56 protein-coding genes, 1 other RNA gene, 1 pseudogene and 1 riboswitch (2 of these 59 cut by a window edge) are annotated in these 54,519 nt (G+C 59.8%); of the genes and pseudogenes, 36 read left to right on the top strand and 22 right to left on the bottom strand.

The window, feature by feature from the left end; genetic code table 11:
- From phrB to AC1RDQ_RS15340, 4 genes are all read right to left on the bottom strand, one after another.
- On the bottom strand, positions 1–569 hold the 5' portion of the coding sequence (gene phrB, locus AC1RDQ_RS15355; RefSeq protein WP_349736487.1) for a deoxyribodipyrimidine photo-lyase. 874 nt of this gene lie to the left of the window's left edge; 569 of the gene's 1,443 nt are visible here — the first part of the coding sequence; the start codon lies at positions 567–569; its stop codon lies off the left edge, out of view.
- 21 nt (positions 570–590) lie between these two features.
- Complete coding sequence (locus AC1RDQ_RS15350) at positions 591–1,532, bottom strand: MerR family transcriptional regulator (protein ID WP_057713323.1); 942 nt, start codon at positions 1,530–1,532, stop codon at positions 591–593.
- Positions 1,532–2,491: a YbgA family protein gene (locus AC1RDQ_RS15345; RefSeq protein WP_492587641.1), complete on the bottom strand. Its 960-nt coding sequence runs from the start codon at positions 2,489–2,491 to the stop codon at positions 1,532–1,534. Before AC1RDQ_RS15345 ends, AC1RDQ_RS15350 begins: the two co-directional genes overlap by 1 nt.
- A 153-nt stretch (positions 2,492–2,644) precedes the next feature.
- Positions 2,645–3,631, bottom strand: a complete 987-nt coding sequence (locus tag AC1RDQ_RS15340) for an NAD(P)/FAD-dependent oxidoreductase (protein WP_057713325.1) — start codon at positions 3,629–3,631, stop codon at positions 2,645–2,647.
- Between the two features lie 196 nt (positions 3,632–3,827).
- On the opposite strand from AC1RDQ_RS15340, the gene AC1RDQ_RS15335 reads away from it, so the two are divergent.
- Together AC1RDQ_RS15335 and hemH are read left to right on the top strand one after the other, a co-directional pair.
- The gene (locus AC1RDQ_RS15335; protein WP_090457644.1) at positions 3,828–4,730 is read left to right on the top strand and encodes a TIGR01777 family oxidoreductase; all 903 of its coding nucleotides are present in this window, start codon (positions 3,828–3,830) and stop codon (positions 4,728–4,730) included.
- Positions 4,731–4,743: 13 nt separating this feature from the next.
- A complete protein-coding gene (gene hemH / locus AC1RDQ_RS15330; RefSeq protein ID WP_492587639.1) occupies positions 4,744–5,766 on the top strand; it encodes a ferrochelatase in 1,023 nt (340 codons plus the stop codon).
- A 178-nt stretch (positions 5,767–5,944) separates the two neighbouring features.
- Here the strand turns inward: hemH and AC1RDQ_RS15325 are convergent, their stop codons facing one another.
- On the bottom strand, positions 5,945–7,219 hold the full coding sequence (locus AC1RDQ_RS15325; RefSeq protein ID WP_057713328.1) for a uracil-xanthine permease family protein: 1,275 nt from the start codon (positions 7,217–7,219) through the stop codon (positions 5,945–5,947).
- A 2-nt stretch (positions 7,220–7,221) separates the two neighbouring features.
- Positions 7,222–7,860 carry a uracil phosphoribosyltransferase gene (upp, locus tag AC1RDQ_RS15320; RefSeq protein WP_053159679.1) on the bottom strand — a complete coding sequence of 213 codons (639 nt, stop codon included), beginning with the start codon at positions 7,858–7,860 and terminating at the stop codon, positions 7,222–7,224.
- A 166-nt stretch (positions 7,861–8,026) separates the two neighbouring features.
- Here upp and AC1RDQ_RS15315 point away from each other — a divergent pair, with 166 nt between their 5' ends.
- The 4 genes from AC1RDQ_RS15315 (at position 8,027) to AC1RDQ_RS15300 (ending at position 10,068) form a co-directional block, all read left to right on the top strand.
- Positions 8,027–8,584: a hypoxanthine-guanine phosphoribosyltransferase gene (locus AC1RDQ_RS15315; RefSeq protein WP_008045996.1), complete on the top strand. Its 558-nt coding sequence runs from the start codon at positions 8,027–8,029 to the stop codon at positions 8,582–8,584.
- Positions 8,585–8,587: 3 nt separating this feature from the next.
- Positions 8,588–9,061 (top strand): WbuC family cupin fold metalloprotein, encoded by a 474-nt coding sequence (locus tag AC1RDQ_RS15310; RefSeq protein ID WP_492587637.1) that lies wholly within the window; start codon positions 8,588–8,590, stop codon positions 9,059–9,061.
- A gap of 170 nt (positions 9,062–9,231) precedes the next feature.
- Positions 9,232–9,717 (top strand): hypothetical protein, encoded by a 486-nt coding sequence (locus AC1RDQ_RS15305; protein WP_492587635.1) that lies wholly within the window; start codon positions 9,232–9,234, stop codon positions 9,715–9,717.
- A 63-nt stretch (positions 9,718–9,780) separates the two neighbouring features.
- Positions 9,781–10,068 (top strand): PA4642 family protein, encoded by a 288-nt coding sequence (locus AC1RDQ_RS15300; RefSeq protein ID WP_015096805.1) that lies wholly within the window; start codon positions 9,781–9,783, stop codon positions 10,066–10,068.
- 66 nt (positions 10,069–10,134) lie between these two features.
- Here AC1RDQ_RS15300 and mqo read toward each other — a convergent pair whose 3' ends face one another.
- Entirely contained in the window at positions 10,135–11,643 is a 1,509-nt protein-coding gene (mqo, locus tag AC1RDQ_RS15295; RefSeq protein WP_154860509.1) for a malate dehydrogenase (quinone), read from the bottom strand.
- Between the two features lie 739 nt (positions 11,644–12,382).
- On the bottom strand, positions 12,383–12,622 hold the full coding sequence (locus tag AC1RDQ_RS15290; RefSeq protein ID WP_057713332.1) for a hypothetical protein: 240 nt from the start codon (positions 12,620–12,622) through the stop codon (positions 12,383–12,385).
- Positions 12,623–12,826: 204 nt separating this feature from the next.
- On the opposite strand from AC1RDQ_RS15290, the gene AC1RDQ_RS15285 reads away from it, so the two are divergent.
- Positions 12,827–13,411, top strand: a complete 585-nt coding sequence (locus AC1RDQ_RS15285; protein WP_057713333.1) for a YajG family lipoprotein — start codon at positions 12,827–12,829, stop codon at positions 13,409–13,411.
- 124 nt (positions 13,412–13,535) lie between these two features.
- Here the strand turns inward: AC1RDQ_RS15285 and AC1RDQ_RS15280 are convergent, their stop codons facing one another.
- Positions 13,536–13,742: a hypothetical protein gene (locus tag AC1RDQ_RS15280; protein WP_033052291.1), complete on the bottom strand. Its 207-nt coding sequence runs from the start codon at positions 13,740–13,742 to the stop codon at positions 13,536–13,538.
- Between the two features lie 190 nt (positions 13,743–13,932).
- On the opposite strand from AC1RDQ_RS15280, the gene AC1RDQ_RS15275 reads away from it, so the two are divergent.
- Positions 13,933–14,211: a hypothetical protein gene (locus AC1RDQ_RS15275; RefSeq protein ID WP_102671699.1), complete on the top strand. Its 279-nt coding sequence runs from the start codon at positions 13,933–13,935 to the stop codon at positions 14,209–14,211.
- Positions 14,212–14,384: 173 nt separating this feature from the next.
- On the opposite strand, the gene AC1RDQ_RS15270 is transcribed toward AC1RDQ_RS15275, so the two are convergent.
- A complete protein-coding gene (locus tag AC1RDQ_RS15270; RefSeq protein ID WP_057713335.1) occupies positions 14,385–15,551 on the bottom strand; it encodes a 1-acyl-sn-glycerol-3-phosphate acyltransferase in 1,167 nt (388 codons plus the stop codon).
- Between the two features lie 139 nt (positions 15,552–15,690).
- On the opposite strand from AC1RDQ_RS15270, the gene AC1RDQ_RS15265 reads away from it, so the two are divergent.
- From AC1RDQ_RS15265 to AC1RDQ_RS15255, 3 genes are read left to right on the top strand one after another with little or no spacing between them, the layout of a single operon-like run.
- A complete protein-coding gene (locus AC1RDQ_RS15265; protein ID WP_102671697.1) occupies positions 15,691–15,873 on the top strand; it encodes a CPXCG motif-containing cysteine-rich protein in 183 nt (60 codons plus the stop codon).
- A gap of 9 nt (positions 15,874–15,882) precedes the next feature.
- Entirely contained in the window at positions 15,883–16,143 is a 261-nt protein-coding gene (locus AC1RDQ_RS15260) for a putative signal transducing protein (RefSeq protein ID WP_489339207.1), read from the top strand.
- 35 nt (positions 16,144–16,178) lie between these two features.
- The gene (locus tag AC1RDQ_RS15255) at positions 16,179–16,802 is read left to right on the top strand and encodes an SOS response-associated peptidase (protein ID WP_046041890.1); all 624 of its coding nucleotides are present in this window, start codon (positions 16,179–16,181) and stop codon (positions 16,800–16,802) included.
- Between the two features lie 111 nt (positions 16,803–16,913).
- On the opposite strand, the gene AC1RDQ_RS15250 is transcribed toward AC1RDQ_RS15255, so the two are convergent.
- Together AC1RDQ_RS15250 and AC1RDQ_RS15245 are read right to left on the bottom strand one after the other, a co-directional pair.
- On the bottom strand, positions 16,914–17,657 hold the full coding sequence (locus AC1RDQ_RS15250; RefSeq protein WP_371918691.1) for a methyl-accepting chemotaxis protein: 744 nt from the start codon (positions 17,655–17,657) through the stop codon (positions 16,914–16,916).
- A gap of 111 nt (positions 17,658–17,768) precedes the next feature.
- Positions 17,769–17,966, bottom strand: a pseudogene (locus AC1RDQ_RS15245) (HAMP domain-containing protein); the annotation flags it as partial.
- 1,361 nt (positions 17,967–19,327) lie between these two features.
- Between AC1RDQ_RS15245 and AC1RDQ_RS15240 the strand changes: the two are divergent.
- Positions 19,328–20,146, top strand: a complete 819-nt coding sequence (locus AC1RDQ_RS15240) for a M48 family metallopeptidase (protein WP_492587633.1) — start codon at positions 19,328–19,330, stop codon at positions 20,144–20,146.
- A gap of 170 nt (positions 20,147–20,316) precedes the next feature.
- On the opposite strand, the gene AC1RDQ_RS15235 is transcribed toward AC1RDQ_RS15240, so the two are convergent.
- From AC1RDQ_RS15235 to AC1RDQ_RS15225, 3 genes are all read right to left on the bottom strand, one after another.
- On the bottom strand, positions 20,317–20,901 hold the full coding sequence (locus tag AC1RDQ_RS15235; RefSeq protein WP_008016665.1) for a TMEM165/GDT1 family protein: 585 nt from the start codon (positions 20,899–20,901) through the stop codon (positions 20,317–20,319).
- Between the two features lie 89 nt (positions 20,902–20,990).
- A riboswitch (yybP-ykoY riboswitch) is annotated at positions 20,991–21,115 on the bottom strand.
- 50 nt (positions 21,116–21,165) lie between these two features.
- A complete protein-coding gene (locus AC1RDQ_RS15230) occupies positions 21,166–22,164 on the bottom strand; it encodes a methyltransferase (RefSeq protein ID WP_008045980.1) in 999 nt (332 codons plus the stop codon).
- A 33-nt stretch (positions 22,165–22,197) separates the two neighbouring features.
- Positions 22,198–23,163, bottom strand: coding sequence for a 2-hydroxyacid dehydrogenase (locus AC1RDQ_RS15225; protein WP_492587631.1), 966 nt, complete (start codon positions 23,161–23,163; stop codon positions 22,198–22,200).
- A 92-nt stretch (positions 23,164–23,255) separates the two neighbouring features.
- On the opposite strand from AC1RDQ_RS15225, the gene AC1RDQ_RS15220 reads away from it, so the two are divergent.
- The 7 genes from AC1RDQ_RS15220 to AC1RDQ_RS15190 all read left to right on the top strand — a co-directional run bounded on the left by AC1RDQ_RS15220 (position 23,256) and on the right by AC1RDQ_RS15190 (position 33,960).
- Positions 23,256–23,885, top strand: coding sequence for a LysE family translocator (locus AC1RDQ_RS15220; RefSeq protein ID WP_057713341.1), 630 nt, complete (start codon positions 23,256–23,258; stop codon positions 23,883–23,885).
- Between the two features lie 269 nt (positions 23,886–24,154).
- Complete coding sequence (locus tag AC1RDQ_RS15215) at positions 24,155–25,837, top strand: fatty acid--CoA ligase (RefSeq protein WP_340312915.1); 1,683 nt, start codon at positions 24,155–24,157, stop codon at positions 25,835–25,837.
- Positions 25,838–26,176: 339 nt separating this feature from the next.
- Positions 26,177–28,081 carry a DUF1302 domain-containing protein gene (locus AC1RDQ_RS15210; protein WP_102670976.1) on the top strand — a complete coding sequence of 635 codons (1,905 nt, stop codon included), beginning with the start codon at positions 26,177–26,179 and terminating at the stop codon, positions 28,079–28,081.
- A gap of 28 nt (positions 28,082–28,109) precedes the next feature.
- Positions 28,110–29,474, top strand: coding sequence for a DUF1329 domain-containing protein (locus tag AC1RDQ_RS15205; protein ID WP_057713344.1), 1,365 nt, complete (start codon positions 28,110–28,112; stop codon positions 29,472–29,474).
- Between the two features lie 176 nt (positions 29,475–29,650).
- Positions 29,651–32,389, top strand: a complete 2,739-nt coding sequence (locus AC1RDQ_RS15200) for a winged helix-turn-helix domain-containing protein (protein ID WP_090457630.1) — start codon at positions 29,651–29,653, stop codon at positions 32,387–32,389.
- Positions 32,390–32,479: 90 nt separating this feature from the next.
- Positions 32,480–33,121 carry an MBL fold metallo-hydrolase gene (locus AC1RDQ_RS15195; RefSeq protein ID WP_057713346.1) on the top strand — a complete coding sequence of 214 codons (642 nt, stop codon included), beginning with the start codon at positions 32,480–32,482 and terminating at the stop codon, positions 33,119–33,121.
- Positions 33,122–33,225: 104 nt separating this feature from the next.
- Complete coding sequence (locus tag AC1RDQ_RS15190) at positions 33,226–33,960, top strand: YiaD family glycine zipper/OmpA-like lipoprotein (protein ID WP_057713347.1); 735 nt, start codon at positions 33,226–33,228, stop codon at positions 33,958–33,960.
- A gap of 273 nt (positions 33,961–34,233) precedes the next feature.
- On the opposite strand, the gene AC1RDQ_RS15185 is transcribed toward AC1RDQ_RS15190, so the two are convergent.
- Positions 34,234–34,668, bottom strand: a complete 435-nt coding sequence (locus AC1RDQ_RS15185; protein WP_008045970.1) for a Z-ring associated ZapG family protein — start codon at positions 34,666–34,668, stop codon at positions 34,234–34,236.
- A 144-nt stretch (positions 34,669–34,812) separates the two neighbouring features.
- On the opposite strand from AC1RDQ_RS15185, the gene AC1RDQ_RS15180 reads away from it, so the two are divergent.
- The 3 genes from AC1RDQ_RS15180 to zapE all read left to right on the top strand — a co-directional run bounded on the left by AC1RDQ_RS15180 (position 34,813) and on the right by zapE (position 38,007).
- The gene (locus tag AC1RDQ_RS15180) at positions 34,813–35,442 is read left to right on the top strand and encodes an alpha/beta hydrolase (RefSeq protein ID WP_057713348.1); all 630 of its coding nucleotides are present in this window, start codon (positions 34,813–34,815) and stop codon (positions 35,440–35,442) included.
- A 24-nt stretch (positions 35,443–35,466) separates the two neighbouring features.
- Complete coding sequence (locus tag AC1RDQ_RS15175) at positions 35,467–36,822, top strand: tryptophan--tRNA ligase (protein ID WP_340312917.1); 1,356 nt, start codon at positions 35,467–35,469, stop codon at positions 36,820–36,822.
- Positions 36,823–36,912: 90 nt separating this feature from the next.
- Positions 36,913–38,007: a cell division protein ZapE gene (gene zapE / locus AC1RDQ_RS15170; RefSeq protein WP_007998226.1), complete on the top strand. Its 1,095-nt coding sequence runs from the start codon at positions 36,913–36,915 to the stop codon at positions 38,005–38,007.
- A 195-nt stretch (positions 38,008–38,202) separates the two neighbouring features.
- On the opposite strand, the gene AC1RDQ_RS15165 is transcribed toward zapE, so the two are convergent.
- On the bottom strand, positions 38,203–39,123 hold the full coding sequence (locus AC1RDQ_RS15165) for a GlxA family transcriptional regulator (protein WP_174245557.1): 921 nt from the start codon (positions 39,121–39,123) through the stop codon (positions 38,203–38,205).
- Positions 39,124–39,344: 221 nt separating this feature from the next.
- On the opposite strand from AC1RDQ_RS15165, the gene AC1RDQ_RS15160 reads away from it, so the two are divergent.
- Entirely contained in the window at positions 39,345–40,481 is a 1,137-nt protein-coding gene (locus tag AC1RDQ_RS15160) for an acyl-CoA dehydrogenase family protein (RefSeq protein ID WP_150814948.1), read from the top strand.
- A 101-nt stretch (positions 40,482–40,582) separates the two neighbouring features.
- Here the strand turns inward: AC1RDQ_RS15160 and AC1RDQ_RS15155 are convergent, their stop codons facing one another.
- On the bottom strand, positions 40,583–41,623 hold the full coding sequence (locus tag AC1RDQ_RS15155) for an NADP(H)-dependent aldo-keto reductase (protein WP_492587630.1): 1,041 nt from the start codon (positions 41,621–41,623) through the stop codon (positions 40,583–40,585).
- Positions 41,624–41,868: 245 nt separating this feature from the next.
- On the opposite strand from AC1RDQ_RS15155, the gene rplM reads away from it, so the two are divergent.
- From rplM to AC1RDQ_RS15120, 7 genes are all read left to right on the top strand, one after another.
- Positions 41,869–42,297, top strand: a complete 429-nt coding sequence (gene rplM / locus AC1RDQ_RS15150; protein WP_007917032.1) for a 50S ribosomal protein L13 — start codon at positions 41,869–41,871, stop codon at positions 42,295–42,297.
- A gap of 14 nt (positions 42,298–42,311) precedes the next feature.
- The gene (rpsI, locus tag AC1RDQ_RS15145) at positions 42,312–42,704 is read left to right on the top strand and encodes a 30S ribosomal protein S9 (RefSeq protein WP_003228056.1); all 393 of its coding nucleotides are present in this window, start codon (positions 42,312–42,314) and stop codon (positions 42,702–42,704) included.
- A gap of 268 nt (positions 42,705–42,972) precedes the next feature.
- On the top strand, positions 42,973–43,566 hold the full coding sequence (gene petA / locus AC1RDQ_RS15140) for a ubiquinol-cytochrome c reductase iron-sulfur subunit (RefSeq protein ID WP_057713353.1): 594 nt from the start codon (positions 42,973–42,975) through the stop codon (positions 43,564–43,566).
- Complete coding sequence (locus AC1RDQ_RS15135; RefSeq protein ID WP_034149536.1) at positions 43,566–44,777, top strand: cytochrome b; 1,212 nt, start codon at positions 43,566–43,568, stop codon at positions 44,775–44,777. The genes petA and AC1RDQ_RS15135 overlap by 1 nt, the downstream gene beginning before the upstream one ends.
- Complete coding sequence (locus AC1RDQ_RS15130; protein ID WP_057713354.1) at positions 44,777–45,559, top strand: cytochrome c1; 783 nt, start codon at positions 44,777–44,779, stop codon at positions 45,557–45,559. The genes AC1RDQ_RS15135 and AC1RDQ_RS15130 overlap by 1 nt, the downstream gene beginning before the upstream one ends.
- A 150-nt stretch (positions 45,560–45,709) precedes the next feature.
- The gene (locus tag AC1RDQ_RS15125; protein ID WP_007989864.1) at positions 45,710–46,327 is read left to right on the top strand and encodes a glutathione S-transferase N-terminal domain-containing protein; all 618 of its coding nucleotides are present in this window, start codon (positions 45,710–45,712) and stop codon (positions 46,325–46,327) included.
- A gap of 16 nt (positions 46,328–46,343) precedes the next feature.
- Complete coding sequence (locus AC1RDQ_RS15120) at positions 46,344–46,757, top strand: ClpXP protease specificity-enhancing factor (RefSeq protein WP_007998247.1); 414 nt, start codon at positions 46,344–46,346, stop codon at positions 46,755–46,757.
- 163 nt (positions 46,758–46,920) lie between these two features.
- On the opposite strand, the gene AC1RDQ_RS15115 is transcribed toward AC1RDQ_RS15120, so the two are convergent.
- The 4 genes from AC1RDQ_RS15115 to AC1RDQ_RS15100 all read right to left on the bottom strand — a co-directional run bounded on the left by AC1RDQ_RS15115 (position 46,921) and on the right by AC1RDQ_RS15100 (position 50,366).
- Positions 46,921–47,499, bottom strand: coding sequence for a BON domain-containing protein (locus AC1RDQ_RS15115; RefSeq protein ID WP_057713355.1), 579 nt, complete (start codon positions 47,497–47,499; stop codon positions 46,921–46,923).
- Positions 47,496–48,089 (bottom strand): phosphoheptose isomerase, encoded by a 594-nt coding sequence (locus tag AC1RDQ_RS15110; RefSeq protein ID WP_007972584.1) that lies wholly within the window; start codon positions 48,087–48,089, stop codon positions 47,496–47,498. The genes AC1RDQ_RS15115 and AC1RDQ_RS15110 overlap by 4 nt, the downstream gene beginning before the upstream one ends.
- A gap of 103 nt (positions 48,090–48,192) precedes the next feature.
- Positions 48,193–48,555 (bottom strand): YraN family protein, encoded by a 363-nt coding sequence (locus AC1RDQ_RS15105; RefSeq protein ID WP_090457618.1) that lies wholly within the window; start codon positions 48,553–48,555, stop codon positions 48,193–48,195.
- Positions 48,555–50,366, bottom strand: coding sequence for a penicillin-binding protein activator (locus tag AC1RDQ_RS15100; protein WP_057713357.1), 1,812 nt, complete (start codon positions 50,364–50,366; stop codon positions 48,555–48,557). The genes AC1RDQ_RS15105 and AC1RDQ_RS15100 overlap by 1 nt, the downstream gene beginning before the upstream one ends.
- Positions 50,367–50,543: 177 nt before the next feature.
- Here AC1RDQ_RS15100 and rsmI point away from each other — a divergent pair, with 177 nt between their 5' ends.
- The 6 genes from rsmI to AC1RDQ_RS15070 all read left to right on the top strand — a co-directional run.
- Positions 50,544–51,449, top strand: a complete 906-nt coding sequence (rsmI, locus tag AC1RDQ_RS15095) for a 16S rRNA (cytidine(1402)-2'-O)-methyltransferase (protein ID WP_492587628.1) — start codon at positions 50,544–50,546, stop codon at positions 51,447–51,449.
- Between the two features lie 75 nt (positions 51,450–51,524).
- Positions 51,525–51,878: RNase P RNA component class A (gene rnpB / locus AC1RDQ_RS15090), an RNA gene on the top strand.
- Positions 51,879–52,234: 356 nt separating this feature from the next.
- Positions 52,235–52,690: a division/cell wall cluster transcriptional repressor MraZ gene (mraZ, locus tag AC1RDQ_RS15085; protein WP_007917012.1), complete on the top strand. Its 456-nt coding sequence runs from the start codon at positions 52,235–52,237 to the stop codon at positions 52,688–52,690.
- On the top strand, positions 52,687–53,634 hold the full coding sequence (gene rsmH / locus AC1RDQ_RS15080) for a 16S rRNA (cytosine(1402)-N(4))-methyltransferase RsmH (protein ID WP_007972589.1): 948 nt from the start codon (positions 52,687–52,689) through the stop codon (positions 53,632–53,634). The genes mraZ and rsmH overlap by 4 nt, the downstream gene beginning before the upstream one ends.
- A complete protein-coding gene (gene ftsL / locus AC1RDQ_RS15075) occupies positions 53,631–53,924 on the top strand; it encodes a cell division protein FtsL (protein WP_007998257.1) in 294 nt (97 codons plus the stop codon). The genes rsmH and ftsL overlap by 4 nt, the downstream gene beginning before the upstream one ends.
- Positions 53,924–54,519: the beginning of a peptidoglycan D,D-transpeptidase FtsI family protein gene (locus AC1RDQ_RS15070; protein WP_173677933.1), read on the top strand. 1,144 nt of this gene lie beyond the right edge of the window; 596 of the gene's 1,740 nt are visible here — the first part of the coding sequence; its start codon is at positions 53,924–53,926; its stop codon lies off the right edge, out of view. Before ftsL ends, AC1RDQ_RS15070 begins: the two co-directional genes overlap by 1 nt.

Raw genomic sequence — 54,519 nt, 5'->3', positions numbered from 1 at the left:
CCGTCGACACTCAAGGGGATCGCATCGCTGGCAATGTTCAGCGGCGCTTGTTTGTGCGGCGCGCGTACCAGGCTGGGCAGCGAGTGGTGCAGTCGTTCGTAGCAGACTTTGCGGAACTGGCTGAAGACCTGAAAGTAAGTGCCGGTGCGGGTCAGCACGCTCCCGGGCTTGAACAGCAATTGATCGAGGTAGCGGCGAACTTCGATCCCTTCAGCCTGTAGCGTCCGGGCGACCGCTGCATCGCGACGGGACTCGTGGATGCCGTATTCCTCGTTGAGGTGCAACGCATCGACCTGCCACTGTCGGCACAGGTTCAGCAATACGCTGGGTGCGTCATCCCAGCGAGGGGCCTGGCGGATCAGCAGGGGAATGTTCAGTTGACCCAGTTCGCGGCTCAACTCGCGCAGGTTACGCAGCCAGAAGTCCACTTTGCAGGGCGCATCGTCGTGTTCCAGCCATTGTTCCGGACTCAGCAGATACACCGCCACGCACGGGCCGCGAGCCGCGGCGGCCGAGAGGGCGGTGTTGTCATGTAGGCGCAAGTCGCTGCGCAGCCAGATCAATTGCATTTTGGTATCCACGCGATCCATTTAAATCAACCCGCGCTGAACGAGTGCCTGATGTGCCGACAACGGATCTTCGGCCAGGTACAGATCAGCGATCACGGCAGTACTTGCGGACAACTCGGTGTGGTGGATGCATACCGTTGGTCCGGCAATCATTTTTGGGCAACTGACACCTTTGAAAAGTTTCGGCAGCTGCGCCGGATTCAGGGCTTTGCTTGAGTACAGCAGAACTCCTCGGGGTTGCAGAAGTTCGACCGCCAATGCCAATTCTCCGACAGGCAGCGGCCAGTCGAAGACCTCCACCGGGCAATCCGCGCTGCTGATCAGCCAGGCCGTGAGCCACAGGTGCGGTTCCACAGGCAGGTCCGAGTGGTTGACCAGCAGCAGCGGCGCGGTGCGCAACTGACGATTGTTATGGTAGATGCGCGCTCCGAACTTGCTGCGCAACCAGGCACAAAAAAAGCCCCGCTCCATCTGCGCCCCGAACTGGCCTTGCCAGCGTTGCTCCAGAGCGGCCAGCAAGGGCATTAGCAATTGCTCGCACAGGGTTCGCGGCGGATACAGCGCCATCGCCTGATTGACGCTGTCATCCAGGGCGCGCTCCTGCAATCGGCTGACTGCCTGCAGCAACGTTTGCAGCAAGGCGTGCCAATCGTTGTCGACGGACTCGCTGAAGGCTTGCGGCGTGTCGAGCAATGGTTTGACCTGGCTGACGGCAACGCCACGGTTGAGCCAGGTGAGGATGGTCTGGATGCGTTGTACGTGGTCGGCCGAGAACAACCGATGGCCCTTGGGCGTGCGTAGCGGCACGATCAGACCGTAGCGCCGCTCCCAGGCACGCAAGGTCACGGCATTGACCCCGGTTTGCCGCGCCACTTCACGGATCGGCAGCCAGCCTTCGTCCAGCGCCTTTTTAAAATCATCGCCGAGGTCTTCGCGGGCGCTGGTGTCGAGTGCTTTTTTCATCAAATGGCGTTTCGCAGGCTGAGGTTTTCCGGGTGCGGTTGCAGGTAAACCTGCTGTGCGATGTACGGATCGGGGTGTTGGCGAAAGTGATGTTTGAGCAGTGTCAGCGGCACCACCAGCGGCACGATGCCCAGACGGTACTGGCTGATCACGTGCTGCACTTCCCGCTTGTCTTCGCCGCTGATGGCCTGTTTCAGGTAGCCACTGAGGTGTTGCAGGACGTTGGTGTGAGTGCGACGTGTGGCGCATTTTTTCAGCGCAGCCATCAGTTCGCTGAAATATCGGGGGCCCAGTTCCTGTGGATCGGTTTTGCCCATGTTGCCCAGCAGGTTGCCCAGGGTTTTGTATTGCACCGGGTTGTGGGCCATCAGCAGGTATTTGTAGCGCGAATGAAAGTCCGTGAGACCGCGCCGGCTCATGCCCTCTTGGCGTAGCTGCTGCCAGGCGCTGTAGGCGAACACTCGGGTGAGGAAGTTTTCCCGCAGCACCGGATCGTTGAGCCGGCCGTCTTCCTCCACCGGCAAGTCCGGGTGCCGCAGGCAGAAGGCCCGGGCGTAGATCCCGCGCCCGCCATTGTCCGCCCGTGCGCCGTTGGCGTGGTAGACCTTGACCCGCTCCAGGCCGCAGGACGGGGAATTTTGCATGAAGATGTAGCCGCAAATATCCCCCAGCTGCGCTGCCATTTCCTGGCCGTAGGTGGCCAGCGGTTGTGTCACGTTAAGGTTGTGATCGAGGGTGCCCACGGCTTCGGGTTGATCTGCACTGCCCACCAGCCGAATCGGTTGGCGGGGTACGCCCAGGCCGATGGCCACTTCCGGGCATACCGGGATGAAATCGAAGTAGTCAGTGAGGGTGCGGCTGCACAACCGCGATTCCTTGTGTCCGCCGTTGTAGCGTACGTCGAGCCCCATCAGGCAGGCGCTGATGGCGATTTTCGGTTTGGCGGGGGAGTGGAACATCGGAGCACCTCGAATCTAAACCTGTACAAACATTCGGGTCTGTACAAGATAACTTCATCATAGATTCGAAGTTGTACAAGTCAAATTTTTTGTATAGGTTTTTGACGGGCTGCTGTCAGGGCGACAGCAGCGGTTTGCTCGGATTGATGCTCTTTACTGCAGGTGCTCATGCAAGCGGCGGGCGGCCTCCTGACCGCTGAGCCAGGCCCCTTCGACTCGTCCGGACAGGCACCAGTCGCCACAGGCGTACAGCCCCAGGTCGGCATCGGCCAGGGTGCCCCATTCGTGACTGCTGGCGGGGCGGGCGTAGAGCCAGCGGTGGGCGAGGCTGAAGCTCGGCGCGGGCATTGAGTCGTGCAGCAGTTCGGCAAATGCGCCGTGCAACTGTTCGATCACCGCTTCCTTGGACAGGTCGATGTGCTGGCGACTCCAGGCGCTGGTGGCATGCAAGACCCAGGTGTCGAGGGTGTTGTCGCGTCCGGGTTTGCTGCGGTTTCTGGCCAGCCAGTCGAGGGGGCTGTCCTGTACGAAGCAGCCTTCCATGGGCGTTTCCAGCGGCGTTTCGAAGGCCAGGGCGATGGCCCAGGTCGGGTCCATTTTCACCCCGGCGGCGGCCCCGGCGAGTTTCGGCGCCGATGCCAGCAGAGCCGTGGCCTGTGGGGCCGGCGTAGCGATAACCACGTGGCTGAACGGTCCGTGGGTGAAGCCTTCGGCGTCCTGCAGGTGCCAGTGTTCTTCACCGCGATAGACCTCGGTGATCCGGCAAGCGAAATGCACTTCGAGGTCACCGAGCAGGGCGCGGGTGATGGCGCTCATGCGAGGCGTGCCGACCCAGCGGGTCTGCTCGTCCGGCGACAGGTTGAGTTGGCCGCCATGGTAGGTGTACAGCTGCGGCGTCCATTCGGCGACCCAGCCCTTGGCTTGCCAGCGCTGGACTTCGTTGACAAAACGCCGGTCGCGGGCAGTGAAATACTGCGCGCCCATGTCCAGAGCACCCGCATCGCTGCGCTTGCTCGACATGCGCCCGCCGCTGCCGCGACTTTTATCGAACAGTTGGACCACGTGCCCGAGGTCCGTCAGGGCCTGGGCGGCGGAGAGTCCGGCAATGCCGGTGCCGATGATTGCGATAGGTACAGTCATAGGGGCCTCGTTTACCTTTCTGTACAGACTACGCCGGGGTTCAAACCTGTACAATATTGTTTTTTGGTATAACTTTTAGCGTTCTCGATCTGACAGCTTGGCCTATTGTTAAACATAGAGCCTGCTCGATACCAAAGATCCCTGCTTATAAAAATAGACTAATGGACAAGGTAAAACGCCACGCGAGGAAGAAGTCATGCACATATTGCTGACCGGCGGTACTGGTTTGATAGGACGTCAGCTTTGCCGGCACTGGTCGGGTCAGGGATATCGCCTGACGGTCTGGAGTCGCCAACCTGAAAATGTCGCGAAAATATGTGGTGCCCAAGTGCGTGGAGTTGCACGGCTGGAGGATCTGGGGCAAGAACCTGTCGATGCGATTATCAATCTTGCCGGGGCACCGATCGCCGACCGACTCTGGACGCACAAACGCAAAGCCCTGCTGTGGAGTAGCCGAATCACGCTCACCGAAACCCTTCTGGCCTGGCTTGAAAGCCGCGCACAGAAACCGCAGGTGCTGATCTCCGGTTCTGCAATCGGTTGGTATGGCGATGGTGGCGAACGTGAGTTGACCGAAGAGTCGCCACCGGTCATCGATGATTTTGCCAGTCAGTTATGCATCGCCTGGGAAGAGACCGCACAGCGAGCTGAGGTGCTGGGTATTCGCGTCATCCTTATTCGAACCGGGTTGGTGCTGTCGGCAGAGGGCGGCTTTTTGTCGCGGCTGTTACTGCCGTTCAAACTGGGCCTGGGAGGGCCGATCGGCAACGGCCGGCAGTGGATGCCGTGGATTCATATCGACGATCAAATCGCCCTGATTGATTTTCTGCTGCATCGCAACGAGGCCAGCGGTCCCTATAATGCGTGCGCGCCCGAACCCGTGCGTAATCGCGAGTTCGCCAAAACACTGGGTAGCGTGCTGCATCGCCCGGCGTTCATGCCGATGCCGACCCTTGCCTTGAAAGTAGGCCTGGGCGAATTGTCTTCGTTGTTGCTGGGCGGCCAGCGCGCGACTCCAGTGCGTTTGTTACAGGCTGGTTTCACTTTTAAGTTCACGGATTTGCGCGCGGCTTTGGACGATCTGTCCAGTCGCCTTTGAAATAGGACGTTGCATGACCGATCACGCGTTGCTTCTGGTCAACCTGGGTTCGCCTGCCTCCACCTCGGTGGCGGATGTGCGCAGTTACCTCAATCAATTTCTGATGGACCCGTACGTGATCGACCTGCCATGGCCGGTTCGACGGCTGCTGGTGTCGCTGATCCTGATCAAGCGTCCCGAGCAGTCGGCCCATGCTTATGCCTCGATCTGGTGGGACGAGGGCTCGCCGCTGGTGGTGCTCAGCCGTCGGCTGCAACAAGCGATGACCAGTCAGTGGCAACACGGCCCGGTCGAACTGGCGATGCGTTACGGCGAGCCGTCGATCGAATCGACGCTGGTGCGCCTGGTCGCGGCGGGGCACAAGCGAATCACCCTGGCGCCGCTTTATCCACAGTTCGCCGACAGCACCACGACTACGGTCATAGAAGAGGCCCGGCGCGTGGTACGCGAGAAAAACCTCGACGTGCAGTTGTCGGTGCTCCAGCCGTTCTACGACCAACCGGAATACCTCGATGCGCTGGTGGCCACGACCCGGCCGCATTTGCAGCAGGATTTCGATCACTTGCTGATGAGCTTTCATGGCTTGCCGGAACGGCATCTGAAGAAGCTCAACCCCGGTCACAGCTTCGAGGGTGGCGGTGATTGCTGCGCCGGTGCGCCGCCGGAGGTGGTCGCCACCTGTTATCGAGGCCAATGCCTGCGTACGGCGGCAGAGTTTGCCAAGCGCATGGGATTGCCGGAGGGCAAGTGGTCGGTGTCGTTTCAGTCGCGGCTGGGGCGCGCCAAATGGATCGAACCCTACACCGAAGCGCGCCTCGATGAGTTGGCCAAAAGCGGCGTGAAAAAGATTCTGGTGATGTGCCCGGCATTCGTAGCCGATTGCATCGAGACCCTGGAAGAGATCGGTGATCGCGGCAAGGAGCAATTCCGCGCAGCAGGGGGAGAGGACCTGGTGCTGGTGCCGTGCCTCAACGATGACCCGCATTGGGCGAAGGCGTTGGCGGCCTTGTGTGAAAGGGCACCGATTGCATTGTAGGCATACAAACTGTGGGTTGACGGGCTGTTGTGGCGAGGGGGCTTGCCCCCGTTGGGTCGCGGAGCGGCCCTGAATCCTTCAACCGCGAGTCAACTGACAGACCGCGCTCGCTGGATTTACGACTGCTTCGCAGCCGAACGGGGGCAAGCCCCCTCGCCACAAGGTATTGCCTGAGGCTTTAGATCAGCGGCTCATTCGCCTTCTTGTGCTTCCAGCTGTCATTGCCCGGCAGGATCAGGTTCAAACCGATCGCCACCACCGCGCACAGCGCGATACCCTTGAGGCCGAAATCGTCCGGCCCGGTGCCGGTGCCGATCAGCACGCCGCCGATCCCGAATACCAGGGTCACCGAAACAATCACCAGATTGCGCGCCTCGCCCAGATCGATCTTGTGGCGGATCAGCGTATTCATCCCCACCGCCGCAATCGAACCGAACAACAGGCACAGAATCCCGCCCATCACCGGCACCGGAATGCTTTGCAGCAGTGCGCCGAATTTACCGATGAACGCCAGGCTGATGGCGAAGATCGCCGCCCAGGTCATGATTTTCGGGTTGTAGTTCTTGGTCAGCATGACTGCGCCGGTCACTTCGGCGTAGGTGGTGTTGGGCGGGCCGCCGAACAGGCCGGCCGCCGTGGTGGCGATGCCGTCGCCGAGCAGGGTGCGGTGCAGGCCGGGCTTCTTCAGGTAATCGCGACCGGTCACGCTACCCACGGCAATCACGCCGCCGATGTGTTCGATGGCCGGGGCCAGGGCCACCGGAACGATGAACAGAATCGCCTGCCAATTGAATTCCGGTGCGGTGAAGTGCGGGATGGCGAACCACGGTGCCGCCGCAATCTTCGCGGTGTCGACCACACCGAAGTAGAACGCCATGCCAAAACCCACCAGCACGCCGGAGATGATCGGCACCAGGCGAAAGATGCCCTTGCCGAAAACCGCGACGATCAGTGTGGTCAGCAGTGCGGGCATCGAAATCATCATTGCCGTCTGGTAATGAATCAACTCACTGCCGTCACCGGCCTTGCCCATGGCCATGTTGGCGGCAATCGGCGCCATGGCCAGGCCGATCGAAATGATCACCGGCCCGATCACCACTGGCGGCAGCAGGCGGTCAATGAAACCGGTGCCTTTGATCTTTACCGCGAGGCCGAGGAAGGTGTAGACGAAACCTGCCGCCATCACGCCGCCCATGGTCGCGGCCAGGCCGAACTGGCCCTTGGCGAGAATGATCGGGGTGATGAAGGCAAAGCTCGATGCCAGGAACACCGGCACCTGACGCCCGGTGACGATCTGGAACAGGATCGTTCCCAGGCCGGCCGTGAACAGCGCCACGTTCGGGTCGAGACCGGTAATCAGCGGCATCAACACCAGGGCGCCGAAGGCCACGAACAGCATCTGTGCACCCGACAGTACCGTGCGCCAGAGCGGATCGTTGAACTCTTGCTGCATGGTCACGCGTCCTTCTGCTTGGTGCCGAAGATCTTGTCACCGGCATCGCCCAACCCTGGGATGATGTAGCCGTGTTCGTTCAGTTTTTGATCAATGGAAGCGGTGTAGATGATCACGTCCGGGTGAGCTTTCTCTACGGCGGCGATGCCTTCCGGGGCGGCAACCAGCACCATGGCGCGGATGTCGCGGCAGCCGGCCTTTTTCAGCAGGTCGATGGTGGCAACCATGGAGCTGCCGGTGGCGAGCATCGGGTCGATGATCATCGCCAGGCGTTCGTCGATTTCCGGAACCAGTTTTTCCAGATAGGTGTGGGCCTGCAGGGTTTCTTCGTTGCGGGCAACGCCCACGGCGCTGACCTTGGCGCCCGGGATCAGGCTGAGCACGCCCTCAAGCATGCCGATGCCGGCGCGCAGGATCGGTACGACGGTAATCTTCTTGCCGGCGATTTTCTCGACCGACACTGTGCCGCACCAGCCTTCGATATCGTAGGATTCCAGCGGCAGGTCTTTGGTGGCTTCATAGGTCAGCAGCGCGCCGACTTCCTGAGCGAGCTCACGGAAATTCTTGGTGCTGATGTCTGCGCGGCGCATAAGGCCAAGTTTATGACGGATCAGCGGGTGGCGGATCTCATGGATGGGCATGGGGAAAGGCTCCGGCGGCGGGCAAAAAAACCGGCCTAGATTAATCTATCCGAGGGTGTTGTCCTATAGACATACAGTACGTTAGTCCACAAACGCTTGATCTGGCCTCGCTTGATGCGTACCTTTGCCCGCTTTTCCTGATTCCGCCACCCCTTTGGAGAGCACCATGTCTGCTGATCTCGAGCATATCCGTCAAATCATGCGAGAGGCTGACTGCCTGTACACCGAAGCTGAAGTCGAGGCGGCCATCGCCCGCGTCGGTGCACAAATCAACGATCAACTGGCGGATTCCAACCCAGTGGTGTTCTGCGTGATGAACGGCGGGCTGATTTTCTCCGGCAAGCTGCTGACCTATCTGCACTTCCCGCTGGAAGCGTCCTACCTGCACGCCACCCGTTATCGCAACGAAACCAGCGGCGGCGATCTGTTCTGGAAAGCCAAGCCGGAAGTTTCTTTCATCGACCGTGACGTACTGATCATCGACGACATCCTCGACGAAGGTCACACCCTGGGCGCGATCATCGACTTCTGCAAGCACGCCGGTGCCCGCAAAGTGCACACCGCCGTGCTGATCGACAAAGACCACGACCGCAAGGCCCGCCCGGACCTCAAGGCCGACTTCGTCGGTTTGCCGTGCATTGACCGCTACATCTTCGGTTATGGCATGGACTACAAGGGTTACTGGCGTAACGCCAACGGGATTTTCGCCGTTAAAGGAATGTAAGACATGGATACGCCTCGCTTTCTGGATCAGACCTTGTTCGCCGAACTGGCCGGGAAAGCCGCGGCCAATCCTCGTGGGCGCCAGCACCACAATTTCCATCAGATGGAAGACGCCTGTCATCGCATGGCGGTGGGGCTGCAGCCGTTCACGTATATCCCGCCTCATCGGCATTTGGGCGACAACAAGGCCGAAACCCTGTTGGTCCTCAAGGGGCGGCTGGGTGTGTTGATCTTTGACGAGGCCGGTGCGGTGTTGAGCAAGACCGTGCTGCAGGCCGGTGGGGACTGTGTTGGCGTGGACCTGCCAACCGGTGTGTTCCACGGTTTGGTGGTGCTGGAGGCCGACAGCCTGATGTTCGAATGCAAGGCCGGTCCTTACCGCCCGGTCGGTGAGGGTGAACTGGCGCATTGGGCGCCACGCGAAGGCGAGCCGGGTGTTGCCGAGTATCAGGCCTGGATGCGCGCGCAGTTCGACTGATCGGTACCCTGTGGGAGCGAGCTTGCTCGCGATGGCGATGTCACTGACACATTGATGCTGGATGTGCCGACGTCATCGCGAGCAAGCTCGCTCCCACAGTGGCTTCTGTGCATTTGAACCACGTCCGTTTGCTCATGCTAGAGTGTTCGGCCCCGATTCCGGAACCTGTCATGAGCCCTTTGATCCGCAGTTGCGCCGCCCTGTTGCTGACCCTCAGCCTGCCACTGGTCGCCGCGCCGGCGCTCATGCACAGCCAATTCCTGCCGCCGGACGATCTCACGCTGCGCGATGCCGATCCCGAGCAGCAGCAACTGATGCAGGTCACCGATTATTCGGTGGTGGTCGGCGCTCAGCGTCAATCCAATCAACAGCCGATTCCGGTCACTTCGCCGCTGATGATTCGGCTCAAGGGCAAATCCCTGAGCAAGGGCGCCACCATCAGTCAGGTGCTGGTCAACTTCGATGGTGAAAGCAAAAGCCTGAAGAAGCCGGTCTACGACGATAAGAGCAAAACCCTGACCCTCTATTACCCGCTCGCTCAATACCGGGTGGTGATCGACTTGTTGCGCAACGACACGGTGTATTGCCAGTTTCTCAGCTACGCCAATGGCCATGTCTGGGCCGATCTGCACACCGGCAGCACTCGTGCGCGTTGAGCCTTGAGCTCGCGCAGGGGTAAACTGCCCGCCCCGTGAAATGTCTGCGAGCTGGAGTCGGCAATGCGTAAAGATAAAAAACAAGTGATTGGTGACGAGATCGGCGATGAGCAGATCAAGTTGTTCCTCGATTTCGAACCGGTCGACGCGACTTCTCCGTCCCTGCACAAACTGGTCAAGGCCTACCGTGGCCTGCGCATCGACGATTTCGAGCGTTTTCTGACGTTCTTCGTCGAAGCGGGTTACGACGTGAATGGCAAGGATGAGCACGGCAATGACTTCGTCGCCCTGATCAAGGATCAGCGCAACGCGCCGGACTACATTGAACTGATCGAAAAAGCTCGCGGCTGAGTAAATTTCAGCCATAAAAAAACGCCCCGCTCTCAGTGAGAACGGGGCGTTTTTTGTAAGGCCGAATCAAGCGTAGCTTTCGGTCTCGCTGCTGGCTTCAACCAGTTCCAGGGCAACGTTGTTCTGCGTGTTGATCTTGCGATACAGCGCAGCGTCGGTTTCCAGGACCTTTTCCCGGGCCGGGAAAATTTCGGCCAGTTTGGTGGCCCATTCGCCCTTGGCTTTGCCCGGGAAGCATTTTTCGATCAGCTCAAGCATGATCGAAACGGTCACCGAGGCACCTGGCGAAGCGCCGAGCAGTGCCGCCAGGGAACCGTCCTTGGCCGCGACCAGTTCGGTACCGAATTGCAGGATGCCGCCTTTCTTCGGGTCTTTCTTGATGATCTGCACCCGTTGACCGGCCACTTCCAGGCGCCAGTCTTCAGCTTTCGCCTCAGGGTAGAAGCGACGCAGGGACTCCAGGCGCTGCTCCATCGACTGCATCACTTCGCTGACCAGGTACTTGGTCAGGTCCATGTTGTTTTTTGCCACGGACAGCATCGGCCCGATGTTGCCGGCGCGAACCGACATCGGCAGGTCCATGAAGGAACCGTGCTTGAGGAACTTGGTGGTGAAGCCGGCGTACGGTCCGAACAGCAGGGATTTCTTGCCTTCAACGACGCGGGTGTCCAAGTGCGGCACGGACATTGGTGGCGAACCCACGGCAGCCTGGCTGTAGACCTTGGCCTGGTGGTGCTTGACCACTTCCGGGTTGTCGCAACGCAGCCATTGGCCGCTGATCGGGAAGCCGCCGAAGCCTTTGCTCTCTTCGATGCCCGAGGCCTGCAGCAGCGGCAATGCCGCACCGCCCGCGCCGAGGAAAACGAACTTGGCGTCGACTTCACGGGTGTTGCCGCTGTTGACGTCCTTGATGCTGACAGTCCAGCCGCCGTTGCTGCGCTTGAGGCCGGTCACGCGCTTGCAGTACTTGACCTGGGCATCGGGTGCGCTGGTCAGGTGCTTGAGCAACTGGTTGGTCAGGGCGCCGAAGTTGACGTCGGTGCCATTGATCACGCGGGTCGCGGCGAGGGTTTCGCCAGGATCGCGACCAGGCATCATCAGCGGCATCCACTCGGCCATTTTGGCCTTGTCTTCGGTGTACTCCATGTCGGCGAATGCGTGGTGCTTGCTCAGCACCTTGAAGCGTTCCTTGAGGAAGGACACGCCGCTGTCGCCCTGCACGAAACTCAGGTGTGGCACCGGGCTGATAAACGATTTGCACGAGCCGAACGTGCCTTTTTTGGTCAGATACGACCAGAATTGCTTCGACACCTCGAACTGGGTGTTGATGTGCACGGCTTTCTTGATGTCGACGGCGCCATCGGCGGCCTGCGGCGTGTAGTTGAGCTCACACAGCCCGGCGTGACCGGTACCGGCGTTGTTCCACGGGTTGGAACTCTCCGCGGCACCGGAATCCATCAGCTCGACGACTTCCAGCTTGATCGCGGGGTCGAGCTCTTTGAGCAGTACTGCAAGGGTGGCACTCATGATGCCGGCCCCAACCAGTACTACGTCGACTGCTTCGTTATGCGCCATTTAACGCGTCTCCAAAATCTGCAGCACCAAATTGTCGGCATGGCTGCCAGGAGTGACGGGGCGTGTCAGTGTTGCCCCAGGTACCCATGGCAGGATCGCCATGTCCGAATCTTCGCAATTTATCGCAACTTCGACGGACGCTACCTGCCAGGCCTAATGAGCCATATGAACTCATTTCAGCGCGCGGGAGGCAATTCGACTTATGGTCGATACATCCGTTTGTGCAACCAAATCCGTAGCGGACAGGCTTCAGGCTCCGGTGTTCGAGAAATACTCGGTCCTGTGTCGTTGGGCTGTTGTAGACGCTAATGGTGCATGTTCAGACGCAAAACTATTCATTTGCTCGCCACACTCTTGTGAAGTTGTGAAAACCCGTTTTTTTCACGCTCTTTTGAAGACGTGAACCTCAAAAAGGGCTGTCCCAGCCTGGCACCGTGCCCGGATGGATTGCCGCCATGGGATACAGGGCAGGCAAAACGGGCAAACAGCTCAGTGACCGAGCGTAATGACAGCTCTGCAGATTCGCGAAAAGTGGAGGTTTTGCTCAACAAAACAGCAAGCGCGCCAGCTTCACTCGATCTGTGTGGGCGGCTCTCTGTGGGCGGTGCGGGGGTGTCAATACAAGCGCATTGACGATGCTGCGAGGCCCGATCAGGAGACGTCCTTATAATCGGGGGGAGATTGTATCTAAGAAACGCAGGGAAATGGTCGTGTTTAATGACTTTTATTAGGTGTTTGGTCAGGTCGTCATCATTTGCTGTGCACGCGAGCGTGGCCGGTGCTGCTGCGAAACGACGCGGGCACCGGCAGGCAGCGGCTGATTCAGCCAGTTCAAGCGGATCTCTTCGATTTCAACCCAGCCATCGCCCATGGGCTGGAGGCTGCACTGTTTGAAGGCCTGGCAACGGCCGTTGCGGTCGAGCAGGGCGAAGCAGCGATGCAGTGGGCGTGGCGCGAACAGAGAGATCAGATGGCGCATGGCGATATACCGTTTGGGTGTCTGCCGAGAAGATTGCCTGCAGGCCATTACGTGCAAGTGTATGGGGGGTGACATCTGCATGACAGGAACCGCGTTGCCAGGGGCTTGTCAGAGATTTCATCAAACACTGTGAGGTGCTGGTTACCCGCAGTGGCGCACCGCTATACTGCCGGCCTGTTTGTGCCTGATTCTGGAGAGAAGAGCATGTTGCAACGCCTGTTGTTCGGTTTGATCACTGTGACCAGTTTGACCCTGGTTGGCTGCGCCCACAGCCCGCAACAACTGAGCCCGGAACCCAAGTTGACGGCTCAACTGGCGCCCGTCGGCCACGGTCAGCCTGTTGTGGTGCGTGTGGTGGACGGACGTCCGTCGCCAACCCTCGGCACCCGTGGTGGTCTGTACCCGGAGACCAGCGCGATTACCGTCCAAGGCGCGCAGATCCTGCCGAAACTGCAGGCTCAGGCCGAAGCTGCCGTGCGCCTGTTGGGTTTCACTCCGACCGCCAATGCGGCGAACGCACCGCAAATCACCGTGACCCTGGCCGAGCTGAAGTATCAGTCGCCTAAAGAAGGCATGTACGTGACCGAAGCGACCATCGGCGCGACCTTCCGCTCGGATGTGCAGAACGCCAACCGTCGCTACAGCGGTCGTTATGGTGCTTCCCTGGACCAGCGCTTCGGTATGGCGCCGAACCAGGAAACCAACACCAAGCTGGTCAGCGATGTGCTCAGTGATGCGTTGACCCGCCTGTTCAAGGACCCGACTGTGGGGCAGGTTCTCGGCGAGTAATGCGAGCCCACTGCAGGAGCGAGCCTGCTCGCGATGGTCGTTAACGATTACGCGGGGAATCTGATACCCCGCGGCGTCCTCAAGTCCATCGCGAGCAAGCTCGCTCCTACAGAGGGCAAGGGAATCACGCGGCTTGCGAGTAAAAATCCAGCACGCTCACGCCCGTCAGTAAATCCGCCTCCGGCAAATCCGCATGCTGGTGGCCGCCGAGTGCGCAATACACCAGCCAGTGGCGGTCCTGAACGTTGAAGGCGAGGCTGCCGACGAGGGCTTGTTGTTCTTCGCTGGGGGTGATGAGGTAAAGACGATCCTGGTTTTCGGCGTGGAGCATGACGTGATCCGTGTCGGTTTCGAGGCGCGCATGTTCGCCGATACAGATGACGAAGCCGTGACTCAGGACAACCATTGATCAAAAGCTTCGTTACTTGTCGGAAACAGAGGGCAGGCGCGCAGGCTTTCGGTAGAATCCGCGCCGCGGTCGCCGGTCCGGCACCTGCCACCTGTGTTACTTGAGGTTTGTGATGTCGCTGCACTTGATGACGCTGTTTACCGCCCATCCCGCCAAATTGATCAATCTGCTGGCCTTGTTCTTTGCCTTCCCCGGCGGCTGGTTGCTGCACGCCACCCGTCGTCGCGAACTGCGCGCGATGGCCAGTTTGCAGGCGCAGCGCCAGAGCAGCCCCAACGTTGAGCCCACGCTGGACTGGGCGACCTTGCGCAAGAACCGGTTTTTCTACATCTTCGGCTTTGCCTGCATGGGGATGGCACTGCTGGTGTCGTGGATCAGTACGCAGGTCTGAGGCTGAAGTAAACCCTGTGGCGAGGGGGCTTGCCCCCGTTCGGCGGCGAAGCCGTCGTCACCTCGACAGGGACGCTGTGTCAGAGGGAAAACCTTCTTGGGTTTTAGGGCCGCTTCGCAGCCCAACGGGGGCAAGCCCCCTCGCCACAAAAAGCGCCGTCAGGCCGATACCGCTTACAGCGGCAACCCTGCCTTCACCCGGTACTGATTGCGCACCGGTGTCGCATATTGCAGCACCAGGAATGGACGATGCTCTTCAGGGCAGGCGTCCAGGCGGCGTTGCCATTCTTCCTGGGCCTTGGCCAGTTCCTCGGCCGGGAACACTTCGGCGGCTTTCGGCACCTGCAACTGCGGATCGGTGTCCTTCCACTGCGCGTAAGCCAGGTAGTGCACGGGGAACAAGCGGTATCCGCTGAGGATTTGCCGGTCCATCTCGACCGCCAATTGCTTGGTGTCTTCGAACAGTTCGGTGATCGGCGCGGCAAAGTTCACATGCACCCGGCCCTTGTAGCCGGTGATGCCCTTGGCGATGCTCACGTCATCCTCGCCCGGCACCTTGGTGTAGCTGCCGGTGGTGGCGCGGATGTAAAGCTCGCGGGCCTTGGCCTGATCGCACGGGTCGTACTCGTAGCTGATCGACACCGGGGTCAGGTTCAGCGACTGAATGACTTCGCCGAACGGCTCGTCCTTGCGGCTCATGTGGAACATCTTGAGGATTGCCGATTCGGTACGGTCGTCACCGTCCTTGGCTCGTCCTTCGGCCTGGGCGATCCAGATCGAGGCGCAATCGTTGCGGATCGAATGATTGATGTACGCCGACAACAGCTGATAAGCCGCCATTTTTTCCCGACGTCCGCTGATCGAGCGGTGCACGATGAAGCTCTTGTTCAGGCGCATCAGGTCGCTGACGAAAGGCTTTTGCAGCAGGTTATCGCCAATGGCGATGCGTGGCGTCGGCAGGCCTGCGTGGTACACGGCATAGTTGACGAAGGCCGGGTCCATCACGATGTCGCGGTGGTTGGCGATGAACAGATAGGCGCTGCCGGACTTGAATTGCTCCACCCCGGTATAGGTGACACCGTCGGTGGCACGTTCAATGGTGTGGTCGACGTAAACCTCGACTTTGTCCTGCAGCGTGGCCACTGAGGTAATGCCGGCAAACTCACGGCGCAGCCGATGGGCTATAAGAGGTTTGAGTGCCCAGCCTAAAGCGCCGGCGAAACGCGGGAAGCGGAAGTGGGTGAGGATATCTAGAAACGCCTTGTCGCCGAGCAGTCGGTCCAGCACCGCTGGGACTTCGCTGTCGTCGTAAGGTCGGATGGCATCGAATTCGCCCATCATGCTCTCTTGTTAGAAACGGCTAGGGTAAGTAAAGGTTTTGATCGAAAACCGGCGGGGTACGGTCTGAAAAAGTAGCCAGACAAAAATAGCCCTGCAAATAGACCGGCGATTATACGCACAAGTCACTTGGGAGACCGCGATGCTGGAAACTGCGCTGTATGAATGTCCGTATTGTGGTGAGGAAGTCGAGACGACGCTGGATTTGTCCGGTGGCGATCAGACCTATATTGAAGACTGCCAGGTGTGCTGTCGGCCGATAACCTTCGTGTTGCAGGTTCATGAAGAGGAATGGCATCTCGAAGTGTTCAGCGAAAACGAGTGAGGAGCGTGTATGCAGCGCATCTACGACCTGGAAAACCTGATGGAAGGCGAGTTGCTGCAAGGCATGCTCGCCAGCGAGGGCATCGAGGCGCATCTGGTGGGACGCGATCTGGTGGGAGCCACCGGTGAGTTACCGATTTTCGGTTTGCTGGGTTTGGCAGTGGATAACGACCAGGCCGAATACGCCCGCGAGTTGATCACCGCGTACAATGCCGCGCTGCCGCTGTCCGGCGATGAACCGGACAGCTTCCCCGGCACGCTGGTCTGTTAGGCTGGCGTTCGTTTGATCAAGAGTCGTGCTGCCCCATGTGTGGACGTTATGCCCTGTTTCGCTGGAACCCCGCCTTCGCGGCGCTGCCCGGTTTTCCCGCCGACCAGCAGGCGCAGTGGAACATTTCCCCCAATGATTCGGTGTTGATGCTACGGGCCGAGCCAGACGGCCAGCGCACGCTGGCCCGTGCCCGCTGGGGCCTGACGCCACCCTGGCTGACCGATCTGTCCCGCACCCCGGCCCACGCCCGCGCCGAAACCGTTGCCGAACAGCCAATGTTTCGCCAGGCCTTGCGTGAGCGCCGCTGCCTGTTGCCGGCCAATGGTTTCTACGAATGGCGCGGCACGACGCGCAAGCGCCCGTATTGGCTGACACCAGGGGAGGGCTCGTCATTATTTTTTGCGGCGATCTGGGAGGCGTATCCGGTGCAGGAGCAGGTGTGGCTGAGTACCGCCGTGATTACCCAGCCGGCGGCGAGCCAGCGGCGGCCGTTGATTCTTGATGAGGCGGGGCAGGCCGCGTGGTTGGATCCCGAGACGCCGCTGCATGCTTTGCAAGCATTGCTGGCCAGTGAACCTGCGGCATTGCGCGAACGGGTGCTGGCCAATATGGTGAATGATCCGAAGCTCAATGGGCCGGAGTGCCTTACTCCGGGTTGAGTTATTGGGTGGCTGAACCGGCCCTATCGCGAGCAAGCTCGCTCCCACATTGGATCTGTGGCGTCACAAATTCCCTGTGGGAGCGAGCTTGCTCGCGATGGGGGCTTCGGATCAGACCCGGAACTGATTGATCAACCGCCGCTGCTGCTCAGCCAGTTTGGTCAAGTCCGCACTGGCCGCACTCGACTCATCCGCCCCACCAGCCACTTCATTGGCCACCTGGCCGATGTTGATCACGTTGCGGTTGATGTCGTCCGCCACCGCACTTTGCTCCTCGGCCGCGCTGGCAATCTGGGTGTTCATGTCGTTGATCACCGACACTGCCTGAGTAATGGTTTCCAGTGCTTCGGCGGCCTTCGAAGCGTGCAGTACGCTTTCGTCCGTGCGGTTCTGGCTGTCCTCCATGACTCGCACCACATCCCGCGTGCCCTGCTGCAGTTGCTGGATCATGGTCTGGATTTCTTCGGTGGCCTTTTGCGTCTTCTGCGCCAGGTTACGCACCTCGTCGGCCACCACGGCAAAACCTCGGCCCTGCTCACCGGCACGGGCGGCTTCGATGGCTGCGTTAAGGGCCAGCAGGTTGGTCTGCTCGGCGATCCCGCGAATGGCGGTGAGGATGGCGTTGATGTTTTCGCTGTCCTTGGCCAAGGTTTGCACCACGCCGACGGCCCGGCCGATCTCCACGGCGAGAGCACCAATGGAGTTCGAGGTGTCGCGCACGATCTGCATGCCCTGGCTGGCGGCCTGATCGGCATGGCTGGCAGCCTGTGCGGCCTGGGTCGCATTGCGCGCGACGTCCTGGGCGGTGGCGGTCATTTCCTGTACGGCGGTGGCCACTTGATCAATCTCGGCCATTTGCTTGTGCACACCGGTGTTGGTGCGGATGGCGATGTCGGCGGTGTGTTCCGACGAATCGCTGACGCTCTGCACCGAAGTCACCACTTGGGTGATCATCGCCTGCAACTTGGCCAGGAAAGTGTTGAAGCCTTTGGCGATCGAGCCCAGTTCATCGGCGCGATCGCTGGTCAGGCGTCGGGTCAGGTCGCCTTCGCCCTGGGCGATATCGTCGAGCATGGCCACCATCTGCTTGAGCGGGCGGGCGATGCCGTGGCCCACCAGCCAGATCACCAGCAAGCCGATACCGGCAATCACCAGGCCAACCATCGCCATGCCGAAGGTGTCGGATTTGCGCTGCGCGTCCAGGTCGGCCTGGAGCTTTTGCAGGTCGGCCATGACCGCATTCAGCGGCAACTGCAGCATCAGGGTCCAGCGGGCGTCGGTCTGGCCGATGCCGAACGGCAGGTACAACTCGATCCGGCCCTGGGCCTTGTCGACGGTATAGGTGACTTCGCCGCGCTTGAGATTGGCCATGTTGGCGATCTGTTTGCTGTCGAGGATGTCGCTGACCTTCTCGCCGAATTTGCTCGGATCCTTGGTGTAGGCAACGATCCGGCCATTGCCGCCGATCAGGGCCATTTCCCCGGCGCCGCTGTAAAGCTTCTGGTTGGCGCCCAGGAGCATTTCCTGGATGAAGTTCACCGACAGGTCGGCGCCGACGATGCCCTGGAAGGCACCGTTGAGCATGATTGGCTCAATAAAGGAGGCGAGCATGACGATTTTGTCGCCCACCTTATAAGGCGCCGGGTCGATCACGCAGGATTTTTTGGTTTCTTTCGAGCACAGGTAGTACTCGCTGGCGCGCACGCCGGTGGACAGGGTTTTCTGGTCGTCGACGTCCACCAGTTTGTCCAGACCCAGGGTGCCGTCGTCGTTGCGGAACCACCAGGGCAGGAAGCGCCCGTTGCTGGCGTCGATGCCGACCACCTGGGTGCCGACGTAGGCCGCATCGTTGTGATCCAATGCGTCTTTTTCCCAGCCGATGTAGGTGCCGAGGATTTTCGGGTTCTTGACCACGTTTTCCTTGATCAGGCCGATCAGTTGCTCGCGGCTAAGGCTCAGTGAAGGCTGGCCATCGGTACCCGGTGTGCCGATCAGGGCGTTGACCCGCACCAGTCCGCCGGCAATCAGCAGCGGTGCTTCGAGTTCGCGCTGGATCTGGCTGACCTGGGTTTGCGCCAGTGACGTCAGGCGTTGTTCGATGACTTGCTCGAATTGGGCCTGGGTCCGCTCCTGGACCATGTCTTGCGTCCGGGCGCCGGAGAGCAGTGCGTACACAACCAGCGCTGCCACGACACTAAGGACAATGGCGCCGGCAAGGGCCGCCACGGAAAACTGGATCGACTTGAATTTCATGGGGGCTCCGCACGCGAAAGGACGTCTGCCCAGGTGTATCGGCAGGGTGACGGGCGGGCATGAGCGCGGGCAGTTGAAAGGACCGTTTTGGCGTGCCGGATGTCGTAATTGAATCAATGAGCGGCGTGATGGGCTGCGGGTTGTCGCCGTATGTGAATTTTTTTCTACGGCGATGAGAGCTTTGTCCGAATTGTGCGTCTTACGTCCATTGTATCTGGCGTCGATACATTTCCACGCCTAGGATACGCGGCATGTTTTCAGGGGGTTTTTTGATGAACAAGATTTTGGTTGTCAGTGCACTGAGCGCAGCGTTGCTGCTCGCCGGCTGCCAGTCGGTCAATACCACCAAAGGCGGCGCTGTAGGCATTGAGCGCAAGCAGTACATGTTCAGCATGTTGTCCTCGCAACAGGTCGACCAGATGTACGCCCAGTCCTATCAGAAAACAGTGGGCGAAGCGTCCAGCAAGGGTGTGCTGGACAAGACCAGCAATGAAGCCCAGCGGGTTCAGGCGATTGCCGACCGGCTGATTGCCCAGGCGCCGAACTTCCGTCCGGACGCGGCCCAGTGGAAGTGGGAAGTCAACCTGATCAAGAGCGATGAGCTCAACGCCAACTGCGGCCCTGGCGGCAAGATCATTTTCTACACCGGGTTGATCGACAAACTGCAACTGACCGACGATGAAATCGCCGCGATCATGGGCCATGAAATCGCCCACGCCCTGCGTGAGCACGGTCGTGAAGCGATGTCCAAGGCTTACGGCATCGAAATGGCGAAGCAGGGCGCGGGTACCTTGCTCGGGTTGGGGCAGGACAGCCTGGCCTTGGCCGATACCGTGGCCAACTACGGCATGACCTTGCCCAACAGCCGTGCCAATGAAAACGAGGCGGACCTGATCGGCCTGGAACTGGCCGCCCGCGCCGGTTACAACCCGAATGCCGCGATCACCCTGTGGAACAAGATGAGCAAGGTCTCGGAAGGTTCGCCACCGGAGTTCATGAGCACTCACCCGGCGTCGTCGAGTCGTATTGCGGCGTTGCAGGCGGCGATTCCGAAGGTCATGCCTTTGTATGAGCAGGCCAAGAAGTCTTGACTATCAGATGCTGAAAATGTGGCGAGGGGGCTCGCCCCCGTTGGGCTGCGAAGCGGCCCCATTACCTGCAGCCGCAATTCAACAGTTACACCGCGGTTGCAGGATTTACGACTGCTGCGCAGCCGAACGGGGGCAAGCCCCCTCGCCACAGATTGATCTCAGTACCCGGGTCAAACCCACCCGCTGCTCTGCATCGCCTTGTACACCGCGACAATCGCCAGGATGAAGAACGCCGACGCCGCCAGTCGACGGATCAGGGTCAACGGCAATTTGTCCGCGGCAAAGTTACCGGCCAATACCACGGGCACGTTGGCAATCAGCATGCCGAGGGTGGTGCCGATGATCACCAGCCACAATTCTGGATATTGCGCAGCCAGCATCACGGTCGCGATCTGCGTCTTGTCGCCGATTTCCGCCAGGAAGAACGCGATCAGCGTGGTCAGGAACGGCCCGAACTTGCGGGCGGTGCTGGCTTCGTCGTCATCCATCTTGTCCGGGACCAGGGTCCACAGCGCCGTGGCGGCGAAGCTCGCGGCGAGGATCCAGTGCAACATCGTATCGGAGAAGAAACTGCCGACCCAGGCGCCCACTGCACCGGCGGCCGCATGGTTGGCCAGGGTCGCGGCGACGATACCGGCGATGATCGGCCAGGGCTTGCGGAAACGGGCAGCGAGAATGAGCGCGAGCAGTTGCGTCTTGTCGCCGATTTCGGCCAAGGCAACGATTGCGGTAGGTACGAGTAGTGAATCCAGCATCAGGGGTTTTCCTAAGGGGCGGGTCGACACGGCTATGACACGTACAGCCTCCCCGCCCCGGGTAAGGTGTTCGTGTCATAGGTCTTGTCAAACCCTGCGATCCATCTGATGTGGATGCTTGGGTCGCATGCGCCATGGTCTGAGGACCAAGTATGTTGACGCATGCCGGACGAGCGTGGCGCTCGTGGGAGACTACTCCCCTAGGACGGAGCGGATTCTGCCTTTGCAAAGCCCATTCGGCAAGCCTTCTTTTTCAAAGAAGTTCTATCCGCGCTTGGCTCTGTAGATCCGGAAGCCCTGTCCTTCGGCCTTGATCGCGCATACACCAAGATGCTCTTCGATCAACGGTTGATACTTCAGGAAGCTATTCGCTACCAGGCGAAGTTCGCCACCGTTTTTCAGATGTTTGGCCGCTTTTCGCAGCAAGTTCTCCGTTGCGAAATAGTCGGTGTGCACGCCGACATGGAACGGCGGATTGCTCAGAATCGCACTCAAACCCATCGGGGCGGCATCGATGCCGTCACCGGTAATCACCTCGGCTTCCAGACCATTGGCCGCCAGGGTCAGGCGACTGCTGGCAGCGGCAAAGGCATCCACATCCAGCAACGTGACCTGGTTGTGCGGGTAACGACGTTTCACTGCCGCGCCCAAGACCCCTGCGCCGCAACCGAAATCGAGCAAGTGACCGCTGGGCAGTTTGTCCAGATGTTCCAGCAGCAGCGCGCTGCCGCGATCTAGGCGACCATGGCTGAACACCCCCGGCAGGCTGATGACCTTCAACGGGCCTTCGGCCAGCGGCAGTTCATAGGTCTGCGCCAGGCTTTCCAGCGGTTTGGCTTCAGGCGCGTTGGCCACGGTGACCAGCCAGAGCTGGCAGTGGCGCGCGCTGTCGAGTTTGCGTGGCTTGCCGAACGGGTTGAGTTGTTTGGCGGCACCTTCGATGCCGCTTTTTTTCTCGCCGACCAGGTACAGCTCGCGGCCAGCCAGCCGCGAGGCGAGGGCGTTGAGAATGTAGTCGGTCAGGTCCTTGGCCTTGGGCAGGAACACCACCGCTGTATCGAACTCGCGCTCGGGAGCATTCACACCAAAATGGCTGCGCTCGGCGAAGCGGGCGTCCAGCGCGGCCTGATCGCCGGCGTGCCAGCACCAGCCATGAGCTTCGGGCAGACGGCCCAGCAAGTCGTCGGCGGGCAAGCCGGCCAACAACACCGAACCCTGGAATAACTCGGCCTGACGAAGCAGTACTTCACTGCGCGGATCCATAACTGCTCCTGTGAAAAAAAGTGCCGCAGTTTATCAACTGACGACCCTCTGCGCCTTACCGCTGAAGTATCCCAGTGCGTTTTCGGTCACCTGGCTAACGATTCGCTGGCGCGCTTCGCGGCTGCCCCAGGCGTTGTGCGGGGTGACGATCAGGCGCGGGATGTCATGGGCCAGCAGCGGATTGCCGTTGACGGGAGGCTCGACGCTCAGCACGTCAGTGGCGGCGCCGCCCAGATGCCCGTTGCGCAAGGCGTTGGCCAGCGCCTGTTCGTCGATCAGGCCTCCGCGGGCGGTGTTGACCACGAACGCGCCGGGTTTCATCGCGGCCAGTTCGCGGGCGCCGATGAAGTGGCGGGTGTGTTCGTTGAGCGGGCAGTGCAGGGTCAGGGCATCGACTTGCGGTAGCAGTTCATCCAGTGGCAGGCGGTCCGGCCGTGCAGGGCGCCCTGGAATTTGCCCCAGCACAACGCGCATACCGAAGGCTTCAGCCAGCCGTGCGACCGCGCCGCCCAATTCGCCATGGCCCAAAAGACCAAGGGTTTTGCCTTCGAGTTCGACAATCGGGTAATCCAGCAAACAGAATTGTTTGGCTTGCTGCCAGCGGCCTTCGCCGACGGCTTTTTGATAATCGGCCAGGCGCGTGGCCAGGTTGAGCAGCAGCATGATCGTGTGCTGCGCCACCGACGGTGTGCCGTAGCCCTGGCAGTTGCACACGGTAATCCCGTGGGCGCGGGCGGCGGCGAGGTCGACATTGTTGGTGCCGGTGGCGGTGATCAGGATCAGCTTGAGATCAGGGCTGGCGGCCATGGCGGCGGCATCGATCAGGATCTTGTTGCTGATGGCGACGGTCGCACCCTTGAGGTGTTCGATGACTTGATCGGGCAAGGTCTGGGCGAACAGTTGCAAATCGCTGAAGCAGCTGCGCAAGGGGTCTAGGTCAAGGTCGCCGAGGTCCAGGGACGGGTGGTCGAGGAATACGGCGCGGCGAGTGTTCGTCATCAACTGTACCTTTTGTGCAATGAACTGAAGGCGTAATCTGCCGAGCCTACCAGATGAAATAAATAGTTACGCTTGGCCTGAAGGAGCCCCCAATGTACTGGACAGAGTTCTTGACCGTTGCCCTGATTCACCTGCTGGCCGTGGCCAGCCCTGGCCCGGACTTTGCCGTGGTGGTGCGCGAGAGTGTTACCCACGGTCGTCGCGCGGGCACCTGGACTGCGCTGGGCGTGGGCACGGCGATTTTCCTGCACGTGGGTTACTCGCTGTTGGGTATCGGCCTGATCGTGTCCCAGTCGATCGTGCTGTTCAATGCCTTGAAATGGGCCGCCGCCGCTTACCTGCTGTACATCGGTTACAAGGCGCTGCGCGCGCAACCGGCCAAGTCTGTGGCTGACGACCTGCACAAGGAAGCCGGCGAGCGCACCGCCCGTGGTGCCTTCACTTCGGGTTTCGTCACCAACGGTCTCAATCCGAAAGCCACGCTGTTCTTCCTCTCGCTGTTCACTGTGGTGATCAACCCGCACACGCCGCTGGCCGTGCAGGCCGGGTACGGGGTTTACCTGGCGGTGGCGACAGCGACCTGGTTCTGCCTGGTGGCGATGTTGTTCAGCCAGCAGCGCGTACGCGCCGGTTTCGCCCGCATGGGGCACTGGTTCGACCGGACCATGGGCGCGGTGCTGATCGCGATTGGCGTGAAGCTCGCTTTTACCGAGATGCACTGATCAGATATCTATCCCTGTAGGAGCTCGCTCGCGATGCGCGTCAACGATAACGCTTGATATCTGGCCCCCCGCGGTAATCCCGGGTTCATCGCGAGCAATCGAGCGTCGACCGGCTGCTCCTACAGATGATCAAACCTCGCAAATGATGGCGCAACGCTATCATTCATGGGGTTCTGCAAATCATTCCTTTGGCTGATTTGGCTGACGTTCAAGGGCACTACAGTGCGTACTTTCAGTCACGACCGTGCAGTCAGATTAAAGGGATTATTATGTTGAAGACTCGCGTTATCCCCCCGGCCGAAGGCGCTTACCAGTACCCGCTGTTGATCAAACGGCTGCTGATGTCCGGTGCCCGTTATGAGAAAACCCGCGAGATCATCTACCGCGACAAGTTGCGCTATAGCTACCCGACCCTGATCGAACGGGTAGCTCGCCTGGCCAACGTGCTGACAGCGGCCGGAGTCAAGCCCGGGGATGCCGTGGGTGTGATGGACTGGGACAGCCATCGTTACCTGGAATGCATGTTCGCCATCCCGATGATCGGTGCGGTGATCCACACCATCAACGTGCGCCTGTCGCCGGAACAGATCCTTTACACCATGAACCACGCCGAGGACCGCTTTGTGCTGGTCAACAGCGAGTTCGTCGGTCTCTACAAGGCCATCGAGGGGCAGCTGACCACGGTCGGCAAAACCCTGCTGTTGACTGACCTGCCGGAAAAAACTGCGGACCTGCCGAATCTCGTCGGCGAATACGAACAACTGCTGGCCGCAGCGAGCCCGCAATACGACTTCGAGGACTTCGACGAAAACTCGGTCGCGACCACGTTCTATACCACCGGCACCACCGGCAACCCCAAAGGCGTGTACTTCACCCATCGGCAACTGGTGCTGCACACCATGGGCGTGTCGACCATCATGGGTGCGATCGATAGCGTGCGCCTGCTGGGCACCAACGACGTGTACATGCCGATCACCCCGATGTTCCACGTGCACGCCTGGGGCTTGCCGTATGTGGCGACCATGCTCGGGCTCAAGCAGGTGTATCCCGGCCGCTATGACCCGGAGTACCTGGTGGAGTTGTGGCGCAAGGAAAAGGTCACGTTCTCTCATTGCGTACCGACCATTTTGCAGATGGTCCTCAATGCCAAGGCCGCGCAGACCGTCGACTTCGGCGGCTGGAAAATCGTCATCGGCGGCAGCGCCCTGAACCGCACGTTGTACGAGGCGGCCAAGGCCAAAGGCATTCAGCTGACTGCCGCCTACGGCATGTCGGAAACCGGGCCACTGGTTTCGTGCGCGCACCTCAACGACGAATTGATGGCGGGTACCGAAGACGAACGCACCACTTACCGGATCAAGGCCGGCGTGCCGGGGCCACTGGTGGAGGCGGCGATCGTCGACACCGAGGGCAACTTCCTGCCCGCCGATGGCGAGACCCAGGGCGAACTGGTGTTACGCGCGCCGTGGCTGACCGAGGGGTATTTCAATGAGCCGCAGAAGGGCGCCGAGCTCTGGGCCGGAGGCTGGCTGCACACCGGTGACGTGGCGACCCTGGACAGCATGGGCGTGATCGACATTCGTGACCGGATCAAGGACGTGATCAAGACCGGTGGCGAGTGGATCTCCTCCCTGGACCTGGAAGACCTGATCAGTCGTCATGCGGCGGTACGTGAAGTAGCAGTGGTGGGGATCCCCGATCCGCAGTGGGGCGAGCGGCCGTTTGCCCTGCTGGTGCTCCGTGAGGGGCATGCAATCGGGGCGCGGGAACTCAAGGAACACCTCAAGCCGTTTGTGGAGCTGGGGCACTTGAGCAAGTGGGCGATTCCGAGTCAGATCGCCCTTGTTACTGAAATTCCCAAGACCAGTGTCGGCAAGCTCGACAAGAAGCGCATTCGTGTCGACATCAGCGAATGGCAAGCCACCAACAGCACCTTCCTCTCGACGCTTTAAGCGTCACCTGGCGTGCTCGAAAGGGCACGCCAGCCCCCACCAAGCAAGCGCTTGGCTTGTCAAAACGAAATTTTCAGCCATCCTTGCCGTGCCGACGGGTGTCGGACTGGCGAAAGGACTGTTCCAGAGTGGCTGGCAGCTGCAAATCACACTTTAGAGGGATCAAGCGCTACTACCTGCTGGCTATAGTCCACTCAAGGATTTTTAAGAACGGGGCAACCGCACGAACCGGGGCGATGCAACTTTGGAATGACTTTGGGATGCCATGGCTCCCGGTTATCCACAGCGTTTTTAGAAGTGCTCTTGCCATAAAAATAAAATGCACATGGAGTAGCGTCGATGACATCAGCAAACCAGTTCTGGCGCCGGGCGAAACTGCCCCTGGCTGTCAGTCTTGCCTCTACGCTCGCCGGGCCAGCATTCGGCGTCAGTTTCAACGTCGGTGAAATCGAAGGTCAGTTCGACTCATCCCTGTCGATCGGTGCCAGTTGGTCTACCGAAAGTGCCAACAAGAACCTCATCGGTGTCAACAACGGCGGCAAGGGTCTGTCCCAGACTTCTGATGACGGTCACCTGAACTTCAAGAGCGGGGAAACTTTCTCGAAGATCTTCAAGGGCATCCATGACCTTGAACTGAAATACGGCGATACCGGTGTTTTCGTCCGTGGCAAATACTGGTACGACTTTGAACTGAAGGACGAAAGCCGTCCGTTCAAGGACATCAGCGACGACAACCGCAAGGAAGGCGCCAAGTCTGCCGGCGGCCAGATCCTCGACGCCTTCGTCTACCACAACTACTCCATTGCCGATCAGCCAGGCTCCGTGCGTCTGGGCAAGCAGGTCGTGAGTTGGGGTGAAAGTACCTTCATCGGTGGTGGCATCAACTCGATCAACCCGATCGACGTGTCCGCGTTCCGCCGTCCGGGTGCCGAGATCAAGGAAGGCCTGATCCCGGTCAACATGTTCTATGTGTCCCAGAGCCTGACCGAAAACCTCTCGGCCGAAGCGTTCTACCAAATTGAATGGGACCAGACCGTTGTCGACAACTGCGGCACGTTCTTCTCCCAGCCAGACATCGTTGCCGACGGCTGCGACGACAACCTGCGCGTACTGGCCAAGCGCTCGCAAATTCCGGCCATTGCCCTGGGGCCTTTGGCCGCCAACGGCGTCGACGTCAACAATGAGGGTGTTCTGGTGCGTCGTGGCCCCGATCGCGATGCCCGCGACAGCGGCCAGTGGGGCGCGTCCCTCAAGTACATGTTCGATCCGCTGGACACCGAGTTCGGCGCCTACTTCATGAATTACCACAGCCGTGCGCCGATCTTCAGCGCTACCGGTGCGCCGCAGTCGGTCTACAACACTGCAGCGGCCCTCCAGGGCGGCCCGTTCGCCGCACTGGCGCCATTGCTGGTGGCGGGTAATTCGCAGTACTTCATCGAATACCCGGAAGACATCCGCCTCTACGGCCTGAGCTTCTCCACCACCCTGCCTACCGGTACGGCGTGGAGCGGTGAGATCAGCTACCGTCCGAACGCTCCGGTGCAGCTCAACTCCACCGACATCCTGTTCTCCGGTGTCCGTCCTATAGGCAATAACAACCCGAACAACCCGTTGACCAATGCATCGCTGCTTACCGGCGTGCCGGGTCAGGACCTGCACGGGTATCGTCGCAAGGAAGTCACCCAGTTCCAGACCACCCTGACGCACTTCTTCGATCAGGTCATGGGCGCCAGCCGTCTGACCCTGGTGGGCGAAGTGGGCGTGACCCACGTTGGCGGCCTGGAAAGCACTTCCGACGTTCGTTATGGCCGCGATCCGGTCTACGGTCCGGGTGAATTGCCAGCCTCTGGCGCGCTCAATACCTGCGTGACACTCAACAACAGCACCATCAGCGGTGCCGGCCCGGGTACGCCGACCAACAACCGCAGCCGCAACTGCACCGACGAAGGCTTCACCACCGCGACTTCATGGGGCTACCGCGGTCGTGCCATCTGGGAATACAACGACGTGTTTGCCGGTGTGAACCTCAAGCCAAACGTAGCCTGGTCTCATGACGTGGAAGGCTACTCCCCTGGGCCTGGCGGCAACTTCGAGGAAGGCCGCAAGGCGGTGAGCCTGGGTGTCGACGCCGAGTACCAGAACACCTACACCGCGAGCCTGGCCTACACCAACTTCTTCGACGGCAAGTACACCACCGTGGATGACCGCGACTTCGTTGCGCTCAGCCTCGGCGTGAACTTCTAAGCACTGAATTTTCAGGACGAACGAACATATGAAAATAACAAAGAGTCTGTTCCACGCCGGTGTTCTGGGGCTTTCGCTGCTGGCGACCAGCGTCATCGCAGCGGTTCCCCAGGCCGAAGCCGACAAACTGGGCAAGAGCCTGACCCCGATGGGCGCTGAAATGGCGGGTAACGCCGACGGTTCGATTCCGACCTGGAAACCGTTGCCGAAGAACGCCGGAGCGGTCGACAGCAAGGGCTTCCTGTCCGATCCGTACCCGGGTGAAAAACCGCTGTTCACCATCACGGCGCAGAACGTCGACCAGTACAAGGAAAAGCTTGCCCCGGGCCAGTACGCGATGTTCAAGCGCTACCCGGAAACCTTCAAGATGCCGGTCTATCCGTCCCACCGCGGTGCCACCGTGCCGGATGAGGTGTTCGCCTCCATCAAGAAGAACGCCACCAACACCAAGCTGGTGTCCGGCGGCAACGGCCTGGAGAACTTTGAAACCGCCATTCCGTTCCCGATTCCGAAAAGCGGCGTTGAAGTCATCTGGAACCACATCACCCGCTATCGCGGGGGCAGCGTGACCCGTCTGGTAACCCAGGCCACACCACAGCCGAACGGCTCGTTCAGCCTGGTGTACTTCCAGGACCAGTTCGTGTTCCGCGACAAGATGAAGGACTACGATCCGGCGAACCCGGGCAACATCCTGTTCTACTTCAAGCAGAAAGTGACCGCGCCGGCACGTCTGGCCGGTGGTGTACTGCTGGTTCACGAAACCCTCGACCAGGTCAAGGAGCCGCGCTCGGCATGGGTCTACAACGCCGGCCAGCGTCGTGTGCGCCGTGCGCCGCAAGTGTCCTATGACGGCCCGGGTACTGCAGCCGATGGCCTGCGTACCTCCGACAACCTGGACATGTACAACGGTGCACCGGATCGTTACGACTGGAAGCTCGAAGGCAAGAAAGAGATGTACATCGCCTCCGATGCCTACAAGCTCGACGATCCGAAGCTCAAGTACACCGACATCATCAAGGCCGGTCACATCAACCAGGACCTGGCTCGTTACGAGTTGCGTCGTGTGTGGCATGTAGTTGCCACCCTGAAGGAAGGTCAGCGTCACATCTACGCCAAGCGTGACTTCTACATTGACGAAGACACCTGGCAGGCAGCGGTCATCGACCATTACGACGGTCGCGGTCAACTGTGGCGCGTCGCCGAGGCCCATGCCGAGAACTACTACGACAAGCAAGTACCGTGGTATGCCCTTGAAACCCTGTACGACCTGCAATCGGGTCGTTACCTGGCGCTGGGCATGAAGAACGAAGAGAAGTCGGCCTATGACTTCGGCTTCACTGCCACCACCAGCGACTTCACCCCGGCCGCCTTGCGTCAGGATGGTGTTCGCTAAAGTGAACTGAGTAGAGGCCGCACCCTCTGAAAACGCCCCGACTGGTTCGGGGCGTTTTTTTTTGCTTGTAGACTTTTTGTAGCCATTTGTAGCAATTACCTTCATTCCCTATCCGTTTACGGCTAGTCTGCGGACATCTGCAACGCCGCCACCCGCAATTCAAACAAGAGCCGGCTATGACTGATTTGTCTACATCCCCAGGTTCTGCAAACGTTGCTGTCGCGACACTCGACGGGCGCTTCTTCCGCCCGCCGTTGCCCGACGGCCATGTGCTGCGTCCACGTTTGTGCGAGCGCCTGAGTGCCGGGCTCGGTGGCAGGTTATTGCTGGTCAGCGCACCGGCAGGGTTCGGCAAGAGTTCGTTGGCGGTGGAGTTTTGTCAGGGGTTGCCGGCGCACTGGCAAAGTCTCTGGCTGGGGTTGAGCCCGCGAGACAGTGACCCGGGACGTTTTCTCGAACGCCTGCTGGAAGGCCTCCAGGACTACTTCCCGCACCTGGGCAGGCAATCGCTCGGGCTGTTGAAAATGCGCCAGCGCCATCAGCCTTTCGCATTCGAAGAATGGCTGGATGGCCTGCTCGACGAATTGGCCGAGCACTTGTCCACCGCGACGCCATTGCTGCTGGTGCTGGATGATTACCATCTGGCCCAAGGGCCGGTACTGGACCGTTGCCTGCAATTTTTCCTCAATCATCTCCCTGATGGCTTGCTGGTGATGGTCACCAGTCGCCAACGTCCCGACTGGCATCTGGCGCGGCTGCGGCTGTCGCGACAACTGCTTGAATTGCATGAACAGGATCTGCGCCTGACCCACGACGAGGCCTTGAGCCTGCTCGACCGGCACAGCAGTTCCTTGCGCGGTGAAGCACTGGAAAACCTGATCCAGCGCAGCGAAGGTTGGGTCGCGGGGTTGCGTTTCTGGCTGCTGGCCGCCTCGGAGGCGGGTACCGATGGCGCGCTGCCGCAATCGTTGCACGGCGGGGAAGGGCTGATCCGCGATTACCTGCTCGAAGAGGTCATCGATTGCCTGCCCGCCGAGGTCCAGTCGTTCCTCTACGACACGGCGCCCCAGGAGCGTTTTTGCAGCGAACTGTGCGATGCCGTTCGCGACGCCCATGACAGCGGCGAAATCCTGCGCTTCCTGCTCGCCCACCAGGTGTTCCTGGTGCCGCTGGACGAGCACGGCCACTGGTATCGTTACCATCACCTGTTTTCCGATCTGTTGCGCACGCGCCCGACTTCCCAGTCGATGGTGCCGGCCGCCAGCCTGCACCTGCGTGCCTGCCGCTGGTTCAATGCCCAGGGACTGCTCGATGAGGCCGTGGAGCAGGCCTTGCGCGCCGGTCACCTGGACGTCGCGGCGAACCTGGTGCAGAACCTCTCCGAAGAGCAACTGCTGGCCGAGCAGAATGTCGGCATGTTGCTGCGCTGGAAAATGGACTTGCCTGACAGCTTGCTGATCAGCACGCCGCGGCTGATCGTGCTCTATAGCTGGGCGTTGGGGATGGCTTGCCAACTGGATGCCGCCGAAGAGCTGGCCAGCCATTTGAGCCGTTTCCTGCCTGCTCCGTCGGCCACCGCACAGAAGTCGATGCTCGCTCAATGGCTGGCGTTGAGCGGCATCATTGCCCGTGGACGCGGCAACCGCGAACTGACGCTGCGGTACTGCCGCGAAGCGTTGGAAAGTCTTCCGTCCAAGCGTTACGGCCAGCGCCTGATGTGCCTCTCCACCCTGTCCAACCTCGCCATTGCCGACGGCGATTTGTGGCGGGCACGGGGATTGAACCGCGAATCGCTGGAGTTGGCGCAACGGGTCGGCAACCCCTTGTTCGAAGCACTGGCGCACTACGATCGCGCCCGGGTGTTGCAAGCACGCGGGGAAATCTGTCGGGCGCTGGAAGAGGTCCGTCAGGGAATGCAGCGCCTGCAGAGCTTGCCTGCGCAACGGCTATACGCGGTTCGCGCCCGGCTGACCTTGTACGAGGGCTTTTTGCTGGCCCTGCGCATGCAGCCGCAATTGGCGCGGGTGCGATTGCAGGCCGGTTTGAGCGAGGCGCGCGCCTGCCGTGACATCAGCGTGCTGATCGGCCACTGCGTGATTGCCAGGCTGGAAGGCAGCAGTGGCGAGTTCGCCAAGGCCTTTGCCGAGCTTGCCGAAGCCGAACGGCTCATGCACATCTGGGATGTGCCACCGATCTACTACCTGGCCATGATCACCCTGGTCAAATGTGAACTCTGGCTGGCCCAGGGGCGCACCGATCTGGCCGAAGCCTGGCTGGCGCGTCTGGGACAGACCTATAACGGCGAAAACGCGGCGGCACCACCGGAGTTCCACCCGCAATTACCGCTGCATATCGAATTGCAACAAGCCTTGCTCGACGTCATCCAGGGCCAACCGATGCTGGCCGAAGGGCGTTTGAATGCACTGCTCGAACATGGCCAGCAAAGCGGTCGGCAGATGCTCAGCGCCATGGCGCTGACCCAGAAAGTGGCGTTGTTGCTGGGTAGCGGACGGGAACCGGAAGCACGCAAGGCACTGGCCCAGGCGCTGGACGCCGCCGGCGGAGGGGTGCTGCAACCCTTCGAGGGCTTGTTGGCCGAGCACCCGGACTGGCTGCGTGGGCAGCTTCAAAGCTGTCCGCCAACCCCCGTTTCCCTGAGCCTCAGTGAAAAACTGCCGGCATTGGCTGCCCGTCCCGGGCTGGAGTCCTGCGCAGCCGCGGAGCAACTCAGCACCCGGGAAATGGCGGTCCTGCGATTGATCGCCCAGGGCTGTTCGAACCAGGAAATCAGCGATCAGCTGTTTATTTCCCTGCACACGGTCAAGACCCACGCCAGCCATATCAATAGCAAGCTCGGGGTCGAGCGACGAACGCAGGCGGTGGCGCGAGCCAAGGAATTGGGGGTACTGGGTTAAGGATTTTTCACGTTACACATCGCGGCCATTGGCTGGATACTCAATTGTGAGAAAATCACTCATCCCCCGTTTATCGAGCAGGCCCCGCCGATGTCCCAGCAACCCACCCTCATTCGCGAAACCTTCCCCGTCGGCCCGTTGCAGTGCAACTGCACGATCATCGGCGATCCGGTAACGAAAAAGGCCATCGTCGTCGATCCAGGTGGCAATCATGAGCTGATCCTGGCGCGGCTCGACGCCCTGGGGCTGAAAGTGGTCAGCATCATTCACACCCACGCCCACCTCGATCATTTCCTGGCTTCCGGTCAACTCAAGGAGAAAACCGGCGCGACGCTGCATCTGCACAAGGAAGACCAGTTTCTCTGGGACAACCTGGAAATGCAGTGCCAGATGTTCGGCGTTCCTTATACCCCGGTGCCATCCCCGGATCGCTGGCTGGCCGATGATGAAGAACTGGCTTGCGGCTGCGGCGTGGCGCTGCACACGCCAGGTCATACGCCGGGCTCCATGAGCTTCTGGTTTTCCGAGGCCAAGCTGCTGATTGCCGGTGATACGCTGTTTCGTCGCGGTGTCGGACGCACGGATTTGTGGGGCGGCGACCAGGCGACCATCGTGCGCTCGATCAAGCAGCGGCTGTACACCCTCGACGAAGACGCAACCGTGGTGACCGGGCATGGTCCGGACACCCGTCTGGGCGATGAAATGCGCGAAAACCCGTTTGTTCGGGGCTGATTTGTAACATTCGGAATTTTTACCCGTTAACATGATCCAACGCCCGCAAAGGCTGATGCCTTGGTCCGTTGCACCACAGAATGCAAAAAAAGTAGGAGCTTTACATGTTCACCATGCGTCGTTTGATGATTGTCGCTACTGCCGTGGCCGTACTGTCCGGCTGTGCCTCGCCCAACCCTTATGACGGTCAGCCGCAGGGTCAGGCGGATGGCAGCTCCCAAGGCATGAGCAAAACCGCGAAATACGGTGGCCTCGGCGCTCTGGCCGGTGCGCTGGCCGGTGCTGCGATCAACCACGATAACCGTGGCAAGGGCGCACTGATCGGTGCTGCGGTGGTCGGTGCTTCCGCCGCCGGTTACGGTTACTACGCCGATCAGCAAGAGAAAAAGCTGCGCGCCAGCATGGCCAACACCGGTGTTGAAGTGCAACGCCAGGGCGACCAGATCAAGCTGATCATGCCGGGCAACATCACGTTCGCTACCGATTCGGCGAACATTGCCCCAAGCTTCTATCAGCCGCTGAACAACCTGGCGGGCTCGCTCAAAGAGTTCAACCAGAACCAGATCGAGATCGTCGGCTATACCGACAGCACCGGCAGCCGCCAGCACAACATGGACCTGTCCCAGCGTCGCGCCCAGAGCGTGGCAACCTACCTGACCTCGCAAGGTGTCAGCGGTGCCAATCTGAGCGCCCGTGGCGCCGGTCCGGATAGCCCGGTTGCCAGCAACGGCGACGCCAATGGCCGGGCGCAGAACCGCCGTGTAGAGGTCAACCTCAAGGCGATTCCGGGCCAGCAGTATGGTGGTCAGCAGCAAGGTCAGGTTCAGCAGTACCCTTGATCGTCTGATTGAACCCCAGGCGTAGAAAAGCCCGCTCGATCTTCTACGGATCGGGCGGGCTTTTTTTGTCGTCAGTTCCGGCCCCTTCGCGGGCAAGCCCGCTCCTACAGGTCATGTGTTGGATACAGATTTTGCGTACGACATCGACCATTGTGGGAGCGGGCTTGCCCGCGAAGAGGCCAGGCCAGGCAGCAGAAATCTGGAACAGACAGAAACAAAAAAGCCCCCGGACCAGTGAAAGTCCGGGGGCTTTTTGTATGGCGCGAAAGCTGATTACTTCTTCAGGCCATAATGCTCATCGAGCATGCCCGGCGAGTTCGGGGCTTTAGGTGCGTAGTCGCGAGGCGGCTCCTGATCGCGCGGTGGCGTCAGGCGTTCACGGGGTGCCTGCGCCGCGTCGGCGTGCAGGGAAGCCAGCAGGCGTTGGCGAGTCTGTTCGTCCAGGGCCAGGCGGTTGGCGCCCTCGGCGAGATGGTCCTGCACTTCCTGATAGCTCTGAGTCAGTTTCTTGACCAGTGTCGCGGTGCTGTTGAAGTGGGTCACCACCTCGTTCTGATAACTGTCGAAACGTTCCTGAATATCGTCCAGCTGACGCTGCGTGCGGCTGGGCGCAGCGTTCGGTGCAACGCGAGCGATCAGGAACCCAATGGCGACACCCACAACCAGGGCAAGAGTCGGTAACAACCAAACTAAGAGCGAGTGTTCCACGAGTCCTTCCTCTATAAACGGCTTTGCTTTACGTTAACGGCTCGAACCTGCGCTGTATACCGCGATTCACTCGCAATAGACAGCCACAGACAATTTGCTAGACGAGTCGACCTGATCCGAGGTCACGGAGTTCCTTCCTTGCTTATGCGTGAAACCCCTGTAGTGATTGATGGCCCAGTGGGTCAACTGGAAGCACTGTACCTGGACAACGAGCAGGCGCGTGGCCTGGCGCTGATCTGCCATCCGAACCCGGTGCAGGGCGGCACCATGCTCAACAAAGTGGTCTCGACCCTGCAGCGCACCGCGCGTGATGCCGGTTTGATTACTTTGCGTTTCAACTACCGCGGGGTGGGTGCCAGTGAAGGTACACATGATATGGGCACCGGCGAAGTCGATGATGCCCAGGCTGTGGCCGAATGGTTTCGCGCCAGGCACCCGCAATTGCCACTGACCCTGTTCGGTTTCTCCTTCGGTGGATTTGTTGCAGCAAGTCTTGGCGGACGTCTGGAAGCGAAGGGCGAACCGCTCAAACATCTATTCATGGTCGCACCGGCGGTCATGCGCCTGAGCGCTCAGGACTCACTGCCACAGCAGGGCGAACTGACCCTGATCCAGCCGGAAACCGACGAAGTGATCGATCCGCAGTTGGTTTACCAATGGTCCGACACGCTTGAACGTCCCCATGAGCTGCTGAAAGTGGCAGAATGCGGACACTTTTTTCATGGCAAGCTGACCGATCTCAAGGATCTGATCCTGCCGCGTCTCTCGAATTGATTGCAGTCTGACAAGCGATTACCCATGACGACTCGTACCCGTATCCTCACCGGCATCACCACCACCGGCACGCCGCACCTGGGCAACTACGCCGGTGCCATCCGCCCGGCGATCCTGGCCAGCCGTGACAGCAATGCCGACTCGTTCTACTTTTTGGCGGATTACCACGCCCTGATCAAGTGCGATGACCCGCTGCGCATCCAGCGCTCGCGTCTGGAAATCGCTGCGACCTGGCTGGCCGGTGGCCTGAATGTCGACCGCGTGACCTTCTACCGCCAGTCCGACATCCCGGAAATCCCCGAACTGACCTGGCTGCTGACCTGCGTCGCCGCCAAGGGCCTGCTCAACCGCGCCCACGCCTACAAGGCTTCGGTGGACAAGAACGTCGAGACCGGCGAGGACCCGGATGCAGGCATCACCATGGGCCTTTACAGCTACCCGGTGCTGATGGCCGCGGACATCCTGATGTTCAATGCGCACAAGGTGCCGGTCGGTCGTGACCAGATCCAGCACGTGGAAATGGCGCGGGACATCGGCCAGCGCTTCAACCATCTTTTTGGCCAGGGCAAAGAGTTCTTCACCATGCCCGAGGCGTTGATCGAAGAGAGCGTCGCCACGTTGCCGGGCCTGGATGGCCGCAAGATGTCGAAGAGCTACGACAACACCATTCCGCTGTTCAGCAGTGCCAAAGAGATGAAGGACGCGATTTCGCGGATCGTCACCGACTCCCGCGCACCGGGCGAAGCCAAGGATCCGGACAACTCACACCTGTTTACCCTGTTCCAGGCGTTTGCCACCCCGGCGCAAGCCGACGAGTTCCGCAGCGAACTGTTGCAGGGCCTGGGTTGGGGCGAGGCGAAGAATCGTCTGTTCCAGTTGCTCGACAACGAACTGGGCGAATCCCGCGAGCGTTATAACCAGCTGATCGAGCGCCCGGCGGATCTGGAAGACATCTTGCAACACGGCGCGAAAAAAGCCCGTGCGGTAGCGACACCCTTCCTCTACGAACTGCGTGAAGCGGTGGGCCTGCGCTCCTTCGTTGCCCAGACTCAAGTGGCGGCGACCACCAAGAAGAAAGCCGTGAAGGCTGCACGTTTTGTCAGCTTCCGTGAAGACGACGGCAGTTTCCGCTTCCGTCTGCTGGCGGCAGATGGCGAACAACTGCTGCTGTCGCGCAACTTCGCCGACGGTAAAACCGCCGGGCAGGTGACCAAGCAACTGCAAGCGGGCCAGGCATTGGACGTGCGCAGTGAAGACCTGGGGTTCAGCGTCTGGCTGGAAGGCGAGTGCGTTGCCGACAGCCCGGCATTTGCCGACAGCGTCGCCCGTGACGCTGCCATCGAAGCCTTGCGCATTGCCCTGACGCCGGTTCAGGAATAAACAACGGTTCGGCCCGACCAAGGGCCGATTGCCATTCCTCGGGGTCGTCGCTACAGTGTCGGCCCGTTTTTGTTGCCTTGCTAACGAATTATGACGCCCCTAGAACGATATCAAGCTGATCTGAAACGCCCGGAATTCTTCCATGACGCCGCGCAGGAAACTGCCGTGCGTCATTTGCAGCGCCTGTACGACGACCTGGTCGCGGCCGAGCAAAACAAGCCGGGCCTGCTGGGCAAGTTGTTTGGCAAGAAGGATCAGACCCCGGTCAAGGGCCTGTATTTCTGGGGCGGCGTAGGTCGCGGCAAGACTTACCTGGTGGACACCTTCTTCGAAGCGCTGCCCTTCAAGGAAAAGTCCCGCACCCACTTCCACCGCTTCATGAAGCGTGTGCACGAAGAGATGAAAACCCTGGGCGGCGAGAAAAACCCGCTGACCATCATCGCCAAGCGCTTCGCCACCGAAGCCCGGGTCATCTGCTTCGATGAATTCTTCGTTTCCGACATCACCGACGCCATGATCCTTGGCACCCTAATGGAAGAACTGTTCAAGAACGGCGTAACCCTGGTCGCGACTTCGAACATCGTGCCGGATGGCCTGTACAAGGACGGCCTGCAACGCGCGCGCTTCCTGCCGGCCATTGCGCTGATCAAGCAGAATACCGAGATCGTCAACGTCGACAGCGGCGTCGACTATCGTCTGCGTCACCTCGAACAGGCCGAGCTGTTCCACTATCCACTCGACGAAGCCGCCAACGAAAGCCTGCGCAAGAGCTTCCGTGCACTGACACCGGAATGCACGGCAGCGGTCGAAAATGACGTGCTGATGATCGAAAACCGCGAAATCCGTGCCCTGCGCACCTGCGATGACGTGGCCTGGTTCAACTTCCGCGAACTGTGCGACGGCCCGCGCAGCCAGAACGACTACATCGAACTGGGCAAGATCTTCCACGCCGTGCTGCTCAGCGATGTCGAGCAGATGAGCGTCACCACCGACGACATCGCCCGACGCTTCATCAACATGGTCGACGAGTTCTACGACCGTAACGTGAAGCTGATCATTTCTGCTGAAGTCGAGCTAAAGGATCTCTACACCGGCGGGCGCTTGAATTTCGAATTCCAGCGTACCCTCAGCCGACTGCTGGAAATGCAATCCCACGAATTCCTGTCCAGGGCGCACAAGCCGTAAGACAGTTCGGAAAATGAAAGAGGCCTGCAAATGCAGGCCTTTTTTGTGCGCCGAAGAACCTCTTTTGGGCTCACCAAAGTCCGTGTGGGAGCGAGCTTGCTCGCGATGACGGCGGCACATTCAGTATTGATGTGACTGATGCGCGGCTATCGCGAGCAAGCTCGCTCCCACAGGGGGGCATTTGTATGCCTGTGATTACGCCGCCTGCTGAAACTGCTGCCGATACTGATTCGGTGACAACTCCGTGTGCTGGCGGAACAGCCGCGCAAAGAAGCTCGCATCGTCATAACCAACCTCGTAGCTGATGGTCTTGATGCTCTTGCGGCTGCCGGACAGCAAGCCCTTGGCGGTTTCGATGCGCAGGCGTTGCAGGTAATGCAGTGGCTTGTCGCCAGTGGCGGTCTGGAAGCGGCGCATGAAGTTGCGGATGCTCATGCCGTGTTCGCGGGCAACGTCCTCGAAACGGAACTTGTCGGCGAAGTGTTCTTCGAGCCAGTGCTGGATCTGCAGGATGATCACGTCCTGGTGCAGCTTCTGCCCGCCGAATCCAATCCGTCCCGGTGAATAGCTGCGCTGCACTTCATAGAGGATGTCTCGGGCTACGGCCTGGGACACGTTGGCGCCGCAGAAGCGCTCGATCAGGTAGATGTACAGGTCGCATGCCGAGGTGGTGCCGCCGGCGCAGTACAGGTTGTCGGCATCGGTCAGGTGTTTGTCCTGATTGAGCTGGACCTTGGGGAAGCGTTCGGCGAAGGCATTGAAGAAGCGCCAGTAAGTGGTCGCTTCCTTGCCATTGAGCAGCCCGGCTTCGGCCAGCCAGAAAACACCAGTGGCCTCGCCGCACAGTACGGCACCGCGCGCATGTTGCTGGCGCAGCCAGGGCAGGATTTGCGGGTAACGTTTGCTGAGGTTGTCGAAATCGTCCCAGAACGCGGGAAGAACGATGATGTCGGCGTTTTCCAGTCCGCCGTCCACCGGAATCATTACATCGCTGAAAGTGTTGACCGGTTTGCCATCGGGGCTGACCAGGCGGGTTTCGAACGCCGGTGTCAGGCCCTGGCCCAGCTGTTTGCCGTAGCGCAGGCTGGCGAGGTGGAAGAAATCCTTGGCTTGCATGAGGGTGGAAGCGAAAACCCGGTCGATGGCCAGGATGCTGACGCGCCGCAGGGGCGTGGAGGCTTGGTTAGACATAATTCAACTTTATTTTTATAGGGGGAAGTGGTCACCAGACGGCTGGATCGTCTTATTTTTTGTCGGATGTGTCCAGTGTCCTGTATCGGAAGCGAGGCATAGTCTCTGAAGGTCAATTCCTTCTAAAAACAAAGAAAAGGTGCCGCATGATCCCCAGAACCCTGTTCAGTTCCGAGCACGAGCTTTTCCGCGACAGCGTGCGGACGTTTCTCGAAAAAGAGGCGGTGCCGTTCCATGGGCAATGGGAAAAACAAGGCTATATCGACCGCAAACTGTGGAACAAGGCAGGGGAGGCGGGGATGCTTTGCTCGCACTTGCCGGAAGAGTACGGCGGCCTGGGGGCGGACTTTCTCTACAGTGCGGTGGTGATCGAAGAAGTGGGGCGACTTGGCCTGACCGGCATCGGTTTTTCCTTGCACTCGGACATCGTGGCGCCCTACATCCTGCATTACGGCAGTGAGACGCTGAAGCACAAATACCTGCCGAAACTGGTGTCCGGCGAGATGGTTACCGCGATCGCCATGACAGAACCGGGCGCCGGTTCCGATCTGCAAGGGGTGAAAACCACCGCCGTGCTCGATGGCGATGAGTACGTGATCAACGGCTCCAAGACCTTTATCACCAACGGCTACCTGGCCGATCTGGTGATCGTCGTCGCCAAGACCGATCCGAAGGCTGGCGCGAAGGGCACCAGTCTGTTTCTGGTGGAGGCCAACACGCCGGGCTTCGACAAGGGCAAGCGCCTGGAGAAGGTCGGAATGAAAGCCCAGGACACCTCGGAGCTGTTCTTCCAGGACGTGCGTGTGCCCAAGGAAAACCTGCTGGGCCAGGCCGGGATGGGCTTTGCCTACCTGATGCAGGAGTTGCCCCAGGAGCGCCTCACGGTGGCCATTGGCGGGCTGGCTTCAGCCGAAGCGGCGCTGCAATGGACGCTGGACTACACCCGTGAGCGCAAGGCATTCGGCAAGTCGATCGCCGACTTCCAGAATACCCGGTTCAAACTGGCGGAGATGGCCACGGAAATCCAGATCGGCCGCGTCTTCGTCGACCGCTGCCTGGAGCTGCACCTGCAAGGCAAGCTCGACGTGCCGACGGCGGCGATGGCCAAGTACTGGGGTACCGACCTGCAGTGCAAGGTGCTCGACGAGTGTGTGCAGTTGCACGGTGGCTACGGGTTCATGTGGGAGTACCCGATCGCGCGGGCATGGGCGGATGCACGGGTGCAGCGGATCTATGCCGGGACGAACGAGATCATGAAGGAGATTATTGCGCGGTCGCTTTGATTTGCGCTGACCGGGCGGACGCCATCGCGGGCAAGCCCGCTCCCACAGGTATCACCGAACCTGTGGGAGCGGGCTTGCCCGCGATTGGTTTTAAAGATCAATCAAGGCGCAGGATTCGGGTGATCCTTGTGAATCGCCTCGATCCCTTCCAGCACTTCCTCCGACAGCTTCAAGTCGAAACTGGCGATGTTGCTCTCCAGTTGCTCCATCGTCGTCGCGCCAATGATGTTGCTGGTCACGAATGGCTGCTGCGTCACGAACGCCAGGGCCATTTGCGCCGGGTCCAGGCCGTGCTCGCGAGCCAGGGCCACGTAACGGCTGCATGCCGCTTCCGACTGTGGGTTGAAATAGCGGTTGAAGCGACTGTAGAGGCTCAGGCGACCTTTTGGCGGGCGGGCGCCACCTTCGTACTTGCCTGACAGGAAGCCGAACGCCAGCGGCGAATAGGCGAGCAGGCCGCATTGCTCGCGGATGGCGATTTCCGCCAGGCCGACTTCGAAGCTACGGTTGAGCAGGTTGTACGGGTTCTGGATCGACACGGCGCGCGGCCAGCCTCGGGCTTCGGCCAGGGCCAGGAAGCGCATGGTGCCCCATGGCGTCTCGTTGGACAGGCCGATGTGGCGGATCTTGCCGGCGCGGACCTGCTCGTCCAGCGCTTCGAGGGTGTCCTCCAGAGGCGTCAGGTTGGCTTCGATCTTGTGCTTGTAGCCCAGTTGCCCGAAGAAGTTGGTGCTGCGCTCCGGCCAGTGCAATTGGTACAGGTCGATGTAGTCGGTCTGCAGGCGCTGGAGGCTGGCATCCACCGCTTCGGTGATGTGCTGGCGGTTGTGGCGCAGGTTTTTGTCGCGGATGTAGTCGATGGTGTTGCCGGGGCCAGCGATCTTGCTGGCCAGGATCCAGTCGGCGCGATCGCCGCGGCTTTTGAAATAATTGCCGATGTAGCGTTCGGTGGTTGCGTAGGTTTCGGCCTTGGGTGGCACCGGGTACATCTCGGCGGTGTCGATGAAGTTGATCCCGGCGCTCTTGGCTCGCTCAATCTGGGCGAAGGCGTCTGCCTCGCTGTTTTGCTCGCCCCAGGTCATGGTTCCGAGGCAGAGGGCACTCACGTTCAGATTGGTTCGGCCTAGCTGGCGATAGTCCATCGGGTGCTCCTTGGGCAAAACAATCATAAAAGCAGGTTGAATTATTTTTCGCAATCTGCATAATTGCGCACCTCTTTCTGCAGTGGAAGTGATGCGCCGCCGCCGAAGAATCTTGCCGTTGAACGGACGCGCCGACCCGAGCCCCCGAAAGCGTCTGTATCCGGCTGCCTTTGACTTGTCAAAGTACGCACTATTCAGTAAGATCCGCCGTCTAATTTACAGGGCGGCCCCTGAGGCTATAAAGAATGAAAACTTTTACTGCTAAACCGGAAACAGTAAAGCGCGACTGGTTTGTCGTCGACGCTGCTGGTCAGACCCTGGGTCGTCTGGCCACCGAAATCGCGAGCCGTCTGCGTGGCAAGCACAAGCCTGAGTACACTCCTCACGTTGACACCGGCGACTACATCGTCGTAATCAATGCTGAGCAGATTCGTGTTACCGGTGCTAAAACCACTGACAAAATGTACTACTCCCACTCCGGTTTCCCGGGCGGCATCAAGTCGATCAACTTTGAAAAGCTGATCGCCAAGGCCCCTGAGCGCGTGATCGAGACCGCGGTTAAAGGCATGCTGCCTAAGAACCCACTGGGTCGCGACATGTACCGTAAGCTGAAAGTCTATGCGGGCGCTGCACACCCACATACTGCTCAGCAGCCCCAAGAACTGAAGTTTTAACGGAATAGTACATTATGTCGGCGACTCAAAATTACGGCACTGGCCGTCGCAAGACCGCAACCGCACGCGTTTTCCTGCGTCCGGGTACTGGTAACATCTCCATCAACAACCGTTCGCTGGATAACTTCTTCGGCCGCGAAACTGCCCGCATGGTAGTTCGTCAGCCGCTGGAGCTGACTGAGACTGTCGAGAAGTTCGACATCTACGTCACCGTGATCGGCGGTGGTGTGAGTGGTCAGGCTGGCGCAATCCGCCACGGCATCACTCGTGCTCTGATGGACTACGACGAGACTCTGCGCAGCGCCCTGCGTAAAGCCGGCTTCGTAACCCGCGATGCTCGTGAAGTTGAACGTAAGAAAGTCGGTCTGCGTAAAGCGCGTAAGCGTCCGCAGTACTCGAAGCGTTAATTCGCTTTCACGTTCAAAAAAGAACGCCCAGTTTCCTCACGGAGCTGGGCGTTTTTTTATGTCTGCGATTTATCAAAGAATTGCGCTGTGACAACTTGCCACATCCGCAGACACCCTATACTACAAGGCTTGGGGGTGATGGGTTCCGGTAATTACCTTGTCAGAATTGGGGCTTTTCATTACCATTCGGCAAAATTTTTATAAGTACATAGTTTTACTTAGTAGATGCCTGATTTAACAGGCCACAAAGCTGATGGGAGAGGACTGAATGAGCAATGACGGCGTGAATGCAGGCCGGCGTCGCTTCTTGGTAGCAGCCACATCCGTGGTGGGTGCTGCAGGAGCGGTGGGGGCTGCGGTCCCGTTCGTGGGGTCATGGTTTCCCAGTGCCAAGGCGAAAGCCGCAGGTGCACCGGTGAAAGTGAATGTCAGCAAAATCGAGCCAGGCCAGCAGATGATTGCTGAGTGGCGCGGCCAGCCGGTGTTCATCGTCCGCCGTACACAGGAAATCCTGGGGAATCTTAAGAAGATCGAGGGCCAGCTCGCTGACCCGGCCTCCAAGAACTCGACACAACCGACTTACGTTGATCCGGAAACCCGTTCGATCAAGCCCGAGGTCCTGCTGCTGATCGGTATCTGCACGCACCTGGGTTGCTCGCCGACCTTCCGTCCTGAAGTGGCACCTGCGGATCTGGGTAAGGACTGGGTAGGCGGCTATTTCTGCCCTTGCCACGGTTCCCACTACGATCTGGCTGGTCGCGTCTACAAGTCGCAGCCTGCGCCTTTGAACCTGCCAGTTCCCCCGCATTCCTATGAGACCGATGAAATTATTATCATTGGCGTCGATACGGAGAAAGCGTGATGAGCAAGTTCATGGATTGGGTTGATGCGCGCTTTCCCGCCACCAAGATGTGGGAAGACCATCTCAGCAAGTATTACGCTCCGAAGAACTTCAACTTCTTCTACTTCTTTGGCTCCCTGGCGCTGCTCGTTCTGGTCAACCAGATCGTTACCGGTGTCTGGCTGACCATGAGCTACACCCCGTCGGCGGAAGAGGCATTCGCCTCCGTCGAATACATCATGCGCGACGTCGAGTACGGCTCGATCCTGCGTCTGCTGCACTCCACCGGCGCTTCGGCGTTCTTCATCGTGGTCTATCTGCACATGTTCCGTGGCCTGCTCTACGGTTCGTACCAGAAGCCGCGTGAACTGGTGTGGGTCTTCGGCATGCTGATCTACCTGGCGCTGATGGCCGAAGCCTTCATGGGCTACCTGCTGCCGTGGGGCCAGATGTCCTACTGGGGTGCACAGGTGATCATCTCGCTGTTCGGTGCGATCCCGGTCATCGGCAACGACCTGACCCAGTGGATTCGTGGTGACTACCTGATTTCCGGTATTACCCTGAACCGCTTCTTCGCCTTGCACGTGGTTGCCCTGCCGATCGTTATCCTGGGTCTGGTAGTGCTGCACATCCTGGCGTTGCACGAAGTCGGTTCGAACAACCCGGACGGCGTGGACATCAAGAAGCACAAGGACGAAAACGGCATACCGCTGGACGGCATTGCCTTCCACCCGTACTACACCGTGAAAGATATCGTCGGCGTGGTGGTGTTCCTGTTCATCTTCTGCTCGATCGTGTTCTTCTTCCCGGAAATGGGCGGCTACTTCCTCGAAAAGCCGAACTTTGAAGTGGCGAACGCCTTCAAGACCCCAGAGCACATTGCTCCGGTCTGGTACTTCACTCCATTCTACGCCATCTTGCGTGCGGTTCCGGACAAGCTCCTGGGTGTGATCGCCATGGGCGCGGCCATCGCCGTGCTGTTCGTCCTGCCGTGGCTCGACCGCAGTCCGGTCAAGTCGATGCGCTACAAAGGCTGGCTGAGCAAGATCTGGCTCTGGGTGTTCTGCATTTCGTTCGTGATCCTGGGCGTGTTGGGTGTTCTGGCTCCGACTCCAGGCCGTACGCTGTTGTCGCAGGTGTGTACCTTCCTGTACTTCGCCTACTTCATTCTGATGCCGTTCTACACCAGGCTCGAGAAGACCAAACCGGTTCCGGAAAGGGTGACTGGCTGATGAAAAAACTATTTGCTGTATTGATGCTTGCTGCGCTGCCAGTGTTTGCTTTCGCAGCTGAACACGGTGGCCCCGAGCTGGAAAAAGTCGACATCGACGTTTCCGATAAAGCGGCCATGCAGGACGGCGCGCGTACCTTCGCCAACTACTGCATGGGTTGCCACAGTGCCAAGTTCCAGCGCTATGAGCGTGTTGCCGACGACCTGGGCATTCCCCATGAGTTGATGCTCGAGAAGCTGGTGTTCACTGGTGCCAAGATCGGCGATCACATGAGCATCGGCATGCAGCCAGCGGACGCCAAGGCCTGGTTTGGCGCAGCGCCGCCGGACCTGACCCTGGTTGCCCGTGTTCGCGGCACCGACTGGCTCTACGGTTACCTGAAGTCGTTCTACGAAGATCCTTCGCGCCCATGGGGTGTGAACAACAAGGTCTTCCCGAACGTGGGCATGCCTAACGTCCTGGTCGGCCTGCAGGGTCGCCAGGTGGTGGGTTGCAAACAGGTTCAGATCGTCGAAGACGGCAAGAAGCAATATGACCCTCTGACCGGTACGGCGCTGACTCATGAAGCGTGCGATCAGTTGACCATCGTGCCGAAAAGCGGTGCCCTGACTGCAGAGCAGTTCGATGAGAAGGTCAAGAATCTGGTAACCTTCCTGGCTTACTCGGCTAACCCGGTTAAGCTGCAACATCAGCGCATCGGTACATACGTATTGTTGTACCTGGCGTTCTTCTTCGTCTTCGCTTACCTGCTCAAGCGCGAATACTGGAAAGACGTGCACTGATAAAGCTTCAAGCTATTGCTGTTAATCGCGCGCGCCCAAGGGCGCCTCTGAAGATGTAGCGAAACTGGTGATCCAGTCGTTACGGGAGGCGCCCTCTGGGCGCGCTCGTTTTTCCGCTTTCGATAATTTCTACAAGCGAGGAGGATCGCCATGGGCGTGACCAATCGGTTGGCCTGTTACTCCGACCCCGCCGACCACTATTCCCACCGAGTGCGCATCGTACTGGCAGAGAAGGGTGTCAGCGCCGAGATCATTTACGTGGAGGCTGGTCGCCAGCCACCTAAACTGATTGAGGTGAACCCTTACGGCAGCTTGCCTACGCTGGTCGATCGCGACCTGGCGTTGTGGGAGTCGACTGTGGTGATGGAATATCTGGATGAGCGTTACCCGCACCCGCCGCTACTGCCGGTTTATCCCGTGGCGCGCGCCAACAGTCGCCTGCTGATGCACCGCATTCAGCGAGACTGGTGTGGTCTGGTGGACCTGATTCTGGATTCGCGGACCAAGGAAGCGGCTCGTGCCGTGGCTCGAAAAGAGTTGCGCGAAAGCCTGACGGGTGTGTCGCCACTGTTTGCCGACAAACCGTTTTTCCTCAGTGAGGAACAAAGTCTGGTGGATTGCTGCCTATTGCCAATACTCTGGCGATTGCCGATTCTGGGTATAGAACTGCCGCGGCCGGCGAAGCCGCTGCTTGATTATATGGAGCGCCAGTTTGCGCGTGAGGCTTTCCAGGCGAGTCTGTCTGGTGTCGAACGCGACATGCGCTAAGGCTTAAGGAGCCGTTATGAACTCCAGTCGACCTTATCTGGTCCGCGCGCTCTATGAGTGGATTGTGGACAACGATTGCACCCCGCACATGCTGGTCAATTCCGAGTACCCGTCGGTGCAGGTGCCTCAGGGGTTTGCCAGTGACGGACAGATCGTCCTGAACGTATCGCCACAAGCCGTGCGTCACTTGCACATGGATAACGAGGCGGTCAGTTTCGAGGGGCGCTTTGGTGGCGTACCGCACACCTTGTACGTGCCAATTGCTTCGATCCTGGGTATCTACGCCCGGGAGAATGGTCAGGGCATGGTGTTCGATCTGGAATCGCCCATGGGCGAGGACGACGAGATCGAGCCGGATGACGATCTTCCACCACCCGACAGTGAGCCACCGCGTCCAAGCGGTCGCCCGAGTTTGAAGGTGGTGAAATAAAAAAAAGGGTGATCCGCAAGGGTCACCCTTTTTTATTCCACCGCCTTCAAACGATGTAGGAGCGAGCCTGCTCGCGATGGGCGTGAGCGATGACGCGGGCTGTCTGGATGAGTGCATTCACCGGACGTTTTTCGCGAGCAGGCTCGCTCCTACAAGATGTAGATCAGTCGATGTACTCGAACAATTTCACGATCTTCTGCACACCGGAAACCCCTTGCACCAGGTTGGTCGCCTGCGCGGCTTCCTGCTTGGTCAGCAGACCCAGCAAGTAGACGATGCCGTTTTCAGTGACTACCTTGATGCGCGAGCCAGGGATGTTCGCATCGGCGAGCATCTGGGTCTTGATCTTGGTGGTCAGCCAGGTGTCGTTCTGGCGTGCCAGCAACGAAGAGGGTGGCAGGACTTGCAGTTCGTTGTGCACCTTTTTCACGCGCTGGACAGCGGCGGCAGCCTGTTCGGCCTTGGCCTTGAGGTCTGCGCGTGGCGTTTGCCCGGCGAGCAGTACGACACCGTTGAAGCTGGTGACGACGATATGCGAATCCTTGTCCAGGGCCGGGTCGGCCTTGGCGACGTTCACGCCAACCTTGGTGTCGATCAGGGAATCGTCGATCTTGCTGCCCAGTGTGCGAGTGCCGCGATCATCTTCAATCGGTGCTTCACGGCTGGCAGTCACCACCGAGGTGCAGCCGCTGATGCTGAGGCACAGGGTCAAGGCCAGTAGGCCAAGGCGATTAGGGGTCATTCTTCACTCCCGAACAATTGGCTGTCGATCAAGTCGCAAAGGCAATGGATCGCCAGCAGGTGGACTTCTTGAATACGAGCGGTGACGTTGGCCGGTACGCGAATCTCGACGTCCTCGGGCAACAGTAGCGACGCCATGCCGCCGCCATCACGTCCCGTCAATGCTACGACAATCATTTCGCGATCATGTGCGGCCTGAATCGCTTGAATTATGTTGGCCGAGTTGCCGCTGGTGGAGATAGCCAGCAACACATCGCCCGGTTGGCCAAGCGCACGGATCTGCTTGGAGAAGATTTCGTTGTAGCTGTAGTCGTTGGCAATCGAGGTGATCGTTGAGCTGTCGGTCGTAAGGGCGATGGCCGGCAGGCTTGGGCGTTCGCGCTCAAAGCGATTGAGCAGCTCGGAGGAGAAGTGCTGGGCATCGCCGGCAGAGCCGCCATTGCCGCAGGAAAGCATTTTGCCTTCGTTGAGCAGGGCGTTGACCATGACCTGGCTGGCTTGCTCGATGTGCGGTGCAAGTACTTCCATCGCCTGTTGCTTGGTGTCGATACTGGCCTGAAAAAGCTGGCGAATTCGGGATTGCATGTCCATCTGTGTGACCTTAAGTAGCGCGGCTGTTCGGCACGTGAATGTGCAGCCCGCAAAGCAAAGAGCAAAATGTTGGGTGATAGTGTCCGGTTCGCAATGCCGGCGATCAGCCGTCGAAGGCATTCTGTAGCCAGTTCAACTGATCGAGGTGGCTGTCGATGGCAATCACGTCGAAGCGGCAAGGGGAATTGGCCCAGCGCGGCTCGCGCTGAAGATAATATTGCGCGGCGAAAATCAGTTTTTGCCGTTTGCGCTCATCGATGCTATCGAGCGCGCCACCCCATTGAGTGTTTTTTCTGTAGCGGACTTCAACGAATACTACTGTATCGCCGTCTAGCATGACCAGATCAAGCTCGCCGCGTTTACACAACCAGTTCTGCGCCAGCAGGCGCAGACCCTGTTGTTGAAGATGCTCGAGCGCATGGCGCTCGGCATCCTTGCCGCTTTGCTGGCGTGACCTGTCAGGCATCAGCGAGCGGTGTCCGGCAGGCGCTGAATCTGGCCATTGGCGAACTCGGCCCATGGTAACTGGCGCACGACCCGCTGGCTCTGGGACATGCCAAGGCTGCCCGATTCACCGTCGATGCGGCTGTCCGGCAGTGACTTGAGCTGGCCCAGGCGTGGCGCCAGACGATAGGCGTCCACACCCATGGCATACAGGCGCCCCAGGCTACCGGCGGCTTGTGGCCACTGGGCAGTGACCTGGCGGCGTAGTGGATCATTGGCGTCCAGCAACCATGGCGTCTCGCAGAAGCGAATGCCATTCATGTCGTTGTACTGGTTGACGTCACCGTTGGCGCTGAACACGTGGGAGGTGGCGTAGACCGGAACATCGCCGGCGTACTGGAAGTTCAGGGTCGGTTTGATCTGCTGGGCCTGTTGCGGTGTAGCGGCGAGGAAAATGAACTCGATGTCCTGGCGGCGCGATGGCTGGGCAGCCACTTGCGAGCCAACGGTGCTTTGCAGGCTCTTGGCGCGACCTTCGCTCTGACGCAGCTGGAACATGTCGGCAATTTGCTGGGCCAACTGGACCGGTTGGTCGACGCGTTCGGTGGCGACGATGGTGCCGCCATTGGCTTGCCAATCCTGGCTGAACGCCTTGAGCACGCGGTCGCCCCATTCACCTTTCGGCACCATGATGGCTGCGCGATGCAGGCCGTCGGCGCGAGCGCGGCGCGACACTTCGCGGGCTTCGTCTTCAGCGGCAAGGCCGAACTGGAACAGCTGCGCCGGGCCTTGATCGCCCTCGCTGTAATTCAGTGCCAGGGTGGTGATCGGCAACTGCGGGCGAGTGCTCAGCTGTTTGACCAGCGGCTTCTCCAGCGGGCCGACGACCAGTTGCACGCCATCGGCCTGGGCCTTGCGGTAGAACTCGTCCATGGAAGTCAGGCGCGAGCTGTCATAAAACTCGATGGCGGGTGGTTTCTGCCCGGCCTGTTGGGCCTGGTAGTGAGCGGCCATGAAGCCGTCGCGCAGCGCTTTGCCAACCGCGGCCAGTTGGCCGTCCTGAGGCAGCAGCAGGGCGATCTTGTTCAGGGGCTGGCTGGCCAGTTCCTTGAGTTGGGTCAGTGGCTGCGGCAATTGAATGGCTGCCGGGTGCTTCGGATTCTGCGCGCGCCAGTTGTCGATGGCGGCCTGTTGCTGCTCCAGGGTGCCGGCGGATTTCACGGCCAGTGCCAGGGCCATCCAGCCGCCGAGATCGTCGGTGGCACTTGGCTGCAACTGATTGGTCGGCAGCGAAGCGATCAGGGTCCAGATGGCTTCGTGGTTTTTGCTCGCGGCTTCGCCTTCGAGCATCGGGGCGATGAAAATGCGCTGGCGAGCGGCGGCAAGGGTCTGGCCATCGGCTTCAAGTGCGCGGGCGTGGATGGTGCCGGTGCGGACCTGTTGTTCGTCGGGCAGTTCGCTCAAGTATTGCAGGCTCGGATGGCTCAAGGCGGCCAGCGCGGCCTTGGGCTGATTGCGCGTCATGGCCAGTTCCGCCGCCAGGGTGTTGGCGAAAACCTGTGGGCCCGGCTTGAGCTGTTCGACAGGAACCTGTTGCAGGATTTGCGCGGATTGGCCGGCATTGCCCTGGCGATAAGCCAGGTCGGCGGCGCTCAGGCGCAGCAGGGCGGCATCTTCCGGTGATTTGCTTTGGGAGGCCTTCTCAAGCAGTTGCTCGATACTGGCGTCCGGTGTCCGTGGAAGCTCGCCAAGGCTGGAGGAGGGTGAGCTGGCGCAAGCCGTCAGCAAGGCAGCGAGGCAGAGGGCAGATAACAGCCGCAGGCAAGCGATCATGTAAGCGTTCCTGATACTCGATCAAATTAGCGTGGAATTGTACCCAAGCACTGGCCGGGGTGCGATGTTACTGGCGTGAATCAATCAATTTAGCTGGTGTAAATGTTGCGCCAGCGCACAAACGGTCACCGATACCTCGTTTGCTTGCGGGTATCGTGAGTCTCGCTACGCGCTACAATGGCGACTTTTACCGATCATGAGGTGTGCGCTTTGACTGCTCCAGGTGCTTTGAATTCCGCTGCTGGCTCGCTTTATGTGGTGGCGACGCCCATCGGCAACCTGGATGACATCAGTGCGCGGGCGCTGAAGATTCTCCGTGAAGTGGCCCTGATCGCCGCGGAAGACACCCGTCATTCCCAGCGCTTGATGCAGCACTTCGGCATTGCGACGCCATTGGCGGCCTGCCATGAACACAACGAGCGGGATGAAGGTAGTCGCTTTATCACTCGTCTGCTTGCCGGTGACAACGTGGCGTTGATCTCGGATGCCGGGACGCCGCTGATTTCCGATCCGGGTTATCACCTGGTGCGGCAGGCCCGGGCAGCGGGCATTAATGTAGTGCCGGTTCCGGGTGCCTGCGCGTTGATTGCAGCGCTGTCGGCAGCAGGGCTGCCTTCCGACCGCTTCATATTCGAAGGTTTTCTGCCTGCAAAGGCTGTGGGGCGACGTGCGCGTCTCGAGCAGGTAAAGGAAGAGCCTCGCACATTGATCTTCTATGAGGCCCCGCATCGCATCCTCGAATGTCTGCAAGACATGGAACTGGTGTTCGGTCCAGAGCGCCCGGCGCTGCTTGCCCGCGAGCTGACCAAGACGTTCGAGACCCTCAAGGGGCTGCCGCTGGCTGCGCTGCGCGAGTTCGTCGAGTCGGATAGCAACCAGCAGCGCGGCGAGTGCGTGGTACTGGTGGCGGGCTGGTCCGCGCCCGAAGAGGAAGGTGCCGTCAGCAGCGAGGCGATGCGCATCCTCAACCTGTTGCTTGAAGAAATGCCGCTCAAGCGTGCGGCGGCATTGGCGGCGCAAATCACCGGCGAGCGAAAGAATGTGCTGTACCAAATCGCGCTGGATCAGCAGAAGGGCGAGTAAAACCCGACGCGCAGGCGTGCCCAATGGCGCTTGGTGCTTGTTCTTCGGGCGCTCTGCCGGTAACCTTCGCGGCGGAGAGTCGATCGGACAGTCGCTGCCCCCTATGAAAATTAGGGGGGGGAGGAAAGTCCGGGCTCCATAGGGCGAAGTGCCAGGTAATGCCTGGGAGGCGTGAGCCTACGGAAAGTGCCACAGAAAATAACCGCCTAAGCGCTTCGGCGCCGGTAAGGGTGAAAAGGTGCGGTAAGAGCGCACCGCACGTCTGGCAACAGTTCGTGGCTAGGTAAACCCCACTTGGAGCAAGACCAAATAGGGTCCCAAGGCGTGGCCCGCGCTGGGACCGGGTAGGTTGCTAAAGATGTCCAGTGATGGCCATCGTAGACGAATGACTGTTCAAGACAGAACCCGGCTTACAGATCGACTCTCCACCTTTTTCTTTCCTCTGCTTGAATCATTGAGCAGGGGGTTGGGTGATAGCAATTTCCCTCCTTACACATTCATCCGCAGAACCTCTTTTGTAATACCAAAAAAATCTTACTCTTAATAAATTACTTTAACTTTCGAACGCAGCCTTCTGTGCTGATTCAAGTTATCGATCAGTTTCATCTGCCGGATTCTCGTTGTCCCTCCGTTAATGCTCCTAAATCTCAGTTCTGTAAGGGTTTTCCTTTACTCCGCGCCTTGACGGTGTGGTGGGCGCATTCCTATAGTGTGCGCAAGTGGCGGAAAGTGGCATGAAGTGGGTTTTTTGAACTCAAAACGCTAGAATTTGGAGAAACGCAGACGTGTTTCGCGGAGCCAACGCTATCAGTCTCGATGCAAAGGGCCGTCTCGCAATGCCGAGCCGGTACCGTGACGAGCTCGATTCGCGCAGTTCCGGGCAATTGATCGTGACAATTGATGCCGTTGATCCTTGTTTGTGTGTTTACCCCCTCGATGAGTGGGAAATTATTGAAACCAAACTGCGCGCACTGCCTTCGCTTCGCGAAGAGAACCGCCGCCTGCAACGTTTACTGATTGGTAATGCCGTCGACCTCGAGCTCGATGGCAGTGGTCGTTTTCTGGTTCCGCCGCGTCTTCGTGAATATGCCAAGTTGGATAAGCGCGCGATGTTGGTAGGCCAACTGAACAAGTTCCAATTGTGGGACGAGGATGCCTGGAACGCGGTTTCTGCCGCCGACCTGGCTGCCATTCAACAACCGGGCGCGATGCCTGATGAACTGCGTGATTTGATCCTGTGACTATTGATAGCGGCTTTAACCACATCACCGTACTGCTTGACGAAGCCGTCGAGGCTCTCGCCGTACGTCCTGATGGCTGCTATCTGGACGGCACGTTCGGACGCGGCGGACACAGCCGGTTGATCCTCAGTCAGCTCGGTCCCGATGGTCGGTTGCTCGGATTCGATAAAGATCCACAAGCGATTGCCACCGGGCAGACGCTAGCGGCCGAAGACGGCCGCTTTGTCGTTGTGCAGCGCAGCTTTGCCGAGCTCGGTTCGGAAGTCGCCGAACGCGGTCTGGCCGGCAAGGTCAGCGGCGTGTTGCTGGATCTTGGCGTGTCCTCGCCACAGCTCGACGACCCTGAGCGCGGCTTCAGCTTCCTCAACGACGGTCCGCTGGACATGCGCATGGATCCGTCCCGTGGCATCAGCGCCGCCGAATTCGTCAACACCGCGCCCGTGGAAGAAATCGCCCGGGTGTTCAAGGAATACGGCGAAGAGCGTTTCTCCGGCCGCATGGCCCGTGCTGTGGCCGAACGTCGCGACATCAAGCCATTCGAGCGCACCGGTGACCTGGCAGAAGTCCTGAAAGTCGCCAACCCAGCCTGGGAAAAGGGCAAGAACCCCGCAACCCGCGCGTTCCAGGGGTTGCGTATCCACGTCAACAACGAACTGGGTGATCTGGAAACCGGCCTCGAAGCCGCGCTGGAGTGCCTGGAAGTGGGCGGTCGCCTGGTGGTGATCAGCTTCCATTCGCTGGAAGACCGTATCGTCAAACTGTTCATGCGCAAACTGGTGAAAGGCGAAGCCGACAACCTGCCGCGCAACCTGCCGGTTCGGCATGTCGCCTTCGAACCGAAAATCAAAGTCCATGGCAAAGCGCAGACGGCCTCCGACGCCGAACTCAAAGCCAACCCACGTTCCCGTAGCGCTGTCATGCGTGTGGCGGAGAAGCTGCGGTGAGCAAGCTTTTCGCCAAGCCATTGCCCGGCGGAAGCTTCTTCATGCTGCTGCTGTTTGTCGGCGTGCTCGTGTCGGCCATCGGCGTGTCTTACAGCGCGCACTGGAACCGTCAGCTATTGAATTCGCTGTACAACGAACTGAGCGTGCGCGACAAGGCGCAGGCGGAGTGGGGCCGGTTGATTCTGGAGCAGAGCACCTGGACCGCCCACAGCCGTATCGAAGTGCTGGCCACCGAACAATTGAAAATGCACATCCCCGGTGCCGCTGACGTGAAGATGGTGGCGCCATGATGAAACTCGAAGGTGCACTCTTTCCTTGGCGGTTCCGCGTGGTGCTGGGTTTGCTCGGCATCATGGTGGCCGCGATTGCCTGGCGCATCATCGATTTGCAAGTGGTCGACCGTGCCTTCCTTAAAGGTCAGGGCGATGCCCGCAGTGTTCGTCATATTCCGATTCCGGCTCACCGTGGACTGATCACCGACCGTAACGGCGAGCCTTTGGCCGTGAGCACTCCGGTCACCACCCTTTGGGCCAATGCCAAGGAAATGCAAACGGCCAAAGAGAAGTGGCCGGCACTGGCGGCTGCCCTGGGGCAGGACCCGAAAGCCCTGGCCGAGCGCCTTGAAGCGCAGGCCAACAAGGAATTCATTTATCTGGTGCGCGGGCTGACGCCTGAGCAGGGCCAGGCGGTGCTCGATCTCAAAGTGCCTGGCGTCTATGGCATCGAAGAGTTCCGCCGTTTCTATCCGGCCGGTGAAGTGACCGCGCATATGGTCGGCTTTACCGACATCGATGACCATGGCAAGGAAGGTATCGAGCTGGCCTATGACGAATGGCTGGCCGGGGTGCCGGGTAAACGACAAGTCATCAAGGACCGGCGCGGCCG

It is taken from the genome of Pseudomonas sp. GW823-FHT02E01 (assembly GCF_058797535.1).
This window is presented reverse-complemented; position numbering and strand designations above follow the sequence as displayed.

Excerpts from the sequence above, each read along its gene's own strand:
- AC1RDQ_RS15350 (WP_057713323.1), bottom strand. The coding sequence starts at position 1,532 with ATGAAAAAAGCACTCGACACCAGCGCCCGCGAAGACCTCGGCGATGAT.
- AC1RDQ_RS15345 (WP_492587641.1), bottom strand. The coding sequence starts at position 2,491 with ATGTTCCACTCCCCCGCCAAACCGAAAATCGCCATCAGCGCCTGCCTG.
- AC1RDQ_RS15340 (WP_057713325.1), bottom strand. The coding sequence starts at position 3,631 with ATGACTGTACCTATCGCAATCATCGGCACCGGCATTGCCGGACTCTCC.
- AC1RDQ_RS15335 (WP_090457644.1), top strand. The coding sequence starts at position 3,828 with ATGCACATATTGCTGACCGGCGGTACTGGTTTGATAGGACGTCAGCTT.
- hemH (WP_492587639.1), top strand. The coding sequence starts at position 4,744 with ATGACCGATCACGCGTTGCTTCTGGTCAACCTGGGTTCGCCTGCCTCC.
- AC1RDQ_RS15325 (WP_057713328.1), bottom strand. The coding sequence starts at position 7,219 with ATGCAGCAAGAGTTCAACGATCCGCTCTGGCGCACGGTACTGTCGGGT.
- upp (WP_053159679.1), bottom strand. The coding sequence starts at position 7,860 with ATGCCCATCCATGAGATCCGCCACCCGCTGATCCGTCATAAACTTGGC.
- AC1RDQ_RS15315 (WP_008045996.1), top strand. The coding sequence starts at position 8,027 with ATGTCTGCTGATCTCGAGCATATCCGTCAAATCATGCGAGAGGCTGAC.
- AC1RDQ_RS15310 (WP_492587637.1), top strand. The coding sequence starts at position 8,588 with ATGGATACGCCTCGCTTTCTGGATCAGACCTTGTTCGCCGAACTGGCC.
- AC1RDQ_RS15305 (WP_492587635.1), top strand. The coding sequence starts at position 9,232 with ATGAGCCCTTTGATCCGCAGTTGCGCCGCCCTGTTGCTGACCCTCAGC.
- AC1RDQ_RS15300 (WP_015096805.1), top strand. The coding sequence starts at position 9,781 with ATGCGTAAAGATAAAAAACAAGTGATTGGTGACGAGATCGGCGATGAG.
- mqo (WP_154860509.1), bottom strand. The coding sequence starts at position 11,643 with ATGGCGCATAACGAAGCAGTCGACGTAGTACTGGTTGGGGCCGGCATC.
- AC1RDQ_RS15290 (WP_057713332.1), bottom strand. The coding sequence starts at position 12,622 with ATGCGCCATCTGATCTCTCTGTTCGCGCCACGCCCACTGCATCGCTGC.
- AC1RDQ_RS15285 (WP_057713333.1), top strand. The coding sequence starts at position 12,827 with ATGTTGCAACGCCTGTTGTTCGGTTTGATCACTGTGACCAGTTTGACC.
- AC1RDQ_RS15280 (WP_033052291.1), bottom strand. The coding sequence starts at position 13,742 with ATGCTCCACGCCGAAAACCAGGATCGTCTTTACCTCATCACCCCCAGC.
- AC1RDQ_RS15275 (WP_102671699.1), top strand. The coding sequence starts at position 13,933 with ATGTCGCTGCACTTGATGACGCTGTTTACCGCCCATCCCGCCAAATTG.
- AC1RDQ_RS15270 (WP_057713335.1), bottom strand. The coding sequence starts at position 15,551 with ATGATGGGCGAATTCGATGCCATCCGACCTTACGACGACAGCGAAGTC.
- AC1RDQ_RS15265 (WP_102671697.1), top strand. The coding sequence starts at position 15,691 with ATGCTGGAAACTGCGCTGTATGAATGTCCGTATTGTGGTGAGGAAGTC.
- AC1RDQ_RS15260 (WP_489339207.1), top strand. The coding sequence starts at position 15,883 with ATGCAGCGCATCTACGACCTGGAAAACCTGATGGAAGGCGAGTTGCTG.
- AC1RDQ_RS15255 (WP_046041890.1), top strand. The coding sequence starts at position 16,179 with ATGTGTGGACGTTATGCCCTGTTTCGCTGGAACCCCGCCTTCGCGGCG.
- AC1RDQ_RS15250 (WP_371918691.1), bottom strand. The coding sequence starts at position 17,657 with ATGGCCGAGATTGATCAAGTGGCCACCGCCGTACAGGAAATGACCGCC.
- AC1RDQ_RS15240 (WP_492587633.1), top strand. The coding sequence starts at position 19,328 with ATGAACAAGATTTTGGTTGTCAGTGCACTGAGCGCAGCGTTGCTGCTC.
- AC1RDQ_RS15235 (WP_008016665.1), bottom strand. The coding sequence starts at position 20,901 with ATGCTGGATTCACTACTCGTACCTACCGCAATCGTTGCCTTGGCCGAA.
- AC1RDQ_RS15230 (WP_008045980.1), bottom strand. The coding sequence starts at position 22,164 with ATGGATCCGCGCAGTGAAGTACTGCTTCGTCAGGCCGAGTTATTCCAG.
- AC1RDQ_RS15225 (WP_492587631.1), bottom strand. The coding sequence starts at position 23,163 with ATGACGAACACTCGCCGCGCCGTATTCCTCGACCACCCGTCCCTGGAC.
- AC1RDQ_RS15220 (WP_057713341.1), top strand. The coding sequence starts at position 23,256 with ATGTACTGGACAGAGTTCTTGACCGTTGCCCTGATTCACCTGCTGGCC.
- AC1RDQ_RS15215 (WP_340312915.1), top strand. The coding sequence starts at position 24,155 with ATGTTGAAGACTCGCGTTATCCCCCCGGCCGAAGGCGCTTACCAGTAC.
- AC1RDQ_RS15210 (WP_102670976.1), top strand. The coding sequence starts at position 26,177 with ATGACATCAGCAAACCAGTTCTGGCGCCGGGCGAAACTGCCCCTGGCT.
- AC1RDQ_RS15205 (WP_057713344.1), top strand. The coding sequence starts at position 28,110 with ATGAAAATAACAAAGAGTCTGTTCCACGCCGGTGTTCTGGGGCTTTCG.
- AC1RDQ_RS15200 (WP_090457630.1), top strand. The coding sequence starts at position 29,651 with ATGACTGATTTGTCTACATCCCCAGGTTCTGCAAACGTTGCTGTCGCG.
- AC1RDQ_RS15195 (WP_057713346.1), top strand. The coding sequence starts at position 32,480 with ATGTCCCAGCAACCCACCCTCATTCGCGAAACCTTCCCCGTCGGCCCG.
- AC1RDQ_RS15190 (WP_057713347.1), top strand. The coding sequence starts at position 33,226 with ATGTTCACCATGCGTCGTTTGATGATTGTCGCTACTGCCGTGGCCGTA.
- AC1RDQ_RS15180 (WP_057713348.1), top strand. The coding sequence starts at position 34,813 with ATGCGTGAAACCCCTGTAGTGATTGATGGCCCAGTGGGTCAACTGGAA.
- AC1RDQ_RS15175 (WP_340312917.1), top strand. The coding sequence starts at position 35,467 with ATGACGACTCGTACCCGTATCCTCACCGGCATCACCACCACCGGCACG.
- zapE (WP_007998226.1), top strand. The coding sequence starts at position 36,913 with ATGACGCCCCTAGAACGATATCAAGCTGATCTGAAACGCCCGGAATTC.
- AC1RDQ_RS15165 (WP_174245557.1), bottom strand. The coding sequence starts at position 39,123 with ATGCAAGCCAAGGATTTCTTCCACCTCGCCAGCCTGCGCTACGGCAAA.
- AC1RDQ_RS15160 (WP_150814948.1), top strand. The coding sequence starts at position 39,345 with ATGATCCCCAGAACCCTGTTCAGTTCCGAGCACGAGCTTTTCCGCGAC.
- AC1RDQ_RS15155 (WP_492587630.1), bottom strand. The coding sequence starts at position 41,623 with ATGGACTATCGCCAGCTAGGCCGAACCAATCTGAACGTGAGTGCCCTC.
- rplM (WP_007917032.1), top strand. The coding sequence starts at position 41,869 with ATGAAAACTTTTACTGCTAAACCGGAAACAGTAAAGCGCGACTGGTTT.
- rpsI (WP_003228056.1), top strand. The coding sequence starts at position 42,312 with ATGTCGGCGACTCAAAATTACGGCACTGGCCGTCGCAAGACCGCAACC.
- petA (WP_057713353.1), top strand. The coding sequence starts at position 42,973 with ATGAGCAATGACGGCGTGAATGCAGGCCGGCGTCGCTTCTTGGTAGCA.
- AC1RDQ_RS15135 (WP_034149536.1), top strand. The coding sequence starts at position 43,566 with ATGAGCAAGTTCATGGATTGGGTTGATGCGCGCTTTCCCGCCACCAAG.
- AC1RDQ_RS15130 (WP_057713354.1), top strand. The coding sequence starts at position 44,777 with ATGAAAAAACTATTTGCTGTATTGATGCTTGCTGCGCTGCCAGTGTTT.
- AC1RDQ_RS15125 (WP_007989864.1), top strand. The coding sequence starts at position 45,710 with ATGGGCGTGACCAATCGGTTGGCCTGTTACTCCGACCCCGCCGACCAC.
- AC1RDQ_RS15120 (WP_007998247.1), top strand. The coding sequence starts at position 46,344 with ATGAACTCCAGTCGACCTTATCTGGTCCGCGCGCTCTATGAGTGGATT.
- AC1RDQ_RS15115 (WP_057713355.1), bottom strand. The coding sequence starts at position 47,499 with ATGACCCCTAATCGCCTTGGCCTACTGGCCTTGACCCTGTGCCTCAGC.
- AC1RDQ_RS15110 (WP_007972584.1), bottom strand. The coding sequence starts at position 48,089 with ATGGACATGCAATCCCGAATTCGCCAGCTTTTTCAGGCCAGTATCGAC.
- AC1RDQ_RS15105 (WP_090457618.1), bottom strand. The coding sequence starts at position 48,555 with ATGCCTGACAGGTCACGCCAGCAAAGCGGCAAGGATGCCGAGCGCCAT.
- AC1RDQ_RS15100 (WP_057713357.1), bottom strand. The coding sequence starts at position 50,366 with ATGATCGCTTGCCTGCGGCTGTTATCTGCCCTCTGCCTCGCTGCCTTG.
- rsmI (WP_492587628.1), top strand. The coding sequence starts at position 50,544 with ATGGCGACTTTTACCGATCATGAGGTGTGCGCTTTGACTGCTCCAGGT.